Source organism: Flavobacterium stagni (assembly GCF_004122105.1).
In the GTDB taxonomy this organism is placed as follows: Bacteria; Bacteroidota; Bacteroidia; order Flavobacteriales; family Flavobacteriaceae; genus Flavobacterium; species Flavobacterium stagni.
In genome coordinates this window covers 288,356-346,026 of the sequence record NZ_SBKN01000003.1, presented here as the reverse complement: position 1 = coordinate 346,026, position 57,671 = coordinate 288,356, and the positions used below count along the sequence as shown (strand labels likewise).

At 37.8% G+C, this 57,671-nt stretch carries 46 protein-coding genes (2 of these 46 running past the window's edge); 15 read left to right on the top strand and 31 right to left on the bottom strand.

Annotated elements, in window-relative coordinates; translation table 11 throughout:
- The 9 genes from EQG61_RS07540 to EQG61_RS07500 all read left to right on the top strand — a co-directional run.
- A protein-coding gene (locus EQG61_RS07540) for a M48 family metallopeptidase (RefSeq protein WP_129461310.1) crosses the window boundary here: on the top strand, positions 1-666 show its 3' portion. The gene continues 153 nt to the left of window position 1, outside the view; 666 of the gene's 819 nt are visible here — the last part of the coding sequence; its start codon lies beyond the left edge, outside the window; its stop codon occupies positions 664-666.
- Between the two features lie 65 nt (positions 667-731).
- Positions 732-2,036 carry an MFS transporter gene (locus tag EQG61_RS07535; protein WP_129461309.1) on the top strand — a complete coding sequence of 435 codons (1,305 nt, stop codon included), beginning with the start codon at positions 732-734 and terminating at the stop codon, positions 2,034-2,036.
- 31 nt (positions 2,037-2,067) lie between these two features.
- Positions 2,068-2,838 (top strand): hypothetical protein, encoded by a 771-nt coding sequence (locus tag EQG61_RS07530; RefSeq protein ID WP_129461308.1) that lies wholly within the window; start codon positions 2,068-2,070, stop codon positions 2,836-2,838.
- Positions 2,839-3,061: 223 nt separating this feature from the next.
- Positions 3,062-5,515, top strand: a complete 2,454-nt coding sequence (gene lon / locus EQG61_RS07525) for an endopeptidase La (RefSeq protein WP_129461307.1) — start codon at positions 3,062-3,064, stop codon at positions 5,513-5,515.
- 121 nt (positions 5,516-5,636) lie between these two features.
- On the top strand, positions 5,637-6,665 hold the full coding sequence (gene porQ / locus EQG61_RS07520; RefSeq protein ID WP_129461306.1) for a type IX secretion system protein PorQ: 1,029 nt from the start codon (positions 5,637-5,639) through the stop codon (positions 6,663-6,665).
- A 12-nt stretch (positions 6,666-6,677) separates the two neighbouring features.
- The gene (cmk, locus tag EQG61_RS07515) at positions 6,678-7,370 is read left to right on the top strand and encodes a (d)CMP kinase (protein ID WP_129461305.1); all 693 of its coding nucleotides are present in this window, start codon (positions 6,678-6,680) and stop codon (positions 7,368-7,370) included.
- A gap of 65 nt (positions 7,371-7,435) precedes the next feature.
- Positions 7,436-8,683 (top strand): nucleoside permease, encoded by a 1,248-nt coding sequence (locus tag EQG61_RS07510; protein ID WP_129461304.1) that lies wholly within the window; start codon positions 7,436-7,438, stop codon positions 8,681-8,683.
- A 219-nt stretch (positions 8,684-8,902) separates the two neighbouring features.
- Positions 8,903-10,666, top strand: coding sequence for a 30S ribosomal protein S1 (gene rpsA, locus EQG61_RS07505; protein WP_129461303.1), 1,764 nt, complete (start codon positions 8,903-8,905; stop codon positions 10,664-10,666).
- A gap of 133 nt (positions 10,667-10,799) precedes the next feature.
- The gene (locus EQG61_RS07500) at positions 10,800-11,357 is read left to right on the top strand and encodes a fasciclin domain-containing protein (RefSeq protein ID WP_129461302.1); all 558 of its coding nucleotides are present in this window, start codon (positions 10,800-10,802) and stop codon (positions 11,355-11,357) included.
- 72 nt (positions 11,358-11,429) lie between these two features.
- On the opposite strand, the gene EQG61_RS07495 is transcribed toward EQG61_RS07500, so the two are convergent.
- Together EQG61_RS07495 and pheT are read right to left on the bottom strand one after the other, a co-directional pair.
- A complete protein-coding gene (locus EQG61_RS07495; protein ID WP_129461301.1) occupies positions 11,430-12,143 on the bottom strand; it encodes a hypothetical protein in 714 nt (237 codons plus the stop codon).
- Between the two features lie 122 nt (positions 12,144-12,265).
- Complete coding sequence (gene pheT, locus EQG61_RS07490) at positions 12,266-14,689, bottom strand: phenylalanine--tRNA ligase subunit beta (RefSeq protein WP_129461300.1); 2,424 nt, start codon at positions 14,687-14,689, stop codon at positions 12,266-12,268.
- Between the two features lie 254 nt (positions 14,690-14,943).
- Here pheT and EQG61_RS07485 point away from each other — a divergent pair, with 254 nt between their 5' ends.
- Positions 14,944-16,449 (top strand): aldehyde dehydrogenase family protein, encoded by a 1,506-nt coding sequence (locus EQG61_RS07485; RefSeq protein ID WP_129461299.1) that lies wholly within the window; start codon positions 14,944-14,946, stop codon positions 16,447-16,449.
- An 81-nt stretch (positions 16,450-16,530) separates the two neighbouring features.
- Complete coding sequence (locus tag EQG61_RS07480) at positions 16,531-16,911, top strand: DUF779 domain-containing protein (protein WP_129461298.1); 381 nt, start codon at positions 16,531-16,533, stop codon at positions 16,909-16,911.
- Here the strand turns inward: EQG61_RS07480 and EQG61_RS07475 are convergent.
- From EQG61_RS07475 to recG, 10 genes are all read right to left on the bottom strand, one after another.
- On the bottom strand, positions 16,908-17,834 hold the full coding sequence (locus EQG61_RS07475) for an AraC family transcriptional regulator (RefSeq protein ID WP_129461297.1): 927 nt from the start codon (positions 17,832-17,834) through the stop codon (positions 16,908-16,910). The genes EQG61_RS07480 and EQG61_RS07475 overlap by 4 nt on opposite strands.
- Before the next feature lie 83 nt (positions 17,835-17,917).
- The gene (locus EQG61_RS07470; protein ID WP_129461296.1) at positions 17,918-18,781 is read right to left on the bottom strand and encodes a bestrophin family protein; all 864 of its coding nucleotides are present in this window, start codon (positions 18,779-18,781) and stop codon (positions 17,918-17,920) included.
- A 23-nt stretch (positions 18,782-18,804) separates the two neighbouring features.
- A complete protein-coding gene (locus EQG61_RS07465; RefSeq protein WP_129461295.1) occupies positions 18,805-20,103 on the bottom strand; it encodes a TolC family protein in 1,299 nt (432 codons plus the stop codon).
- 2 nt (positions 20,104-20,105) lie between these two features.
- A complete protein-coding gene (locus tag EQG61_RS07460) occupies positions 20,106-23,183 on the bottom strand; it encodes an efflux RND transporter permease subunit (RefSeq protein WP_129461294.1) in 3,078 nt (1,025 codons plus the stop codon).
- A gap of 3 nt (positions 23,184-23,186) precedes the next feature.
- Complete coding sequence (locus EQG61_RS07455; RefSeq protein ID WP_129461293.1) at positions 23,187-24,251, bottom strand: efflux RND transporter periplasmic adaptor subunit; 1,065 nt, start codon at positions 24,249-24,251, stop codon at positions 23,187-23,189.
- A 165-nt stretch (positions 24,252-24,416) separates the two neighbouring features.
- On the bottom strand, positions 24,417-25,721 hold the full coding sequence (locus EQG61_RS07450; protein ID WP_129461292.1) for an erythromycin esterase family protein: 1,305 nt from the start codon (positions 25,719-25,721) through the stop codon (positions 24,417-24,419).
- A gap of 107 nt (positions 25,722-25,828) precedes the next feature.
- Complete coding sequence (locus EQG61_RS13760; RefSeq protein ID WP_164974906.1) at positions 25,829-26,302, bottom strand: hypothetical protein; 474 nt, start codon at positions 26,300-26,302, stop codon at positions 25,829-25,831.
- A 253-nt stretch (positions 26,303-26,555) separates the two neighbouring features.
- Positions 26,556-27,221, bottom strand: coding sequence for a hypothetical protein (locus EQG61_RS07445; RefSeq protein ID WP_129461291.1), 666 nt, complete (start codon positions 27,219-27,221; stop codon positions 26,556-26,558).
- 83 nt (positions 27,222-27,304) lie between these two features.
- On the bottom strand, positions 27,305-27,595 hold the full coding sequence (locus EQG61_RS07440; protein ID WP_129461290.1) for a helix-turn-helix domain-containing protein: 291 nt from the start codon (positions 27,593-27,595) through the stop codon (positions 27,305-27,307).
- An 88-nt stretch (positions 27,596-27,683) separates the two neighbouring features.
- Complete coding sequence (recG, locus tag EQG61_RS07435) at positions 27,684-29,789, bottom strand: ATP-dependent DNA helicase RecG (protein WP_129461289.1); 2,106 nt, start codon at positions 29,787-29,789, stop codon at positions 27,684-27,686.
- A gap of 81 nt (positions 29,790-29,870) precedes the next feature.
- Between recG and EQG61_RS07430 the strand changes: the two genes are divergently transcribed.
- Entirely contained in the window at positions 29,871-31,982 is a 2,112-nt protein-coding gene (locus EQG61_RS07430) for a M1 family metallopeptidase (protein ID WP_235829041.1), read from the top strand.
- A gap of 262 nt (positions 31,983-32,244) precedes the next feature.
- On the opposite strand, the gene EQG61_RS07425 is transcribed toward EQG61_RS07430, so the two are convergent.
- The 5 genes from EQG61_RS07425 to EQG61_RS07405 all read right to left on the bottom strand — a co-directional run bounded on the left by EQG61_RS07425 (position 32,245) and on the right by EQG61_RS07405 (position 37,442).
- A complete protein-coding gene (locus EQG61_RS07425; RefSeq protein WP_129461288.1) occupies positions 32,245-32,754 on the bottom strand; it encodes a hypothetical protein in 510 nt (169 codons plus the stop codon).
- A gap of 134 nt (positions 32,755-32,888) precedes the next feature.
- On the bottom strand, positions 32,889-34,646 hold the full coding sequence (locus tag EQG61_RS07420; protein WP_129461287.1) for a T9SS type A sorting domain-containing protein: 1,758 nt from the start codon (positions 34,644-34,646) through the stop codon (positions 32,889-32,891).
- A gap of 457 nt (positions 34,647-35,103) precedes the next feature.
- The gene (locus EQG61_RS07415) at positions 35,104-35,550 is read right to left on the bottom strand and encodes a hypothetical protein (RefSeq protein ID WP_129461286.1); all 447 of its coding nucleotides are present in this window, start codon (positions 35,548-35,550) and stop codon (positions 35,104-35,106) included.
- 54 nt (positions 35,551-35,604) lie between these two features.
- Positions 35,605-36,204 (bottom strand): hypothetical protein, encoded by a 600-nt coding sequence (locus tag EQG61_RS07410; protein WP_129461285.1) that lies wholly within the window; start codon positions 36,202-36,204, stop codon positions 35,605-35,607.
- Positions 36,205-36,398: 194 nt separating this feature from the next.
- Entirely contained in the window at positions 36,399-37,442 is a 1,044-nt protein-coding gene (locus EQG61_RS07405; RefSeq protein WP_129461284.1) for a ligand-binding sensor domain-containing protein, read from the bottom strand.
- Between the two features lie 636 nt (positions 37,443-38,078).
- On the opposite strand from EQG61_RS07405, the gene EQG61_RS07400 reads away from it, so the two are divergent.
- Positions 38,079-39,782 (top strand): T9SS type A sorting domain-containing protein, encoded by a 1,704-nt coding sequence (locus tag EQG61_RS07400; protein WP_164974905.1) that lies wholly within the window; start codon positions 38,079-38,081, stop codon positions 39,780-39,782.
- 323 nt (positions 39,783-40,105) lie between these two features.
- Here EQG61_RS07400 and EQG61_RS07395 read toward each other — a convergent pair whose 3' ends face one another.
- From EQG61_RS07395 to EQG61_RS07325, 14 genes are all read right to left on the bottom strand, one after another.
- The gene (locus tag EQG61_RS07395) at positions 40,106-40,435 is read right to left on the bottom strand and encodes a hypothetical protein (protein WP_129461282.1); all 330 of its coding nucleotides are present in this window, start codon (positions 40,433-40,435) and stop codon (positions 40,106-40,108) included.
- Between the two features lie 73 nt (positions 40,436-40,508).
- Positions 40,509-41,039 (bottom strand): hypothetical protein, encoded by a 531-nt coding sequence (locus EQG61_RS07390; protein ID WP_129461281.1) that lies wholly within the window; start codon positions 41,037-41,039, stop codon positions 40,509-40,511.
- Between the two features lie 116 nt (positions 41,040-41,155).
- Positions 41,156-41,596 carry a c-type cytochrome gene (locus tag EQG61_RS07385; RefSeq protein WP_129461280.1) on the bottom strand — a complete coding sequence of 147 codons (441 nt, stop codon included), beginning with the start codon at positions 41,594-41,596 and terminating at the stop codon, positions 41,156-41,158.
- Positions 41,597-41,726: 130 nt separating this feature from the next.
- A complete protein-coding gene (locus tag EQG61_RS07380) occupies positions 41,727-42,308 on the bottom strand; it encodes a hypothetical protein (RefSeq protein ID WP_129461279.1) in 582 nt (193 codons plus the stop codon).
- A gap of 896 nt (positions 42,309-43,204) precedes the next feature.
- On the bottom strand, positions 43,205-43,960 hold the full coding sequence (locus tag EQG61_RS07375; protein WP_129461278.1) for a hypothetical protein: 756 nt from the start codon (positions 43,958-43,960) through the stop codon (positions 43,205-43,207).
- A 227-nt stretch (positions 43,961-44,187) separates the two neighbouring features.
- Positions 44,188-45,495, bottom strand: coding sequence for a DUF6602 domain-containing protein (locus tag EQG61_RS07370; protein ID WP_129461277.1), 1,308 nt, complete (start codon positions 45,493-45,495; stop codon positions 44,188-44,190).
- Positions 45,496-45,722: 227 nt separating this feature from the next.
- Complete coding sequence (locus EQG61_RS07360; RefSeq protein WP_129461275.1) at positions 45,723-46,730, bottom strand: DNA-processing protein DprA; 1,008 nt, start codon at positions 46,728-46,730, stop codon at positions 45,723-45,725.
- A gap of 10 nt (positions 46,731-46,740) precedes the next feature.
- Entirely contained in the window at positions 46,741-47,496 is a 756-nt protein-coding gene (locus tag EQG61_RS07355; RefSeq protein ID WP_129461274.1) for an amidophosphoribosyltransferase, read from the bottom strand.
- Positions 47,497-47,499: 3 nt separating this feature from the next.
- Positions 47,500-48,096 carry an HAD hydrolase-like protein gene (locus tag EQG61_RS07350; RefSeq protein ID WP_129461273.1) on the bottom strand — a complete coding sequence of 199 codons (597 nt, stop codon included), beginning with the start codon at positions 48,094-48,096 and terminating at the stop codon, positions 47,500-47,502.
- Between the two features lie 327 nt (positions 48,097-48,423).
- The gene (locus EQG61_RS07345) at positions 48,424-49,458 is read right to left on the bottom strand and encodes a sensor histidine kinase (protein ID WP_129461272.1); all 1,035 of its coding nucleotides are present in this window, start codon (positions 49,456-49,458) and stop codon (positions 48,424-48,426) included.
- Complete coding sequence (locus EQG61_RS07340) at positions 49,458-50,162, bottom strand: response regulator (RefSeq protein WP_235829040.1); 705 nt, start codon at positions 50,160-50,162, stop codon at positions 49,458-49,460. Before EQG61_RS07340 ends, EQG61_RS07345 begins: the two co-directional genes overlap by 1 nt.
- 204 nt (positions 50,163-50,366) lie before the next feature.
- Positions 50,367-51,209, bottom strand: a complete 843-nt coding sequence (locus EQG61_RS07335; RefSeq protein ID WP_129461271.1) for a hypothetical protein — start codon at positions 51,207-51,209, stop codon at positions 50,367-50,369.
- Positions 51,210-51,690: 481 nt separating this feature from the next.
- Complete coding sequence (locus EQG61_RS07330) at positions 51,691-52,686, bottom strand: DUF4365 domain-containing protein (protein ID WP_129461270.1); 996 nt, start codon at positions 52,684-52,686, stop codon at positions 51,691-51,693.
- Positions 52,687-52,835: 149 nt separating this feature from the next.
- Positions 52,836-53,525: a hypothetical protein gene (locus tag EQG61_RS07325; protein WP_129461269.1), complete on the bottom strand. Its 690-nt coding sequence runs from the start codon at positions 53,523-53,525 to the stop codon at positions 52,836-52,838.
- Positions 53,526-55,225: 1,700 nt separating this feature from the next.
- Between EQG61_RS07325 and EQG61_RS07320 the strand changes: the two genes are divergently transcribed.
- Together EQG61_RS07320 and EQG61_RS07315 are read left to right on the top strand one after the other, a co-directional pair.
- Positions 55,226-55,747: a DUF7935 family protein gene (locus EQG61_RS07320; RefSeq protein WP_129461268.1), complete on the top strand. Its 522-nt coding sequence runs from the start codon at positions 55,226-55,228 to the stop codon at positions 55,745-55,747.
- Between the two features lie 84 nt (positions 55,748-55,831).
- Positions 55,832-57,671 carry the 5' portion of an ATP-dependent helicase gene (locus tag EQG61_RS07315; protein ID WP_129461267.1) on the top strand. Its footprint extends 503 nt past the window's final position, so only the first 1,840 of its 2,343 coding nucleotides appear in the window; the start codon lies at positions 55,832-55,834; its stop codon lies beyond the right edge, outside the window.

The following is a 57,671-nucleotide window of genomic DNA, read 5'->3' as shown; positions in this document are numbered from 1 at the left end:
GAGAATAAAGTGATCGCCAACACCAATGATGCTAAAAAAGTCGAAAGTGTGGGGACTAAAATAAAAGTAGCTGCCGAGCGTTGGTTAAACGCGAATGGCTATACGACGTATTTAAAAGACTATCAATGGGAATACAAATTGGTGGAAAGTAAAGAAGTCAATGCGTGGTGTATGCCGGGAGGTAAAATTGTAGTCTATTCTGGAATTCTTCCAATTACCAAAGATGATGCAGGTTTAGCTACGGTGTTAGGTCATGAAGTATCTCATGCGCTTTGTAACCATGGTCAACAACGAATGAGTGCGGGTTTAATCCAACAATTGGGAGCAGCCGGTGTTGGAGTCGCGGTTGGCGGTAAATCAACCGAAGTCCAACAAATGGCAATGACGGCGTATGGTGTCACAACTGAACTTGGAGGGATGATGCCTTTCAGTCGGAAACACGAAAGCGAAGCCGACAAAATTGGGTTGTTGTTAATGGCAATTGCAGGGTATAATCCCGAACAAGCTATTACATTTTGGGAGCGCATGGCTGCCAATTCAAACGGACAAGCTCCTCCAGAATTTTTAAGCACCCATCCATCCGATGCCACTCGTATTGCTCAAATTCGTGAGTTAATTCCGCAAGTGAAAGCCGAAGCTGCGAAATTTGGCGTAACGTTCAAATAATGAAAAAAACATTTATATTTGGAGTCATCTCAGTTTTGAGGTGACTTTTTTAATTGATAACTATTATGTCACAACTACCCAAAGGCCATCCCAAATTATTGAATGCATGGGCATTTTACGATTGGGCGAATTCTGTTTACAGTTTAGTCATCGCTTCGGCCATTTTTCCGATATATTACGAACAACTCTTTGAATCGGCCCATCGAGAAACGGCTCATTTTTTGGGTTATGAAATAAAAGCAACGGCAATGATTTCCTTTGTAACAGCTTTTGCTTTCATCTGGGTGGCAATATGTTCTCCGTTTTTATCCGGAATTGCCGATTATTTAGGAAACAAAAAATCATTTTTACGTTTCTTTTGTTACATGGGTGGATTGTCGTGTATCGGCTTGTACTGGTTTGATATGGATAATTTGACTACAGGTTATACCTTTTACTTTTTTGGATTGATTGGTTTTTGGTCCAGTTTGGTTTTTTACAATTCCTATCTTCCAGATATTGCATTTCCAGAACAGCAAGACCGTGTAAGTGCCCGCGGATTCTCTATGGGCTATTTCGGAAGTACACTTTTACTTATCGTAAATTTGGCCATGGTTATGTTGGTTCCCGATGCTCAGAAAATGGAAATGATGAAATATTCCTTTGTGATGGTGGGTGTTTGGTGGATCGGATTTAGTCATATCACCTATTATTATTTACCCAAAGGAAACCGAACCAATGTGCCTTTGTCCAAGGATTTTATTTTTAAAGGATTTCATGAATTGAAATTGGTTTGGAAAGACATGCAACAAAACTTGCCTTTAAAACGCTACTTAAATAGTTATTTCGTTTTCATTATGGCAGTTCAAACGGTAATGTTGGTGGCTACTTACTTTGGCGCAACGGAGGTGCAATGGGAATCGCCATCACAGAAAACAACGGGTTTAATCATTAGTATTTTGCTAATTCAATTAGTGGCTATTTTAGGAGCGTTTTTAACATCTCGAGCTTCTGAAAAATATGGAAACATTAAGACATTAATCTTCTTATGTAGTTTCTGGGCGGTCTTGTGTTGCTTTGCCTATTTCATAACTTTACCGATACATTTTTATGCGACAGCAGGTTTTGTAGGTTTAGTGATGGGAGGCATTCAGTCTTTAGCGCGTTCAACCTATTCCAAGCTTTTACCTGATACAGACGATACGGCTTCGTATTTTAGTTTTTACGATGTTACAGAGAAAGTCGGAATAGTAATCGGAATGACCATTTATGGTGTAATCGATCAAATAACAGGTTCGATGCGTAATGCCATTGTATTTTTAGGATTGTTTTTTGTGATGGGAGTAATTTTATTATTCCGAGTGCCAAAAAATAATGCAGCCAATCCTTAATTTAGTATATTTGAAAAATTTTATCCACTTTATGAAAAAATTAGGCCTTTTAATTGTTACCCTTTTTACATTAGTTTCATGTAGTACAGAACCTGTAGATCCTGCCTTATTGTCCACCTTAAGTACGGGTGGAGGAAATGGTTCAGGCGGCGGAACTGGCGGTGGCGGAACAGGTGGCGGTGGTTCGTCAACGGGAGATTATTACCCTGCTGCATTGAACAACCAATGGCTCTACAAAACCAATGGTGTTTTGGATGCAAACCCTAATAAAATGGTTCAAGTAGTATCTATTAATGGGCAGACGTATTACAAATTTAATGCTATTAATGCAACGGGGACACAAGGTTCTGTGGCCAATGCGCAGTATTCATTACGTAAAAATTCGGGCGATTATTTCTATAAATATGAACCTATGACAATTGGAGCGGGAACACCAACAGAGGCTACCTCTTCAGGTTATGAAATACTTATTTTGAAAGACTATTTGAATGTAAATCAAACGTGGACGGGTAATTATTCCTATACGGTTACCTATACTAATCCGATGTTGCCTGCTCTAACCCAAGATGTAAATTATACAGGAAAAATTTTAGAAAGGGACATTAACTATTCTGTGGAAGGGCAAAATTACACCAATGTTATTCATATAAAAATTGACCAAGTATTTAGTATCATGGGTACTCCTATGCAAAGTACCAGCTCTGAAATTTGGTATGCTAAAAATGTAGGAGTTATTAAAACCATTCTATCAGGGAATGGTTTAGCCAATACGCAAACACTTTCTTCGTACACATTAAACTAATCGAAGATTTCAATAAAATATCAAATACCGTCATCTTGGCGGTATTTTTTTATGGCATAAAACTTGATTAAGACTAATTAAATCTCGATAAACGACCAACGTCCTTTATTTTAAGGCGTTTTCTATGTTGTATATCGATTTTTATTTTTGTTTGGATGTTACTATCCTAACTTTGCCAATGGAATTGTTAACCTATTTAATGTCATATTGACACTAAACTATTATGTCGAATCACAAATTGATTTCATTTGACAGTTTGTCACTACAAGATTTTAACGCCGATGCGGAAATGATTCCGTTGATGACACCTGAAGATGAAGAAGAAATGGCCAATGAGGAGTTGCCTAAAAGTCTCCCAATATTACCTTTACGAAATACTGTATTATTTCCTGGAGTAGTGATTCCAATTACTGCAGGTCGTGATAAATCCATAAAACTAATCAATGATGCTAACAACGGTGATAAAATCATCGGTGTAGTGGCACAAAAAAATGAAGAGATTGAAGATCCAACGATTTCTGATATCTATCATGTAGGCACCGTGGCCAAGATACTTCGAGTATTAAAAATGCCTGATGGAAATATCACGGTTATCCTTCAAGGGAAAAAGCGTTTTGAAATCGACGCGATGACTTCCGAACGCCCTTATTTTCGTGCGGATATTAAAGAAGTTCCTGAAATTCGTCCCGGAGTCTATGATACGGAATTCAATGCTATTATTGATTCCATGCGTGAAATCGCCATCGAAATCATAAAAGAAAGTCCGAACATCCCAACGGAAGCCACTTTTGCTATTAAAAACATAGAAAGTCAGTCGTTCCTAATCAATTTTGTTTCTTCCAACATGAATTTGTCAGTTTTGGAAAAACAACATTTATTAGCCATGAATGTTCTTAAAGAGCGGGCTTTAGACACGTTGAAACATATGAATATGGAGTTGCAAAAATTGGAACTCAAAAACGATATTCAGACAAAAGTTCGCATCGATCTTGACCAACAACAACGCGAATATTTCTTGCACCAACAAATGAAAACCATTCAAGAAGAATTGGGTGGGGTAACTTACGAGCAAGAATTTGAAGAAATGCGTCAGCGTGCCAAGAATAAAAAATGGGACGAAAAAACAGCTAAAAACTTTGATAAAGAATTTTCGAAATTCCAACGCATGAATCCGCAATCGCCTGATTTCGGAATTCAACGCAACTATTTGGAATTGATCTTGGATTTGCCCTGGGAACATTTCTCTCAAGATAAATTCGATTTGAAAAATGCGCAGAAAATTTTAGATCGTGATCATTTTGGTTTGGATGATGTGAAAAAACGCATTATCGAACATTTGGCAGTATTGAAATTACGCAACGACATGAAGTCGCCTATTTTGTGTTTGACCGGACCTCCGGGTGTGGGTAAAACATCGATTGGTCGTTCCATAGCCGAAGCTTTAGGAAGAGAATATGTGCGTATTTCCTTGGGCGGATTACGCGATGAAGCTGAAATCCGCGGCCATCGTAAAACCTACATCGGCGCAATGCCGGGACGTATTATTCAAAATATCAAAAAGGCGGGAACTTCAAATCCGGTATTTATTTTGGATGAAATCGATAAATTATCGGTAAGTCATAACGGCGATCCGTCTTCCGCTTTGTTGGAAGTTTTAGATCCCGAACAAAACAGTTCGTTCTACGATAATTTCCTAGAAATGGGCTATGATTTGTCCAAAGTCATGTTTATCGCAACTTCGAATACCATGTCTACCGTTCAGCCCGCTTTACGCGACCGTATGGAAGTCATTCAAATGTCGGGTTATACCATCGAAGAAAAAGTGGAAATTGCCCGCCAACATTTGGTTCCAAAACAATTAAAAGAACACGGATTAACCGCTAAAGATTTGACCATTGGTAAAAAACAATTGGAAAAAATTGTAGAAGGATATACGCGTGAATCGGGAGTTCGTGGTTTGGAACAAAAAATTGCGCAAGTGATTCGAAACGCTGCCAAATCCATCGCCATGGAGGAGGAGTACAATACCAAAGTGACCGATGAAGATGTGGTGACCGTTTTGGGTTCGCCCAAACTAGAACGCGACAAAGCCGAAGGAAATGATGTGGCAGGGGTTGTCACCGGATTAGCATGGACATCAGTTGGCGGCGATATTTTGTTTTTAGAATCTTCTATTTCAAAAGGAAAAGGAAGTTTGACACTTACCGGAAACTTGGGGAATGTGATGAAAGAATCCGCAACCATCGCCCTTGAGTACATTAAGTCGCATGCGGAGTTGTATGGATTGGATCAAGATGTCATTAGTAAATACAATATTCACTTGCACGTTCCTGAAGGAGCTACTCCCAAGGACGGACCAAGTGCGGGTATCGCCATGTTAACCTCCATGATTTCGTTGTTAACCCAACGCAAGGTGAAAAAAGGAATTGCCATGACAGGTGAAATTACCTTACGCGGAAAAGTTTTACCGGTGGGCGGAATCAAAGAGAAAATCCTAGCAGCCAAACGTGCCAACATCAAAGAAATCATTTTATGTCATGAAAATGAAAGTGATATCAAAGAAATCAAAGCGGATTACGTAAAAGGATTGACGTTCCATTATGTAAAAGAAATGGAAGAAGTTATCGCCATCGCATTAACTGATCAAAAGGTGAAAAACGCCAAAGTAATCGACTAATTCGAATACAATATATTAAGAAGCGCAGTTTATCCACTGCGCTTTTTTATTTTCTACTTTCGTTCACCGTCAAAAAATAATATCTTCGCATTTCCGTTATACCAAGGAATAAAAACCAATTATGAAAAAACCATTTGTACTTTGTACTTTACTATTGACAACCATTTTCGGTTGGAGTCAAGTAGGAGGGAAATCGGTTTTTCAATTTTTAAATTTGGTCACTTCACCCCGACAATCCGCATTGGGAGGTAAAGTCATTACGTTATATGACTCCGATGTCAACCAAGCCTTATTTAATCCAGCGACTATTAATCCCGAAATGGACAACCATTTGGCGGTTAATTATGGAAGTTTATTTGGTGAAGTAACGTACGGCACAGCGGCGTATGCCTATACCTATGACCGCCATGTGCAAACGTTTCATGTAGGGGTAAATTACGTCAACTATGGTAATTTTGAAGGGTATGACGAATTCGGTCAAGCCACCACTTCGTTTACGGGAAGTGAAATGGCGTTGTCGTTAGGCTATTCGTACAATGTGCCCTTTACCAATTTTCATATAGGCGGAAATGCCAAATTCATCTCGTCAACCTTAGAGTCCTACAGCTCGTTTGGTGCGGCTGCCGACATCGGCATGTTGTATATCGATGACGATAACGACATCAATTATGCGCTTTCCGTCCGCAATATTGGTACTCAAATTACGACCTATGCGGGAACCCGGGAAAATCTCCCTCTAGAGGTTTTATTGGGAATATCCCAAGAATTGGATAATGTGCCCATTCGTTGGCACCTGACCTTTGAAAATATGCAACAATGGAAAGTTGCTTTTTCCAATCCGAATCGCTCCGTGGGGAATTTAGATGGGGGTTCGACCCAAGAAAAAGTGGGATTCTTCAACAATGCATTGCGCCACATGATTTTCGGTGTAGAACTGTTTCCGAGAAAAAGTATCAATTTACGAATTGGATACAACTTTAGAAGGGGAGAAGAGTTACGTGTGGTAGAACAACGCAATTTCTCCGGAATCTCAGCTGGATTTGGTTTGAAAATGGGCCGATTGAAATTCAACTATTCCTATTCAAGGTATACGTTGGCGGCCAATACGAGTTTGTTCGGACTCACAATTAATTTACAAGACGATTATTAAAAAATACAGCATTTGAAAAAAATTACTATCGCTATTGACGGATTTTCTTCCACAGGTAAAAGTACTTTAGCCAAACAATTGGCCAAGGAATTGGGCTATGTTTATGTGGACACTGGGGCCATGTATCGTGCGGTTACCTTGTTTGCCATGCAAAATAATTGGGTTTCTCCCAACCATTTGGATCGCGAAGGATTGATTGCCCAATTGGCTCAAATTCAATTGCATTTTGTGTTTAATCCAGAATTGGGTTTTGGCGAGATGTATTTGAATGGGAATAATGTGGAAAAAGAAATCCGTACCCTTGAAGTTTCTTCCTTAGTGAGTAAAGTAGCTGAAATCTCTGAAGTGAGAGCCAAATTGGTCGAACAACAACAAGCCATGGGCAAAGAAAAAGGCATTGTGATGGATGGTCGCGACATTGGTACCGTAGTTTTTCCAGACGCTGAATTGAAATTGTATATGAACGCCAGCGCAGCTACACGCGCCCAACGCCGTTTTGACGAATTGCAAGCCAAAGGCGATTCGGTTACCTACGAAGAAGTCTTAAAAAATGTAACCGAACGCGATTATATTGATACCCATCGTGCCGATTCTCCCTTGGTTAAAGCCGAGGATGCTATAGAAATTGACAATTCCCATTTAACTCGAGAGGAACAATTGCAGGTAGTTTTAGACTTGGTAAACGAACACGCGAAATCGTTATAATTCTTTGCAAATCTCAATTATTCTCGTAGATTTACGGGCTAGATTAACCTAAACGAATAACGATTATGAGTGTAAAAAACAGATTAATTTTCATGAATTTCATGCAATTTTTTGTGTGGGGTGCGTGGTTGATTACGATTGCTAATTATTGGTTCGGAACACGTCATTGGGATGGAACACAATTTGGTTTGGTATTCGGAACAATGGGAATTGCTTCATTGTACATGCCAACCTTAACGGGGATCATGGCCGATCGATTTATTAACGCCGAACGATTGTACGGAATTTTACATTTATTATATGCGGGCGTTTTGTTTTATCTGCCACAAGTTGGAGATCCTTCCACTTTTATTTATGTGATGTTATTGGCGATGAGTTTTTACATGCCAACCATTGCGTTATCTAATTCGATTTCTTACACCGCTCTAAAAAACAGTCCGAATAGTGATGTGGTCAAAGATTTCCCGCCGATTCGTGTATTTGGAACAATCGGATTTATTGTGGCCATGTGGCTGACTAATCTGACGGGAAGTAAAGCCACAGAATATCAGTTTTACATTGCCGGAATTGGCGCTATTGTGCTGGGATTGTATTCGTTCTCCTTACCGAAATGTCCACCCCAACAAAACAAAGAAGAAAAGCGTTCACTTGGATTGGAGTCGTTCAAATTGTTTGGCGATTATAAAATGGCTTTGTTCTTCATTTTCTCTATGTTCTTAGGAGGCGCACTACAATTAACAAATGCCTACGGAGACGTATTCTTGGATGAATTCAAAAATGTGGCAGAATATAAAAGCTCTTTTGTAGTGAAATATTCGACCATTATCATGTCAATTTCTCAAATTTCAGAAACACTTTTCATCTTAGCGATTCCGTTCTTCCTAAAACGATTTGGAATCAAACAAGTCATGTTGATTTCAATGTTGGCATGGGTACTTCGTTTTGGACTATTTGCCTATGGAAATCCTACGGATGGTTTGTGGATGATTATTTTATCGTGTATCGTTTACGGTATGGCTTTCGATTTTTTCAACATCTCAGGTTCTCTTTTTGTAGAAACTTCAACGTCTGCTCATATTCGTTCATCTGCACAAGGGTTGTTTATGATGATGACCAATGGATTTGGAGCCATATTAGGAAGTTTTACTTCCGGTTGGGCAATTGAACAGTATTTTACCCATAATGAGGTGCGTGATTGGCACAACATCTGGTTGGCATTTGCAGCCTATTCCCTAGTAATTGCCGTTTTGTTTGCGATTTTCTTCAAACACAAACACAATCCCGAAGATGTCGCTCAAGTGAGCCATTCATAAAAATAAGCATTACCCTTTCTTCGGAGAGGGTTTTTTTATGCCTAAATGCTTAATTTTCTGTATAAAATGTTTTGAGGTTAAGAATAAAAACGTACTTTTGCACACCTTTTGGCGAAGAAGAGTTTCCAATTGGTATTGAATCATTTACGTAAAACACTGTTGTGTATTTTACTCGCTCATGAAACTCGAAAAGCACAGCATACAAATAGAATTATCAGCATGGCTGAATTAAACAAAGATCAAGTAGCGTTTTTAAATGAATTTAACTGGCATAACTATGCCGAAGGAATCGACGCAGTAGACGAAAACAATTTAAGAGAATTTGAAGACTTAGTAGCTAAGACTTTCATTTCTACAGACAACGAAGAAGTTGTTGAAGGAGTTGTAGTACGTATTACTGACCGTGACGCTATCGTTGATATTAATGCAAAATCGGAAGGTGTTATTTCATTGAACGAATTCCGTTACAATCCAAACTTGAAAGTTGGGGACAAAGTAGAAGTATTAATCGATGTACGTGAAGACAAAACAGGACAATTAGTACTTTCTCACCGTAAAGCAAGAACAATCAAATCATGGGATCGCGTTATCGCTGCTCACGAAACTGGAGAAATCGTTAACGGTTTTGTGAAATGTAGAACAAAAGGTGGTATGATCGTTGACGTATTCGGAATCGAGGCATTCTTACCAGGTTCTCAAATCGACGTGAAACCTATCCGTGATTACGATGTATACGTTAACAAAATGATGGAATTCAAAGTGGTAAAAATTAACCACGAATTCAAAAACGTAGTAGTATCACACAAAGCGTTGATCGAAGCAGATATCGAAGTTCAGAAAAAAGAAATCATCGGTCAATTAGAAAAAGGTCAAGTATTAGAAGGTGTTGTTAAAAACATCACTTCATACGGTGTATTCATCGATTTAGGAGGTGTTGACGGATTAATCCACATCACTGACTTATCTTGGTCACGTATCAACCACCCAAGCGAAGTATTGGAATTAGACCAAAAATTGAACGTTGTAATCTTAGACTTTGATGATGAGAAAACACGTATCCAATTAGGTTTAAAACAATTACACGCTCACCCATGGGATGCTCTTGGAGCTGAATTATCTGTAGGTGATAAAGTAAAAGGTAAAGTAGTAGTTATCGCTGACTACGGTGCTTTCATCGAAGTAGCTGAAGGTGTAGAAGGTTTGATCCACGTTTCTGAAATGTCTTGGTCTACACACTTACGTTCGGCTCAAGATTTCGTAAAAGTTGGTGATGAAGTTGAAGCTGTTATCTTAACATTAGACCGCGATGAGCGTAAAATGTCTTTAGGTATCAAACAATTATCACAAGATCCTTGGACTGACATTACTTCTAAATACCCAGTAGGTTCGAAACATACAGGTATCGTTCGTAACTTCACTAACTTCGGTATCTTCGTAGAATTAGAAGAAGGAATCGACGGATTAGTTTACATCTCTGATTTGTCTTGGACGAAAAAAATCAAGCACCCATCTGAGTTTGTAAACGTAGGTGATAAATTAGACGTTGTTGTTTTAGAATTAGACGTAGACGGAAGAAAACTTTCTTTAGGTCACAAACAAACTACTGAAAATCCATGGGATAAACACGAAGCAGCTTACGCTGTTGGTACTGTTCACAATGGAACAATCGCTGAAATCGTTGACAAAGGTGCAACAGTTGATTTCGGAGATGATGTAGTAGCGTTCATTCCTGCACGTCACTTAGAAAAAGAAGACGGTAAAAAATTGAAAAAAGGAGAATCTGCAGAATTTAAAGTAATTGAATTCAACAAAGAATTCAAACGTGTAGTAGCTTCTCATACTGCTATCTTCAGAGAAGAAGAAGAGAAAAACGTTAAAGCTGTTGAAACATCTTCAACTAATAACGCTCCTGCTTCTACTTTAGGTGATAACAATGACATCTTAGCTGAATTAAAAGCTAAAATGGAAAAAGGTGAAAAATAATCAGTTGATTAACACATATTTTGAAATCCCGGACTTAGGTTCGGGATTTTTTTTTGTACGAAAAAAACCAACTTCGAATTCTTGTCGTATATGGCTATACAAACATGAAATTAATTCTTTAAAAAAAATTGCTATGAAAACAAGAAATCAAATGGTACAATTCGTTTTAGCTGGATTGTTATTTACAGGAGTTGCTTTTGCACAAAGCGAAAAAACAGTAAACGTAGGTGGAGCTCCAATGTATCCGTCTAAAAATATCGTACAAAATGCAGTCAACTCAAAAGACCACACCACTTTAGTAGCCGCTGTAAAAGCTGCTGGATTAGTAGATGTGTTGCAAACTGCCGGACCTTTTACCGTATTTGCTCCAACCAATGCAGCCTTCGATAAATTGCCTGCTGGAACAGTAGAATACCTTTTAAAGCCTGAAAATTTAGAAAAATTACAAACGGTTTTGAAATACCATGTCGTTGCTGGTAAATTCTCAGCTCAGGATTTAATGGATATGGTGAAAAAGGGGAAAGGGAAAGCTGAATTGAAAACCGTTGCAGGTGGTGCTTTGACCGTAACTCAAAAAGGAGACAAGTTGATGGTGAGCGATAGTAAAGGAAATGTTGCTACCATTACCATTTCTAATGTATTCCAATCTAATGGTGTAATCCATGTGGTAGACACCGTTGTACTTCCATAAAAATAATAATTTGTTTGTTAGGTTAATCGAAAAGACCGATTCAGTAGTTTTGAATCGGTCTTTTTATTTTTATTAATTTTCTTTAAAAGGACGGTCCCAAATTTCGCTATTGAAGTTTTTCCCCATCATGAAAAAATAGTAGGCAACCGTACCTACAATCGATTTAAACATAAACAGAAATACAATAAATGGCGCCCATAGCAGGGTAGTGCCCAATTTGTTCACGGGTGTAATCCAAGTAAGCAACCCGCTCACAGCCAAACAAAAGAGCAAGAATGTAACCACATTTTTTACCGGCCAATACTTCAATCGGCGTAAAGGGGAAACATCATTGCCCCATTTATGAATCATATAATAATAGTCATTGCCCATAGGAGCAAATAATATGGGATCATCATACGTTTTCAAATGAAAAGATTTTGAAGGCGCCGCTATCATTAGATCTTCAATTGAAGTTTGGTGTAATTGTTCTAATTCTTCCCATGCCGATAATGCCTCATCTGGAAGTCCGTGTTTAAAGAGTTTCACCGATAAAAAACGCAGTCGGTAATTCACACACAATTCTTGAATGTGTTTACGATGAAAGATGCGGTCGCTTTCTATCAAATCGATGTTAAACTGATTTTTTGTTTTTCCATTATCTTGATCAATAAGATTTTCTAAATCAGTTCCAGTTTGAACCCTAGAACAAACCGAATGAGCTATATTTTCACTTTTTAAGTTGCGATTCCGGATTTTTAAAAGGGTTTTATCTAGCGAAATGGGTTCTAATACTTTCATAGTCATGATCATAGTACAATTAGAAACACTAAATTACTTGAAAATCCCCAAGAAGTAAATTGAACTTTCGTTAATTTTTTTCATAAAAAAACCGTCACGAAGACGGCTTTTGTATTGGTTCTATTGGTTTATCGCAATTGCGCTCCCAGTTCAGTTTCAAATTGTTGTTGCAATTTGCTCATGATTTTGTCAATTTGCGTATCGGTCAATGTTTTAGAAGTATCTTGCAATACAAAACTTACCGCATACGATTTTTTACCCTCAGGTAAATTTTTGCCCTCATACACATCAAACAAGTTGATTTGTTTCAACAAGCTTTTTTCAGATTGACGGGCCAAATTATATACCGATTCAAAACTCACCGATTGGTCGACTAATAATGCTAAATCACGTCGTACTTCGGGATACTTTGGAATGTCTTGGAATTTGATTTTATTCGAAATCATTTTAATAATTAAATCCCAATTAAAGTCGGCATAAAAAACATCTTGCTTAATATCAAAGTGCTTTAAAATGTGTTTTTTAACGGTTCCAAATTCAACCAAAACATCATTCCCCAAACAAAGCGCAATTCCCTCGGCAAAAACATCATTATGCACGGGTTTATCCTGTACTTTGGTATAGCCTAAACGGTCAAAAATCGATTTGATGATTCCTTTGAATACAAAGAAATCCGTAGCCTTTTGTGGTCCCGTCCAACTCTCCGCAGAACGATTTCCCGTCATGAAAACAGTCAAGTGTTTTTTCTCACTGAATCCTGACAATAACTTATGGTAGGTTTTACCAATTTCGAATAATTTTAAATCACTATTCTTACGGTTGATATTATACGAAACTGCCTCAAGACCGGAAAACAACATCGACTGACGCATAGTTGCCAAATCGTTACTTAACGGATTAAGCATCGTCACATTGTTGTCCTCTTTCAATTGGGGTGATAATTTCACATAATCACCTGTAGTCAACGAATTGGCCATCATTTCATGAAAACCTAGAGAATTCAATTGATTGGCTACAATATTTTGAATTTTATAATCTTCTGTTCGCGGTGAATTCGCAACCGTAGCGTTGATTTTTTTGGTGAAATTGACATTGTTATAACCGTAAACGCGTAAAATATCTTCAATCACATCGATTTCTCGTTGCACATCTACACGGTACGCCGGAATAATTAATCCCAAACCAGCATCCGTAATACTGTTTACTTTAATATCTAAAGAAGCTAAGATTTTCTTGATGGTTTCTTTCGGAATTTCTTGCCCAATCAATTTGAAGGCTTTGTCAAAATTCAAAAACACCGAGAAATCTTCCACTTTTTTCGGATACAAGTCCACCACATCTGAAGTCATTTCGCCACCGGCCACTTCTAAAATTAACATCGAAGCGCGTTTCAAAGCATATTCCGTGATATTTGGATCAATTCCTCTTTCAAAACGGAAAGAAGCATCCGTACTTAAGCCGTGACGTTTTGCGGTTTTACGAATGGTCACCGGATTGAAATAAGCACTTTCCAAAAAGATAGACGTTGTCGTTTCAGTAACACCCGAAGATTTTCCGCCGAAAACCCCAGCCATGCACAACGGCCCGTTATCATCACAAATCATCAAATCGTCTTCGTGTAACGTACGCTCCACATCGTCCAACGTCACAAACTTGGTTCCAGCAGCCACCGTTTTGACGGTCAATTTACCGTTGATTTTAGCGGCATCAAACGCGTGTAACGGTTGCCCCAATTCGTGTAAAATGTAATTGGTAACGTCTACAATATTGTTTTTGGGTGTTAATCCAATCGCTTTTAGTCGGTTTTGCAACCATTCAGGGGATGGTTTTACTTTGATTCCAGAAATTGTTACCCCACAATAACGAGGTGCCAATTTACTGTCTACCACGTCAACTGGGATTTTAAGCGTTCGTTTGTCTACTTTGAAAGCAGAAACCGAAGGCGTGATCAATTCAATATTTTTATTGCGCAATAATAATCCGGCACGCAAATCTCTGGCTACACCCATGTGTGACATGGCATCCGCGCGGTTAGGTGTTAATCCGATTTCAAAAACTTCGTCATTTTCAATTTTCAACACTTCGGCTAATGGTGTGCCAGGTCTCAATTTGGCATCCAAAATCATGATGCCGTCATGGTTGTCACCTATGCCCAATTCATCTTCTGCGCAAATCATTCCGTGACTTTCTTGACCGCGAATTTTCCCTTTTTTGATTTCAAATTCGTTGCCGTCTTTGTCAAATAATTTAGTCCCAACTGTTGCTACAGGAACTTTCTGACCTGCAGCCACATTCGGAGCACCACAAACAATTTGCACGGGAGGATTTCCATCGCCCAAATCAACCGTTGTTACTTTCAAACGATCTGCATCGGGATGTTTTTCACAAGTTTTCACTTCACCTACAACCACGCCCAAAAGTCCGCCCTTCACTGATTGGTATTTTTCAACCACTTCCACTTCCAAACCAAGGTCGGTTAAAAGTGCAGCTGTTTCATCTGAAGGTAAATCGATTTTTAAAAATTGCTTAAGCCAATTATAGGAAATACGCATGGTGGTAATGGTTTTTTAACGGGTGCAAAGATAAGGATATCGGGACGTAAACTAAAAAATATTTTTAAGGATTACAGTTTTAATTGGCGCTGTGAATCTGTTAATTATTTGAGAATAAAATTGAAAGATGTGTAAATATTTTAAGTTAAAATTTCGAGGTTAACAAATTTGTGCTATAGTTTGAAATAAAAGTGCTATTCCTCAATCGATGTAGCTTCTAATTTTGATTCTGCAAACAAAAAATCTTAAAGACGATGAGTAATTTAGTACAAAGACCGCAACTGAAAGAGAAATATGATAATTACATTAATGGGAAATGGACGGCGCCTTCTACAGGACAATATTTCGATGTAATTTCACCAGTTGACGGCAAAATCATGGCCAAAGCGGCACATTCCGCAAAAATGGATATTGAAAATGCAGTGAATGCTGCCCATGCCGCTTTTGAATCGTGGAGTCAGACTTCCAAAACAGAACGCAGCATTATTTTAAATAAGGTAGCTGACCGATTAGAAGCCAACTTAGCACACCTTGCTGCTGTTGAAACTCTAGACAATGGAAAAGCCATTCGCGAAACAATGGCCGCCGATCTACCTTTGGCGATCGATCATTTCCGTTACTTTGCCAGTGTGATTCGTGCCGAAGAAGGTTCGATAAGCGAATTGGATAAAGATACGGTTTCTATTATTGTTCATGAACCGATTGGCGTTGTTGCACAAATTATCCCTTGGAATTTCCCCATCCTTATGGCGGTTTGGAAATTGGCGCCTGCACTTGCTGCTGGAAACTGTGTAGTGTTAAAACCCGCTGAAAGTACGCCAATTTCTATTATGGTGCTCATGGAACTTATTGCCGATCTAATTCCTGCCGGTGTAATTAATATCGTAAACGGATTTGGTGCAGAGTTGGGTCGTACTTTAGTAACCAATCCAAAAGTAGCCAAAGCTGCATTCACCGGTTCTACCGCTACAGGTCGCATGGTAATGCAATATGCCACTGAAAATATCATCCCAGTAACCTTGGAACTAGGAGGGAAGTCGCCTAATATTTTCTTCCCCTCAGTGATGGATGCTGACGACGAATTCTTCGATAAAGCATTAGAAGGTGTGGTATTGTTCTGCTTGAACCAAGGAGAAGTGTGTACCTGTCCGTCCAGACTATTGGTACATGAATCCATCTATGACAAATTCATGGAAAAGGTATTAGAACGCGTAGCCGCTGTGAAATTGGGTAATCCTTTTGATCCAACCGTAATGATGGGCGCGCAAGCATCTCAAATCCAAAAAGATAAAATCCTTTCGTATATCCAATTGGGTAAAGAAGAAGGAGCGGAGTTACTATGTGGTGGAGAAGTGAACCATTTGGGTGGTGATTTGGAAGGTGGTTATTATATTCAACCGACCGTTTTCAAAGGCCATAACAAAATGCGTATCTTCCAAGAGGAAATCTTCGGACCGGTATTAGCTGTAACAACCTTTAAATCCACCGAAGAAGCGATCGAAATTGCCAACGATACCATGTACGGTTTAGGTGCCGGTGTTTGGACACGTGATGCCCACGAGTTGTACCAAGTACCTCGTGCCATCAAAGCCGGTCGTGTGTGGGTGAACCAATACCATGCGTATCCCGCAGGAGCACCGTTTGGTGGATACAAACAATCCGGTATCGGACGTGAAAACCACAAAATGATGTTGGATCACTACCGTCAAACTAAAAACATGTTGATTTCGTACAACAAAAATAAATTAGGATTCTTTTAATAGTTCGTTTAATTAGTATTCCTTTAACCGCAAATTGGTTTTTATCAGCCAATTTGCGGTTTCTATTTAAAACAAAAAAATATGCTGTCACGTTTAGATGTTACCCCAGAAGCCCTAGAAGTAATTGTGATGCTGGAAGAAAAATTCGGTCCTTTGATGTTCTACCAAGCGGGCGGGTGTTGTGAAGGAACCCAACCCCAATGCTTTGAAAAAGGCGGTTTTATGCTCCGTTCAGGCGATGTCTGCATCGGTAAAATTAACGGATTTGATTTTTGGTTGGATAAAGATTTGTTCGAATATTGGAAACATGCCCACTTTACCTTGGATGTTACCAATGGCCATGGTCCTGGCGGATTCTCATTAGAAACACCCTACGGAAAAACCTTTCAAGTAAAATACCGATTGTTTGAGTCGGAAGAGTTGGAACAATTGGAACCCGTGCGCTACAACAGCTACGATTAATGCATCGTGAAATTCATCAATTGGTATTGCTTGGGTGTGACGCCTTCGTATTTTTTGAATAAACGAATAAAGTAATTGCAATCTTCAAATCCAGTCGCATACGATACCTCGTTGACATTGATTTTGGGATTGCTCAATAATTTTTTGGCGTATTTGATTTTTTCGTTGAGAATAAATTCGATCGGACTCATTCCTAGCTCTCGTTTGAAGTAACGGTAGAAACTCGTCGGACTCATACACGCTTTATCGCTCAGGTCTTTGAGGTTGATGGTGTTGTGAATATTGGTTTTGATGAATTCGACAACAGGTGCAATCGGACTTGAGATATTGATGAATTGATCATCCTCATAACGTTTGGCCGTCTGGGTTTGAATAATGCGAATAATCAGTTCTTGTAAGGTCAAATCGGCAATCGCATCTTTGGTTAACGAATCGCCCATACATTCTTTAATGAGCTTGTTAATCGTACCCGCCAATTCGACATTATTGTAAAAGAAATAGTTTTCATGGTCCAATTTCCACAAATTATTCCGACCCTCTTTGGGGTATTTTTCATTGAGGAAATCTAACGTACTTTTAATAATGGGTTGGTCAATGGCTAAAGCAATACATTGGGTTGGATTGTCTTGGGAAGCTTCTGGGAAATCAATTTTCATTTCAGCATTACCCGGAACGATCACCGTTTCACCCGGAAGGTAATCAAAACTCGGATCTTCAAACAAATGCATGACTTTCTTTCCGCGCAACATGCTAGTCACGACCAAGTCGTTGAACTTCAACGGTACCAATTCCGATTTTTGATAGGTTTCAAAAATGTTCAATTCACAATGATCCAACGAGAAAATCGTTCGGTTTTCTACCAACGTTTTTAACGATTTTTCATGCGTGAGTGCAGGTTTATTGAGTAGCGCTTTAACAGCCATAAATAGTCATTTGTTTCACTAAGATACAAATAAATAAAAATAGGAATGAAAACGTTTCCTTAAAAATTGCTGAATTACTATAGTTAGAGTATTTCTTCGATATGTTTTTTGATATTGGAGGCAATCTTTTGGGTCGGCAAATCGTTAACATCGTTCCCAAACGGATCTTCGATTTCTTCAGCAATCAATTCCAAACTCGCCAAAACATAGAAGATAAAAATGACCACCGGAATCGTGTAATAGCCCAAACTAAAGACATAACCAAAGGGTAAGGTCATGACATAAATGAAGATAAATTTTTTGATAAAAGCACTATAGGAGTAGGGAATAGGCGTGTTTTTAATCCGTTCACAAGCCCCGCAAACATCGGTAAACGATTGCAATTCGCTGTTTATTACAATCAATTGATCCCCCGTAATTTTTCCTGAAACATACAAATCATTCGCTTTTTGATACAAACCACGTGCAACTTGATTCGGACGGTGTTTGTGATGATCCATTTCTAAATCCAAATCATCAAATAACGTTTTGGAAGTTTCTTCATCCGCTAAATGTTTTTGCAACACCGAAGCATACACGGGAATTATACGTCGAAAATACAATTTGTCCCGGTCGTCTTTCAACATGACCGATAGTTTTAAAGCAAGGTTCCGACTGTTATTCACCAGCGATCCCCATAATTTTCGCCCTTCCCACCAACGATCATAAGCCGTATTCGTGCGGTAAGCAAGCAATAAAGAAATTACAAATCCCACCAAACCATGCATGATCGGAATGTTTTTGACATGACTGCTTTCCGAAAGTTGCCAAACGGCCATTTCCAAATAACAAATTCCCGACGTATACAACCCAATCAAAACCATCATGGGAAACAGTTGGCGAAACGTATCCGATTTGTGAAAACGAAAAATGAAAATAATCCAGTCTTTGGGATTGTATTGTACCATGGTTAGTTTTTTGCCAAAAATAACTAAAACGTCAAACTTCCAGCCAATTCTTTTAAGCTGATTTCGTAAATCTTAGTTTGATACAAGGCATTGCTGTAACGTACTTTGGCTTCAATAAATCCTTGTTGCGCGGTGCGAAATTCAACCGGAGTAATGGTGCCAATCTTGAATTTAGCCAACGTGATGTCCAAATTTTGTTCGGCTATCGATACGTTTTTCGCTTCCATTTCCACCAATTTCTTGTTGGAAAGATAACTCGCAAAAGCGCTTTGCAACTGACTTTCCAACAATAACTCTTGCTGTTTTATAGTGATTTCAGCATTGGTTACTTGAAGTTTGGCTATCTTTTCGTTTCGACTAATCTGACTTCCTTGAAAGATAGGAACAGAAGCCGAGAAACCATACGTTAAGCCCCGACTTTGCGACTGGGTGATGAAACCCAACGAAGCTTCTGTGCGGCCAATGGTATAGCCTGTATTTACTTTTACAGTAGGATAGCGCCCTGCTTTGACTTGCTTCAATTGCAATTCGGCTATGTTCTTATTCAAGACTTGGGCCTGCAGTTGCGGATTTTGTGACTTGGCTAAGTTTTTTAAATCGTCTAAAACCAATCGATCATCCACTTCTAAAGCATTTAAAACACTAAATTCCAAAGCTACATCCCGAGCTAATAAGGTGTTTAATTGAATCTGTGAAGCTTTAAATTGTTCTTTTTGTTGGATCAACAAACTCTCATCCGTATTCAAATCCACTTGCGCATTTAAAACTTCCAATTTGGCCGCTTTTCCAATACTGTAGCGGTTTTGTGCCGTTTGTAACCGTTCTTTAGAGATGACAATCGTGGTATCCAATGCCTTGATTTGTTGTTGCTGTTGCACCAAATCATAATAGGCGAGGTACACCGCACTAATTTTAGATAAAATAGCACTCTTTAATTCGGCCTGACCCTGTTGCTCCAATTTATTTAATTGTTCTTTGCGAGCAAACATTTTTAAACCGTCAAATACGGTCCAATCTAACGAAACACCATAATTCAAATTCAAGTTTTTGGCACCATTCAATGTGCGTTCTGTACCGCCTTGAACTTGGGTCGTATTGGTTCTCGAATTGGTGTCGGTAATATTGGCCGAAACATTGGGTAACATCCCTGCATTTCCGATATAATTATTGGTTTCGTCAATTTTTAAATTGTTCTTGGCCAATTGAATATCAAAATTATTCTCAAGTGCTATTTTAATAGCCTCTTCTAAGGTTAAAAGTTGTTGCGCCGAACTCAGTTGAAGTCCGAACAACACAAATAAAAAGACCGTATATCGTTGCATAATTAATCGACTAAGTTATCAAATTCGGGTCGGTGCTTGCGCGCTTTGGACCACATTAAATAGATGGCAGGAATTACAAAAAGGGTGAGGAGTAAAGAGAATAATGTTCCCCCTACAATGACAACTCCCATCCCGATGCGACTCGTTGACGCAGCGCCTAAGGACATTGCAATCGGTAATGCTCCCAAGGCAATCGCCAAACTCGTCATCAGAATGGGACGCAAACGCGCTTCTGAAGCTTCTACAATAGCTTCGTATTTGGTGTGCCCTTGTTCCCGCAACTGATTCGCAAATTCGACGATCAAAATACCATTCTTGGTCACCAATCCAATCAACATTACGGTACCAATCTGACTGAAAATATTCCACGTTTGGCCAAATAACCAAAGTGACAATAAGGCTCCGGCTACCGCCATGGGCACGGTTAGAATGATAATGAACGGATCGATAAAACTTTCAAATTGGGCAGCTAGAATCAAATAGATGAGTAATAATGCCAAACCAAAGGCAAAAGACGTATTCGAACTACTTTCGGTAAAGTCACGGGACTCGCCACTTAAATCGGTAGTAAACGAATCATCGAGGACTTTCTTACCAATCGCATTCATCGCTTCAATGCCGTCGCCGATACTTTTACCTGGGGCTAAACCAGCCGAAACTGTTGCCGACATGTAGCGATTGTTGTGGTACAATTGGGGCGGATTACTTTGTTCTTCCACTTGCACCAAATTGTCCATTTGAATCAGTTCCCCTTTGTTATTTTTCACAAACATCGAGGTCAAATCCAACGGATCGTCGCGATCTTTATCATCAAATTGGCCAATCACTTGGTATTGTTTGCCATTGCGCATGAAATAACCGAAACGTTGACCACTCAATGAAAGTTGCAGCGTTTGCGCCACATCAATCACGGAAACTCCTAAACTCTCTGCCTTCTCTCGATCTATCGAAATATTCAATTCGGGTTTGTTGAATTTCAAATTCACATCCACAATCGAGAAGGTAGGATCTTTAGTAGCTTCTTCCATAAACTGCGGAATCTTTTCACGCAATTTTTCAAACGATTGAGCCTGAATCACATATTGAATGGGTAGCCCACCGCGGCGGTTCACCGAAATCGTAGGTTGTTCGGATACGGTTACTTTTGCATCCGTATATTTTTTGGTCCATTTGCTTAAATTATCGGCAATTTCTTTCTGACTCTTTTGACGTTTTTCGGGATCAACCAAAGCCAAGCGCACCCTTCCCGTATTTACCGCTGAAGTAAAGAAGGAAGGCGAAGTCACGATCAATCCCACTTTTTTCTCGGGAATCGAATCGTTGATCATCTTAGAAATATCTTGCATCAATTGATCCGTGTAATCGTAGGTTGCACCCTCAGGGGTCGTAATTCCCATGATGACCAGATTGCGATCGTCATACGGAGCGGTTTCTTTTTTGAGAATTGTAAAAAATAAAACAATCAATCCGATACAAGCTGCCAGAATGGGGAAACTCAGCCATTTTTTACGCAGAAATCCTTGCAGTGCCTCTGCATAGCCTTTGTTGAGACTCACAAAATAGGGTTCAGTAAACTCGTAAAAACGACTTGGTTTATGTCCGCCTTCTTTCATCAAGTAGGCATTCAACATAGGCGTTAAGGTCAGCGATACAAAGGCTGAGACCAGTACGGCCGCTCCAATGACGACCCCAAATTCTCGGAACAAACGTCCGACAAATCCTTCCAAAAAGATAATCGGTAAAAATACCGCTGCCAACGTAATGGAAATGGAGATTACCGCAAAGAAGATTTCGTTCGAACCTTTAATTGCAGCTTCAATAGGGGACATGCCTTCTTCGACTTTCTTGAAGATGTTTTCAGTAACTACAATTCCGTCATCCACCACTAATCCTGTAGCCAATACAATCGCCAATAAGGTTAACACGTTCACTGAAAATCCACACAAATACATGATGAAAAAGGTGGCAATCAACGATACCGGAATATCCAACAACGGACGGAAGGCAATCGACCAATCGCGGAAGAACAAATAGATGATTAAAATTACAAGAAGTATAGAAATCAATAAAGTTTCTGCCACTTCTGTCACTGATTTTTTAATGAATAAGGTATTGTCCAACGCTACATTCAAGTGGATGTCTTTCGGTAAATCCTTTTCAAATTGAGCGTATTGTTTGTAAAATTGATCGGCTATGTCCAAGTAATTGGTTCCCGGTTGCGGAATAATCGCCAATCCCAACATCGGTTTCCCGGATTCGGTCAATTGGGATTCCAACACTTGCGGAGCTAATTCGGCCCGACCGATATCGCTAAAACGAATGGTTTTGCCTTCTCCCGCTAAAACAATAATGTTGTTGAATTCTTCTTCATCCGATAAATTCCCCATGGTACGTACCGTGAGTTCGGTGTTTTTTCCTGTAATTTTCCCGGAGGGCAATTCTACATTTTGTTTGTCCAAGGCGGTCATCACATCTTTTACGGTCAATCCGTAAGAAGTCATTTTTACAGGATCCAACCACAATCGCATCGCATACCGTTTTTGTCCCCAAACTTGGACGCTACTTACTCCCGAAATGGTTTGCAAACGTTCGGCCAACACATTTTCCGCATAATCACTCAAGTCCATTACATTGCGGGTATCGCTTTGAACTGTCATGGTGATGATGGGCTCTGAATCGGCATCGGCCTTAGAAACTACAGGTGGTGCATCGATATCTTGTGGCAAGGAACGCACGGCTTGGGATACTTTGTCCCGAACATCATTGGCGGCTTCTTCTAGATTTTTTTCTAATTTGAATTCGACATTGATGGTACTCGAACCTTGGGCTGAGTTGGACGAAATATTCCGAATACCGTCAACGGAGTTAATCGCTTTCTCCAGCGGTTCGGTAATTTGTTGTTCGATAATGTCTGAATTGGCACCTGTATAATTGGTTTGAACCGTAATCACGGCTGGGTCAATTGACGGGAATTCACGCACTCCCAAATAGGAGTAACCCAAAATTCCGAAGAGAATAATGAGCAAATTGACCACGATGGTAAACACGGGTCGCTTGATACTTAACGTAGAGAGACTCATAGTTTACTTGGTTTGTAATTTAACAGTAATATCGGCGTCGTCTTTGAGTGCCATCACACCCGAAACTAAAAGAGTGTCGCCCGCTTTTAATCCCGAAGTCACCACTACATCTTTCCCTGTACGGGTTAAGGTTTCAATCAGCACCGATTTGGCTTTGCCGTTTTGAGCGATGTAAACTTTTTTCCCGTCTTTCACAGGAATTACGACTTCTGACGGAATCAAAATCGCGTCCGGAATGTTCTTTAAAGGCAATTGTACATTGGCAAACGTTCCCGGTATCAAGGTGCCGTTCGCATTGTCGGCATAAGCGCGAACGCGTAAAGTGCGCGTTGTTGCTTCAATAGCGGGTTCGATCGCATAAATCTTCGCCGTGTAGGTTTTGGATTCATTCGCAACGGTAAATTGGAGCGTTCCATTTTTGGTGATTTCCGTGGCATATTTTTCAGGAAGTGAAAATGTAATTTTCAACGGATTGGTGTTCACCAAATTGGCAATTGCCGTAGCAGGTGTCACATACGTTCCAGGTGAAATATTACGCAAACCAATCGTTCCCGAAAAGGGAGCTTTGATGGAAGTTTTTCCAATTTGTACCTGAATCAATTGCTTTTGTGCTTTGGCTGTGCGGTAATCGGCACTGGCAATGTCGTATTCTTCTTGACTAATGGCTTCTTTTTTCAATAAAAGTTTGGCCCGTCGTTCATTTTCAGAGGCTAAATTCTCTTTGGTAATTGCTTGAAGTAACTGCGCACGCAATTCGGAGTCGTTGACTTTTACCAAAACTTGACCTTTAGTCACGCGAGCACCTTCTATGAATAGGATTTTCTCGGCGATACCCGAAACTTCGGGATGAATAGCCACTTCTTCATTGGCCTCTAGCGAACCCGATAAGGAAATGGTATTGGAGAAGTTTTGCGGTTCGACAATCCGTGCTTCAGCAGTAATAGGTGGTTTCTTGTCGCCTTGCGCTCCTGCTTTTGGATCCTTTTCGCTATTTTTTGAAATACGATAAACGACCAAAGCACCCAGTGCCACGGCTAAGACAAGAAAAAAAAGAGTTTTGGATTTCATCTATAAATGGTATTGTAGATTAGGAATCACAAAACTACGGCTTCCCATGTAGATAGGCGGAAACCTTAATTTTTATTTAACACATGTAGGTACAAATGTTGAGTTTATAAAAAAATAGCTAAAGTATTGGTGCCAATTCAGATTTTTCTAAGTTCTAAATTTTTACTATTCATCTAATTTGTAATTGGGAATGGAAATCGATTTTACAAAGAGTAATCCGTCATACGTCTCTGAATAGATTTTTCTGACCAATATTTTATGAAGAGGATTTGGTTGGTAACCACCTGCTGCAATCAATAATTGTTTCGCTTCTTTTTCAAAGAAATCAGAAGGTTCATTTTGGATTGCATTTTCTAAATCAATGAAATAAATGTTTTTATCAACAGACATTAATGTTTTAGCGTAAGTACCTGAAAAGGGTACTTCTATCGTATACGTTTTCCAATAATTCCCCTTTTTTTCATCAATAACATAACCATTGATTTTACCGGTTCCAAAATCAAACCCTACACTATAATAATCCTCTTTAAAATAATCTTTTAAATGGCGTCCGAGGTTAATAATGTTGCTGCCCGAATAATACATTTCCGTATTGCTGATATGATCATTATGAGCCCAAAGGAATGCTTTACCATTTTCCGACTCATTCTCGATGATATATTTTACGTTTTCAAACATTTTTAAATCACGGAATTGGGTACCGGTAGGATATTTTTCTCCGACCAAAGCCGCATATTCCACATAGCTAATCAAATAGTTTATACTTCTAATTGCTTTTCGTACTTCTAATTGTTCTTTTTTTGATTGTGCTAAAAGCTGTTTAAATTCATTTAATTTAGGAATTTGTTTTTGCCACCAAGCATCTTTTTTACTAAAGTCAATGGATTTATTGGCACAACTATCTATCGATTTCAACAAATTCTCGTCAATACTTATTTTGTTATCCGTAACAAATTTTCGTAGTTCGAGATTAATTAGAACGCCACTTTTTGGGTCCATACCATAAAAACGGATTTGTGCATCCAATGGTTTACCTATGTTATAGTCCCTCATCCATTTCAAAAGATTCACGATTTCTTGGGTATACCAAAATCCCGTTTTAAAATTATTTGCTATCGTTTTGATGTCTCCTTTGCCACCACTAATCCATTCATTGATACCTGATTCGGCTTGATAGGACTCTTCCATGATGAAAACTCTCAATCCATGATTTACTACCAAATACTTGAAAAACTTAGCTTTTAAATCAAAAAAATCTTTTGTATTATGAGATGCTTCACCAAACCCATAGATTTTTGCATTGGTAAATTTTTGAGGTTCCCTTTGTTTAAAAATGACTAATTCAGTAGTAGGGTTTGCATCTTCTATCGCTATAGAATTTGTATTTAGCCATTCTAATGTTTCTTTTTTCTGTGCATAAAGACCTATTGAAAATAAATAACTGAAAACTAGGAGATTTTTTTTAAACATTCGGATAAAAAATGAAGGAGAAAGAATATTGAATTGCATATGTATTATTTCACAAAAAAAAGAAAATAGTTGAAATAGTAGTCTGTTTTTTAAAACATCGTTCGTTTCTATGTTGTAATTTCAAAAAGTGTTTCAAATTTCTGCATTAATTTTTTACGCTGAAATTTTAAGGTAAGTCGCATTAATAGGGAAATAATCAATAAAAATAGATTGAAAATGATGTAGACAATTGTCGGTGGTTTAAGAGAAAAATAGAAAAGTGAATTTAACAAAAAGAATATAATATATGGAAAATAGGTTAGGTAGGCAATTCTTAATCTACCATTAGGGAGTAGGCTGTAGTTTATTAATAATTGATTTTCCATTAGATGATATGATCCTTTAATGAAGTAATAATTCGGTGTAAAATTGGTGTTTTTGGTGAGTTCAAATGTTGTAGAGTCATATTTACCATAAAAGCATTTGGAATTAGTACCAAAAATGGAAAAAAATCCCCAAGGAATGTGATGTTTAGGCGAACCAAACTTAAGGTTGGCTTCTAATCTATCTCTAAATTCAACTAAGGTTAAGTTTGATTTCATTTAAAATGATGTAGTATAAATGAGCAAAATTTAAAAAAAGTGAAGTTTCTAATAGGAGCTTAACCCAATTTAATTTGATACTGAGTTTCACGGCTAGCCAACTGTGGCGATCAAAGCAAAACGATTTTTTCTTACTAAGATAAACGTTTTTTGCTTTGCACCGTTCGCTTCGCTCGGGTCGTGTAAATCAAACGCCAAACTGTACTTACCAGCCATAGCGGCTAGCGGCTGTTAGCGGTCGTTGTTTTATCTATTAAAACTTTTGGTAATTTGAATTCCAATACTTTTTAATAAATTCCCATTTTTCATCAAACCTTGGAACATTTTTTATATAAGGCAGGTTTTCAATCAACTTCCGATTTGTTTCTTTGTTACCAGAAATTTTATAAACCTCAATGATTTGTGGATTTTCTTTTATTTCATAATCGCAACCTTTTCCGTAAATATGTCCGACATGGACTGTTTTAAAATCCTTGATATAAAACAAATCACTAACCCAATTTAAATCTGCACAGCCAGCTCTTTGATATGAATAGTAAAAGTTAGGATTTGTCGTTAACTGTGTTGATTCTGGAAATCTTTCAAAACCTTCAACCTTTTTAAAGCTATTGTTTATTTTATCAAAAAGATATAAGTAATAAGTGAAATTATTTCCCATATAAACTAACATAATATCTTTGTTCCCATCGTTGTTAAAATCAGGAAATTCTATATTAGCAAGGCCATCAGAATCGAGTGTTTCAGTCATTATTGTTTTAGAATTTCTTTTAATAGTCAATTTAACTTTACTAGAATTAATTTCTCTTTTGTTAATATTGAATTTCTTCTTGTTAATTACAAAAGTCGTATCAGAATTATGAATTTGAGCAACAAGACTTACTCCGAAAAGTAAAAATGTAAGTAATAATTTTTTTTTCATTTATGAAGATTTTCTTGTTTGCACTATCAACAATGACTGCTAATTAATTGCTAAAATACCTCTAGCATTTGTTTCATATTTTTTTACCATTCAATTTGAATGTTGACTTTTCCACCTAAGCCTTTTTCAACAATTTCATACAACGTTTTAAGTGTTAGATTACTTCCATTATTTTCTATTCTAGAGATGTATTCTCTCTTTTTATCAATCAATTCACCTAGTTCGGTTTGTGTCAATTGCTTTTCCTCTCGTGCTTTTTTCAAAAGTAACCCAATTTTAAAACCTTGAAAATCTCTTTCAAGTTCGTCACGACGTTCTGTTCCAGTTTCACCGTATACATTGTTTTTTATTGCTGTCCAGCTCTTCGTTCCCATGGTTATTTGTATTTTTCTGAATACTATTTTGCCATTAGAGTCCTTTAAGATTCTAGTTAGTTGATAAATAAATATATTATAAATCCCCTCAACTAATATAATTCCAAATATTCTTCTTCCGACTCAATTCAAAGAAGATCTGTTTCAACGTTTGGTGCTGGGGTTGCTCCATCGCCGGATCGCTTTTTAACAAACGGATGGCATAACTTCGCGCCAATTGCAAGATGTCTTTGTCTTTGACCAAATCGGCAATTTGTAGATTCAACACCCCGCTTTGTTGTGTGCCCATAATGTCACCTGGACCCCGTAATTTCAAATCCACTTCTGCGATTTCAAATCCGTCGTTGGTCGCACACATGGTTTCCAAACGGGTTTTGCTCTCCTGACTCAGTTTATGTCCGGTCATCAAAATACAATAACTCTGTTCGGCGCCCCGACCCACACGTCCGCGCAATTGGTGCAATTGCGACAAACCAAACCGCTCAGCACTTTCAATCACCATCACCGAGGCATTTGGCACGTTTACACCCACTTCAATCACCGTGGTTGCGACCATGATTTGTGTTTTACCTTCAATAAAGCGCTTCATTTCGGCCTCTTTATCTGCCGGTTTCATTTTACCATGCACGATCGAAAGCGCATACTGGGGCAGCGGAAAGTCCCGAGAAATGCTTTCATAGCCGTCCATCAAATCCTTGTAATCCATTTTTTCACTTTCTTGAATCAACGGATACACAATATAGACTTGCCGTCCTTTGGCAATCTCATCTTTTAAAAACTTCCAAACCTTCAAGCGATTGTTGTCATAACGATGTACCGTTTGTATCGGTTTTCGTCCCGCCGGTAATTCATCAATCACCGAAATGTCCAAATCACCATACAAACTCATCGCCAACGTTCGCGGTATCGGCGTGGCTGTCATGACCAACACATGCGGCGGAATATCGTTCTTTTTCCACAACTTACTGCGTTGCTCGACACCAAATTTATGCTGCTCGTCAATCACCGCGAGTCCGAGGTTGGCAAACTTCACTTTGTCTTCTAATAAAGCATGGGTGCCGATCAATACATCCACCTGACCTTCTTCCAATTGCTCGTGAATGATTTTTCGATCGGCGGTTTTGGTCGAACCCGTGAGTAGTTGTATGTTCAAATTGCTGTTTTTCGCCAATTCCATGATGCCGTTGTAGTGTTGGATGGCAAGAATTTCTGTGGGCGCCATCAAACAACTCTGGTAGCCGTTGTCTTTGGCCAATAAAATCGACATCAACGCTACAATCGTTTTTCCCGAACCCACATCGCCTTGCAGCAAGCGGTTCATTTGCGCATTGCTACCCAAGTCGTTCCGAATTTCTTTGATCACCCGCTTCTGGGCATTGGTCAGCGGAAAGGGGAGATGTTGGGTATAAAATGTATTGAAGGTTTCACCTACCTGCGTAAACGGCATGCCTTTGATTTTGTGCTTGCGAACCAAATTCTTGGTAATCAATTGCAATTGGATGAAAAAGAGTTCTTCAAACTTTAACCGAAATTGGGCTTTGAGTAACAGGTCCTGACTCTTCGGGAAATGGATGTTAAACAGCGCCTCGTTTTTCGGGATGAGTTTGAGTTCGTCCAACAAATAGGCGGGAAGGGTTTCCCCAAAATTGGTACCTGTCTCAATAAACAACTGCTGCATCATTTTCACCACTGCCCGATTGGAAATGCCTTTGTTGGCAAGTTTTTCCGTGCTTGGATAGACGGGTTGCATGGCCGAACGCAGACTCGCTTTGTGCTCTTCCAACAGTTCCATCTCTGGATGTGCCATTGAAAACGTCGCACCGTATTGGTTGATTTTGCCAAAAACAACATAGGTCGTATTGAGCTTCAAACTCTCGCGAATCCATTTGTGCCCTTGGAACCACACCAATTCCATCTCACCTGTATCATCGATAAAAGTGGCGACCAACCGACTCTTGGTTTTACCCATTTGTACGGTTTTGATATGGATAATGCGACCCACCACTTGTACTTCAGCGTTACTGTTGACCAATTCGTTGATCTTGTAATAGCGGGTGCGGTCGATATGGCGGTTGGGAAACAATTGCAACAAATCACCGTACTTGTGAATTTCTAACTCGCTACGAAGCAATGCGCCCCGCTGGGGACCCACACCTTTGAGGAATTCGATTGGCGTTTCAAGTACGTTGGACATACAAATAAAAATGAAAGGCTAAGATACTTCAAAAACCCGAATTTTGAAATCTTCCGTTATCTTTGTGAAAAGCTTTTTCTCATGCGAATTCGAATCGGTTACCTCCTTTTTTTATACTCCTGCATTACTTGGGCGCAAACGCTACCAAAGGTTGATTTTATAGCCTTGAACGCCACAGTACTGCCCAATTTTGAGAAAAAAGACGTGAACGGACATTGTCATTTTGTATTCAAAGTGAACGCACCTACGGATACAATTCGAATCGATGCCAAAGCCATGCGCTTTAGTGGTATACTTATCAATGGAAAAGCCGTCGAATACAAAAATAATGGTAAGGAATTGCTCCTGTATACCGGATTCAAAAAAGGGAAAAACCAATTGGATTTTGACTATTATGCCCAACCCAAACAGGCGCTGTATTACATTGGAACGGCTCAAAATTATCAAATATGGACGCAAGGTCAAGGGCGTTACACCAGCCATTGGTTGCCCAGTTTTGATGATGTGAATGAAAAGCTGACGTTTTCCATTAGTGTGACAACCCTTGAAAATGAAGAAGCTACAAGAACTTCATTAACAGCCATCAGCAATGGTGAATTGGTGCAGAAAGAAACCTTTCGCGCCATTCAAGCGGGTAAAATCTATACAACTTGGAACTACCAAATGAAAAAACCGATGGCGTCTTATTTGGTGATGTTGGCCATTGGGGAATTTGTTTTTCAAACCCATCACAGTGCTACTGGGATTCCATTGGAACGCTATATCCAACCCAAAGATGCGACCAAAATGGACTACACCTACATGCATTCCGATCGTATTTTTGATTTTTTAGAAAAAGAAATAGGGGTTAAATATCCTTGGAAAATCTACCGTCAAGTTCCGGTGCGCGACTTTTTATACGCAGGTATGGAAAACACCACATCCACAATATTTGATCAAGATTTTGTAGTGGATTCTATTGCGAACAACGACCGCAATTACGTCAATGTGAATGCCCACGAATTGGCGCACCATTGGTTTGGCGATTTGATTACGGCTAAGTCAGGTAAGCACCATTGGCTGCAGGAAGGATTCGCTACTTATTATGCCTTATTGGCTGAAAAAGAAATCTTTGGCGACGATTACTTCTACCAACAATTGTATAGTTATGCCAACCGAATTAAGGTGGCAGCCAAGTCGGATACCATCCCCGTAATGAACGAAAAAGCCAGTTCGTTGTCCTTCTACCAAAAAGGTGCCTTGGCCTTGCATTACCTTCGCGATCAAATCGGAAAGAGGGCATTTGACAAAACCGTGAAAGCCTATTTGAAACACTACCAATATACAAATGTAGAGACGGCTGATTTCTTAGCGTTTGTGCGAAAGTATGCCGACTTTGATACCGAAACGTTCCAAAAAACCTGGTTGGAAAGTGCGGCTTACCCCGAGAAAGAAATTAATGCTTGTCTGCAAAAAAGTGCCTTCATTCAAGAGTTGATTGCTTTGCAAAAGGACCGTTCCAAACCTTTACGTGATAAGTTAGATCAATTCCGCCAACTCCTACAATCCCAGAAGTTCTGGCCGTTGAAGTCGGAAGTAATCTACCAACTCAAAAACGAACCCTTTGAAGAATCTGAACCACTCTACCGCTTGGCGCTGCAACAAGGCGATATCAAGGTGGTGAAGACGGTGAGCGAACTCTTAACCAAAGTCCCTGCTTCGTTTCAAGCGGAGTACGAACAATTGCTTTCAGTAGCCTCGTATGAAGTGCGCGCCAATGCTTTTTTAAATCTGTTGCATTCCTTTCCTGAAGAAAAGGAACGTTATTTTGAAATCGTAAAAGATTGGCAAGGTGCGAATGATAAGGAAGTGCGCATCCTTGTATTAACCGCTTACCTCAATGCAATGCCTGAAACAGCGCCGTTGTATTCTATTTATAAAAACGAATTAATTGGCTATACCGGACCCGATTACGAAAGTGTGACACGTATCCCTGCCTTTCAAAATGCGCTGACTTCCTTTCCGGAAGATGTCCAACTCTTGAAGAACTTAGTCAATGCCACCCACCATCCCAAGTGGCAAATGGTGAAATACGGTCGGGACATGATTCGGAAGTATGTGAAAACGGAGAAATACCGAATATTATTCAATCAAATTTTACCCGATCTCAGCCCGGAAGAACAAGCCGAATTAAAGCGGTTGATGCAATCGTAGCGATCATTGGACAGTGATCGCCGTGCAGTTGTCACTGATCATCATCAGGGTGTAAATGTGGAAAGGGTTTAAGAGTGTAACAATCCACGTGAATGGACGCCCATTTTCAAATCTTCAAATCTTTTCATTTTCAAATCAAGTGTAAGAGTGTAACAATCCACGTGAATCGAAGCCAATTTTCAAATCTTCAAATTTTCTCATTTTAAAATGAATTAGAAATCGTGTTCTAAAGTCCAACTAATGAGGCTAATGGATTAGTACTTTACAAATTAATTATCGGCGGCGGCGGTGGCGGTACTGGGGAAAGGTTTCCCCAAAAAGTAACCGGAGTTGTGGACTTATGAAATGGCTTTGAAGCACAAAAGGCTTTTAGACGATCTCCAAATTGTTGCAATTCAGGGGTGAGTCGTTTTCCTTTGACACAAGCCATGTCCGTACTTTTTGCATGTCTAGCAATGAAAAAATACGTTGGGGTATCAGCGTAGATATTGATTTCTTTTGAGCGGTACCGGTGTAAGGGAAACCGATTAATCATTTGGGTTAAACTATCTTTCTCATCAGAAGAAAGGACATGATAGTAGCATCCGGTTGAATCCTCAGACTGTTCAATCTTTTGATAAACCGTATCTTTTCCGTCATATTTTAAGGCAATACAATGCGGTTCATTGTAATTCATGAAATAGAATTCCTTGAATTTCGGTTGCACTTCTGTAGGAAAGGTACACGAAGTCAATAGAAAGCCAAAAGCAATGGATATACTAAAACGCAACATTTCAATTAGTTTGTATGATAAAGTAGTTCAATACAAATGCAATCAATACGTCTGAAGATTTGATGCTACAATTTTCTAGCATGATTATTTCTTCTAATTCAAATTCTATTGACCCGTGAATGTCAAAAAAACACTTACTTCTTCATGAATTTTCGATCCAAAACACCATAGTTCGTTTGAAAAACAATACTGTACATCCCTACAGGCAAAGTAGATACATCAAGAGTTAGTAGCGTTTCATTCGAAGTGAGTTGTCGAATGAGCTGGCCCAAACTGTTGTAGATTTTTATTGATTCTACTTGCATAGTTGCAGGGATTGCAATCGAAAGATTACTTGTCGTTGGGTTGGGATAAACAACAATTCTCTTATCGATAGCCGCAACTTCGGGTGTCCCAAGTTCGATGAAACTAGCCGTTAGATTCAGCGTAAACGTATTATCCGTTGGCGTATCATCAATGGCAGGGGTTTGAATAGTTGTAGTATAAGTGATCAAGTCACCTTCATTTACAGGAGGGCTTGACATAGGGGTGTTTAATTGTAAATCAACCAGGATAATGCGCGACTCAAACGGCTTTAAATCAGTGAAACTCCAGTGTAACGCATTGGCGGACTGACTCGAAATTGCCGGAGTGGCATTCACAAAATCCATAATGTTATCGTTGTAATTTAATGTAACAATTCCTGACTGAGTTTGGTTTCCTTGGTTGGTATAAATGATTTTATAGGTTCTTGTGAAACCGGGTAACACCGTATTGTAACCATTAAGATTGATAAATTGTATTTTTAAATCGGGATGAACACCATTGGGTGTCACGCAGAAGTTTTGGGTAAACGAACTTCCTTGTGAAGGGAAATTAACCGATACACTAGTGGGCGTAATAGTAAAATAAGACGGATTGGCAAGTTGGGGTTGCAAGGTGTAGGTACCGTTTTGTACCGCATAATTGAGCTGTCCATTCGTTGAACAATAAATAGTTGTAGCCGTTGTTCCGTTTGAAAAGGCTATTGATAGATCGGGATAAGCTAAATCCGATGCGTCACAACCATCATTCGCTTCATCAAATTGAATTGCACCTTGTAGCGTTGCAAAACTTTCGGTAGGGATGTAAGAGCATAAGGCGTTGACATAGCAGTTTGAATAACCGTATTGGGTGATTTTATCTTGTAGCATCAGCACCTGAAAATCGTCTCCACACACATAACGAAGCGTCGAATTATTTGAAAAATCAACACTATTGGCTAATTCACTGGAAGTATTTTTCAGATTTAAGGTTACCAAAAGGTTGTTGTAACAATTGATTAAACGCAATAGGGATTGGTTGGAAAGATCCAAGGCGCTTATTTGATTATCATTACAATGCAAATTGCGTAAATTAGGGAGCGAACTCACATCCAGTTGTGTCAAAAGATTTTGTCCACAATGAAGGGTATGTAAACTGGGTAAATTACTCACGATTAATGAAGTCATTGCATTGTTGTTGCACGTAAAATTGGTCAGGTTATTAAGGTTGGAAACCGTGAGCTGGGCTATGGAATTGTTATGTGCATTAAAACCTACCAAATTAGGAAATGGAGAAAGATTAAGAGTCGAAATACTGTTATAGGCACAGTTAAGTTGTTGTAGGTTGGTAAAATATTCCAAGCCAGTAAGATCAGAAATCCCTGAATTAAACAGGTCTAAAGTGTGTACCATCAACGCTTCACTGACCTCAATTTCATTATTGTTGTTAGAGTCAATTTTAATCGAAGTTCCGTTGTAAAAGGCGGTGCCATTTCCAGGCTGTGCCGATAAAAGTTGTGTCTTAAAGTTAATGTCTGGAAAATTGATAATTTGGGAATGCGAAAAAGTAATCAATAATAATGAAGCGAAAACGTAAAGATTTTTTCTCATGGTAACGATTTTAAAAATAGAACTCGGTGAATAATAAATGTATTTAGTTTAAAAAAGAGTAGCATTTTTCCATCAAATAGAAATATACCTCACAATCGCAACCAAATAGAAGACTAAAGTACAACAAACATTTTAAATTCATTGTTAAATTTTAGTGATATAAAGTGATTGCCTTTTTAAAAAATGCTGAAGTTAGTAAAGACTTTAGAGAGGTATTGATATGCGCATTAGTAAATTATTGCCTGCAGAATAAATGTTGGGTTTCCAATTTTCAAAATGGATCAAATTACTTGCTTTTAAATGGTTGTCAAACAAACGTAATCAACTCTAATTAGTTCCGTTTCATTCTGTAGCAGTAAGTTCTTTATGTTTCAACAGTCCTAGTTCATACAAATTATCGCTATGCCCAAACTGTTGCCAGTAGTCTTTTTCACTGCTGAAATTGATAATCTGGCAATCAAAACAGATTTTGGCAATCCCAACTATTTTTATTTTTTTTTCGAAAAACATACACATCACGGTAAAAGGGTTCACAGGCATTTTCACTCAGATAATTACCAAACTTTTGAGAAAAAATTCTTTGGTATTCCTTGACATCCCCTGAATCAATACGCATTTTTGTATAGTCCAGATTTTGGAGTTCGGCAACAAAAAGGGTATCCCTATTTTTTGGTTGTAAATCTTTAAAAAGGATATTCGAATACTTCAATTGGACTTCATCATACGAGGTTGCGGATGTAGTATACAACGATGTGCCAAGGGCAGTGTTGTCGTCGGTACAATAATGGTCAACGGTATCAAAGAGAAAAGGGGCCTTTTTCTTAACGGGTTTGTCCTTTTGACAGTTCGTTACCGTAAGTAAAACACAGAATCCCAACAGGAATTTGAACACAGCTTGTTTCATATAGAAGAATTGAAGAGATAGGAAATGGCGTTAAAATCAACTTTCAAACAATTATCAATCCGTTTCCTCCCGATTTAAGAACTGATTTACCGTGTTACGCATATCGGGCATTACCGCCAGTTGCGATTGTAGTCGGTCTTCCAATTCGCTGAAAGTAGCATTGCCTTGCAGTACTTTGGCAGCATATTCAAAAGGGTAGAGCGATAAAACCACCCCGTCTTGATCGTACTTTAACGTCATGCCCCGCAACGGGTATTCGGGTGTAGCATCGGTATACAACACAAAGCCGTATTTCTGAATCAAGAAATCACTAAAGGCCATCGCCAAAAATAAAGTCGCCTCACTTTCACCCAATTGGAATGCACTGCAATACAGCACAAAACCAAAGCCTTCTTGATCCACAAGGTCCAGATTCTTGGGGTGATGCAACGGGAACTCTTCAAGACGCGTAATTGTATTGGCTACAAAATACCCCTCAATCATTTTAAAACAGCCCTCCAACATTTCGGGTTCGATGGGTGCAAGAACATACCGTTGTTCAAAATAATCGGTAGTATAAATAGCGGTCAGATTGGGTTCCGTATTCGATTGTTCATTCGATTCGTTATCCGAATGATATTTAGATTTCGAAAATAAGCGTTTGAAAAAATTCATGGTTAAAGGTTTTGGCAATGGTTATAAAGGGAATGGTAAGAACGGATACAAATTACGTCAGTTAAAAGTAATGAATATTACGTTAGGGGCTCTATTTTAGGGGTCAAAATTGCAAATTAGGGAGTGTACGGTTATTTCATATTTCGAGGAGTGAGGCGTAAAGTCAGGAGACTTTGCGTAGCAAGCAAAGAACACTAGGGTTTAAATTTTTCAAAGTTTTGGACATTATATTTATAAACCCCTGATTCGGGAGTCCCAACCCAAAGTTCACCTTTGTTGTCTTTATAAATACAGTATAATTTAATTGTTTTGGATTGTTCTTGAATTGGATAATGGGTGATTTTTGTTCCATCATACTTCCAAATACCATCACGGTAGGTGACAAACCACAAATTATCTTCATTGTCTCGAACCGTGGATAGATATTCATTCAAGCCTTTAGTATTTTTTCCATCTAAACTCCCGATGCTCTCGTGTCGCGTATAAAACGAATTGCTTTTTATGGTGATACTATCGTAAATACTATAACGGTTCTCGGTATTGAACCAGAAATCACCATTTTTATCTTCAGTAATAGAACGTACGCCATTTGACCCTTCATTACGAAATTCGGTCACATCTTCTTCTGTAATCCAATCAAATGTTTTTCCATTATACCGACATACGCCAACGGGATTGGTGCCAAACCAAATGTTGCCCTTTTGATCTTTATAAATACTATACACATCAAAAGGATTATTGAGATTTGGTGGTTTCGGAAGCGTTAATTCATAGAGTTTGGTTCCGTTCAATCGAAAAACTTTTTGTTTATTTTGATAGGCATTGATTAGCCATACATCATCGGCTTCAAGTTTCCAATCATTACTCGGAGTAGCATGGATTTGAGTAAATGATTTTCCATCGAACTGGGTGAGTATAGCATCGGTATTCATCCCAGCGAAATAGATATTTCCTAAATGGTCTTCCTTTATATCATCCACACGATTGGAGTACAAACCATGATTTGTGGTGTAATTGGTCAACGTTTTACCATCATATCGATACACCCCAGTTTCCCAACTACCGAACCAATACGTATTTTTTTTGTCTTGATAGATAACCATGATATTGCTGCCCAAAGCGGTAACAATATCCCCTTTTACAAAGGTATCCGACTCATTTTCTTTAATAACCGTCTGACCGTGACATAAAGAAGTTAAGACGAGTACGTAAAAAAGAAATTGTTTAATAAAGTTCATACTAAGATCGTTTGCTATTTTTAAAAGGGTTATACTGCTGTTTGGACACGTTGCTGCTTTACCTGTTTGGACACGGCAATCGAACAGCGTCGGCTAGGCTAATGTAGTGTTTTTAAATGAGAATAGTTCGGCATACATTCAATTGCTACAGCAAGGTGACACTAGGAAAGTGGCGCAAAGTCAGGAGACTTTGCGCAGCAGGGTTGCATTTTTTATGAATGTGTGTTGCGAAATAAAGAACCGTTGTAAATCAAAAAGCGTATAGGCAGTAGCTTTATTTAGTTTACAGCAGGATAGAAGGCATTATACATGGATTTATAAGCGTTAACAATTAAAAATCGTGAGAAAGCTTTTCACAGCAATCAGGTATTCAATGTATTGATTTGTTTCGCTGTGGGACAACATGAAAATTACTACTACTTATTTTTATTAATTTTGTAATTTTACATTTCTCCTACCATGGAGTTTTATTGGGTTACTAGGGACACGATTGTATTTTATAAAAATGCTCTGTGCAAATTAGAATAACGTCAGATATAGTAACCAAATTTTTGTTGAATTATACACCGAATACATTCTTTTTTTATGAAAAAAATTACAATTTTAACTTTCATTCTATTTTTTTGTTTTCAAAATATGAAAGCTCAAAACTATAATTGGGCGCGATATGTTTCTACAGCTAATGGTTCAAATGCTACGGATGTCGCAGTTGATTCACAAGGAAACACCTATACCGTTGGTCATTTTTTAAATTCTGTTGACTTTAATCCATCGCCCACTGTGAACAATTCTATAAATGAAAGTTCAACTAGTGTTGGTAATATCTTTTGTACAAAATACGATCAGAACGGAAATTTTTTGTGGGCTATACCTGTAGGAGGTAAAAACAATCTATCTGCAAATGGCCCCTTTTATGGTAATCCTAGAATTGAAATAGATAAAAGTTCAGGATATATCTATATAACCGGTGATTATGATGCCTATGTTATTGATTTCGATCCAGGACCAGGGACTTTTTTCCTGCCGCCTCCACAAAATTCCACGGCTAACGGAACGTATTTTCTCGCCAAATACACAACCAATGGAACATTTGTTTGGGCAAAAACATTCAGTCAATTGTTTAGCTTTTCGGAATTAGACACAGATAGTCAAGGAAACGTCTATTTAATCGGGAACTTTTCAGGAACTATTGATTTAGATCCCAGTGATGGGATATACAATCTTGTTTCAGCGGGTAATCAGCAACAGTTTTTTTTACTTAAACTCAATTCTAATGGCGAGTTTATATGGGCCAACCAATTTGGTGATCCAACAAAAGTAGATACTGTTTGGGACGTTGGGGTTGATAATCAAGACAACATCTATATTGGCGGACTCTTTAAAGGAACAATGGACATGGACCCCTCTGCGGGTCAAACCATATTGCAAAGTCCCAACACTTCCGATGATGCTTTTTTGGCGAAATACAATAGTAATGGGGAATTACTTTGGGCACAAATGTTTGCATCTCAACAAATTTCAGTTGAAGTTGTTTATTCAATAGCTTTTGATACCAACAATAATGTATATTGCTCGGGTAGTTTTAGTGGTGACATTGATTTTGACAATTCATCCAATACATTTAATTTATCACCTGTTGGTTTTCGAAGTCTTTTTATACTAAAGCTATCATCTAACGGTCAGTTCATATTTGCCAAAACGATTGGAACAATAGCCAACAATACTGAGAATGTTTTGGATATAAAAGTGGATAATTTAGAGAATTTATATTTAACGGGAAGTTTCGTGGGGACTCTAGACTGTGATCCAGATGCGGGGACGTATTTGTTAACAAATCAATCCGGTAATAATGATGTATTTATTGTTGCATTATCTTCAACAAATGGTCAATTCCATTGGGCTAAAAGTTTTGGAAGTACCTATTATGACGATGGAAGAAGAATGGCTATACATCCAAATTCTAATCGTATTACTTTAGTTGGCAGTGTTTATAATACCACTACTTTAGACTTTGATCCCCCAAATGGAGTCTATTTTACTCCGGGAATTGCGGGTTATGGCACATTTTTAATTAATTATACCAGAAATAGCCTATCTAATAATGAAGATTTAAAACTACCTTCGATAGCACTAATCCCAAACCCATCCAATAATTTTATAACTATTGATTCATCTGAACCCATAGATTATTTCCAACTTTTTGATTGGAATGGAAAATGTTTGATGACAAAAAATAACAGTACAATTTTGAATGTTCAAGATTTACCTCCCGGGGTCTATTTATTAGAAATAAAAAGTAACAACGTACTCGTATCAAAAAAGGTCGTAGTATCAAATTAAAAAAGAAAATCCACTTAATTCATAAGTGGATTTTTTATTAGTAAACATTTCATCCTTTGCTTTTTCCTAAACTGTAATCTTTCCTGCTTTAACGGGGTTCGGTGTGTGGCTTAAAGTCAGGAGACGTTTGCACAGCGGGGGTGTAGTACCTGCGTGAATTGAAGACCATTTTCAAATCTTCAAATTTTCTCATTTTCAAATCAAGTGAAAGAGTGTAACTATCCACGTGAATCAACGACCATTTTCAAATCTTCAAATTATCTCATTTTCAAATCAAGTGTAAGAGTGTTATACCCCGCGTGATTCGACGTCCATTTTCAAATTTACAAATTGTCTTTGTTCGAAAGTTGGGCGGCGATTTTATCAATTTTCTTTTTGTCTCTAGGCCATAAAATAAGACTTCGACTACCGATTTTGTAAAGTTCGTCTTTCTCAAAGTTTCGTTTCAAAGCCCATTTGATCCAAAAGCGCGAACTGAATTCCCAATACGTCCAACCGATGATCAAACTAATAATCATCGCTTTAGAGCTGTCCAAAGAAGTAAACGAAATTAGGCAGACAAAACTAATTAACATCAATAGTAATATTGGAAGTTTAACTATTAAAAGTCCGGACACATAAAGTTGAAAGGTTGTTGAAGAAGTGTTTTTCATTCGTTTCGTATTAAAATCATTTATTTTGTTAGGCTGTGTTGTAAAGAAATACTATTCGCCTGTTTGGCCCAATCTAATGAAACCTAATTCCCAACAGTCCTTTCTTCGAAGTAATTTGTAGTGTGTCGTTAACATGAAGGCTTTTCTTTCCTAGTTTTCCATACACTTCAAAAAATTCTTTATCGAAGATATACGCATTCGTTTTTAACTCTTTCGCAATCAAATAGTGAGTGTCATCATGGGTAATCACATAGTTTTCCAGTATAAGTTCACAAGTATTGGTTCGATTGATGCGAAGGAGAAATGCCATAAAAATGTTTTGAAATAGAAAAGAAAAAAATAAACAGACAACGGCAAATGCGAGAGTGCTTTTTCCGATTTCTTTCCAAGAATTGCGGTAGATTTTTAAAAAATAAAAGAAGAGTAAATAGATGCCTACAGCCATACTGCTCATGATTTTCCAGTAATAGCTATCATGAAACGCTTTGACATCTCCATCGAAGTAATGTTTTTTCTCATTAGGTACAAAAAAGAAGAGAAGCAAAACAACTACCAATAGATAGATTAGGGTATAACCGTATTTTTTAAAAAAGGCGTGTAGCATAAACTTGTTATTGTTTTGATATTCAACACTGCTAATATACTAATTACTGATCACTGAACACTGACCACTGATCACTGAATACTGAACACTGAATACTGTATACTGAACACTAACCCCTATTCCTTAACCGGAATCCCTTTTTGCGTCATTTCATAGCGTTGTTCAACAAAGTAATAAATGGCCTCCAAGGCAGTATTGTTCAATTGAGGGAAACTTGGCATTAATCCCCAATTTTCACTTCGCAATTGTTTGGCAATACTGTCCCCACTTTTATACATTCCAATTGAATTGCGGGTATACCGGTAGAGCCAGCGCTTATCCCTTCTTTTCGTAACGCCGCCCAAAGCTGGGGCTGTCATCACTTTGTCCATGCCTTTGTAATGGCAGGAAGAACAATTGTTTTCAAAGAGTTGCTCGCCTCTCTGGTATACTTCATTTTGTACTTGAGTGACTTTTTTTTCAGTCGTAGTTCTATTTCCGTCAGAAAAGAAGAAGTAAAGTAAAGCAATTACAGCAAGTAGAAATAGTAATCCAAATAGTATAATTTTTTTAGTCATAATTCCTTTGAAGTAGTACTAAGCACAGTTCACCTTCGTTCATTCATTGAAAGATATTTAAGCCAGTTAGGGGTGAGGCGCTATGTCTAGATTCTTTTGTGTAGCGGGGTGTAGTAAGCCAGCAGATTTATTATTTAATTCTCTTTTCAAATCTTCTTTTTGAGCGTTCAAAAGCAGTTTTTTCCCAAGTAGAATCAAAGCCTTGCCAAAAAATTCTAATAGAAAAATTGCCTGCATTTGTCCAAATTAAAATATCCATATCGTCAAATTTGAAACAGATATTGTTATTATCACTGTTTTCGTTTAAGAATTTTTTATTCTCTTCAATCGCCGATACAATTTTATTCAAAAATTCAATTGCTTTTTCTTTTTCGAGATTCTTGAATGAGTAACCTTGATACAAAACCCCAGCTTCGTTCCAGTAATCGCCATAAAAACCTAAAATTAAACCTTCTTTTTGTTTAGATTCACATTTATATAATAGCGTTGTAAGCTCTCCAGAACTTGCTGCAGCAAGAGGAATGACTTCAAATGGGACTATTTGATCTGAAGTACCTAAAACGTTTTTAAATAAAAATTCTTTAGATTTAAAAAGTGAAATTTCTTTGCTAAATTCCTTAGCCGTCCAGATGTTATTACTATTAACTTTAACTTGTGAAAAACAAAAAGATAATGATGATAAAATTGCTAAAATTGTATACTTGATTTTCATATTCAAATGTTTTTAATTGTTAATATTCAATGCTAAAAAGGATAATAGGAAAATATTTTGATAATTAAATTCAACAGACTTTACGCAGCGGGTTAGTACCTTTTTTTCTACCAATTTGAAAAGCGATATAAATCAATTTCAAAACAAACAATACATAGAGGATTTGAAGTAAAAGGTAATACGCATTATACGTCTTTCCTACCGATGCACTGCTAAGTGATTGATGTAGTTCGAATGCCATGGGGAAACATAAAAGACTGATAAAAGTGGTAGTCAGTGAATACCTGTTTAGAAAATTGCTTTGAAACTTTTTAAGGGCCGCTCTGAGAAATATAAATAGGGACAGAAGTACAAAAGTTAATGGGAAAAGTATAAGATAGATTGACATCACATGGTAGGTATCTCCGACATTAAAAGATAAGGAATGACACGAAATTTGATCTTTACCACAGACCATTTCTAGCCCAAATAGTACAGTTAAAATGATACAGGTAATAAGCATTATTTCAATGATAATTTTTTTTAGAGGCATATACTATCAAGATTTAAAGTTCCCACTAAAATACCCATTTTTTGCCAACTTCACAAACTAATCTCAAAATCCTATTACCTTCCCGATTTAGAATATTCCTTAGTCAGACGCAAAATCAGGAGACGTTTGCGTAGCTGGGGGAGTGTAATAGTTTTCAGTCGCAGTCGCAGTTTTCAGAGTTGGGGCGTGTAAGAGTTTAAAGGGTTTAAGAGTGTAATACCTCACGTGAATAAACGCCCATTTTCAAATCTTCAAATTTTGCTCATTTTCAAATGAAGTGTAAAAGTTTAGCAATACGCTTGATTCGACGCCCATTTTCAAATTTTCAAATTTTCAAATTTTTAAATGAAGTGTAACCAAATCCTCACCCCATCCCATCCATTCCACCGCCCACAAATTTGATATACAATCCCGGCAGCGGACACCACGTGCCTTCTTTTTCTTGGTAGTACGCCACAAACAGCACCACCCATTGCAGCTCACCCGCCACGGCAGGCACGGGGAGTGGGATAGGCGCTGCCAAATGTTGGGGACTAAGGGAATAATACTGTTCTGGGGTTTCGGCTACGGCCACCGGTTGCGCTAGGGAGGCGTCTAGGCTCAGGTGGCGAACCTGTAACCCGACATGCGTGGCACCTTTGGGGACGCGCCCCTTGGCGTTAGGCATAGGCGAAAGGCTGAGGGTAGCGGTAGCGGCATCCCATTGGGGTTCCCAGGGAACGACGGAGGCAAAGGGCTGCTCGGAATCAAATTCGAAGTGGGTGAGCAGGGAACGCCCCGCCGCAGTTTGCAAACCGCGTGGCACGGTTCGCTCCCCAGGAGCACTTGCAGTGTCGTGGGTAAGAATTTGTTGGAAGACCTTCACCAACTGGTTATGCGGTTTGGCGTAGTGGGTTTTGGATAGTTGCGGTTGCAAGCCCTGCCGGAGGTAGGTGCTCATCCGCCCGCAATGGGCAAACTCCGCACTGGTTTGGCGGCACCGCGCATAGTTGGCCCCCTGCTTCAAATTCTCCCGCGTAAAGCCCGAACTCCGCCGCACAATAATCTCCCCATTCAACGCGTAAAACGTTAACCCCTCCAAATTGCCTTTCAAGCGCAAACCGCCCAATAACTTTGCCATGGCTGATAGAATTTAAATGAAACTTTTCGTTGGGAACACACCCCACAACGACGAAAAACCTTTACCAAAAACCGTTCCAAAGATTTGGGGGTGAATACGTTAGTGGGGTAGGAGGGTTGTAGTAGTAAGGGGCGCAAAGTCAGGAGACTTTGCGCAGCGGGGGGCACGTTACTTCATTTAACCAATTAAGCCCCTATTTCGGCAAGTGGCTGTTACCTGCTGCCTTGCTATTCATTCTTCGGTTGATTTAGTATCTGTTTACTAAAATAGCTTGTCATTTCACCGCTTTTATTCTCTCCAGCAAATACTTTCCCGTCTGGCGTGAAAACAGTGTGAAGTAGGTCAACTAATAGTCCCATTTTACCCTCATCAACATAAACAAGTTTGGCGTCAGATAATTCTTTAATAATTTTTTGGGCATCAAGTTTCTCTGATTCAATGAATTTTAGAAATTGTTCATCGGAATTGATGTTAACAGTTCCAACTTGTAGTAATACATTAAGAATTGAGTATTTATTACAGTCAATTTCTGTTGGCTCCCATGGTGTCGGAACTAATGGAATTGAAAGTTGTTTCCTTGTCATTGGATGATATAAAAATTCCCATCCCCAATTATCCTCATCAATTTTTCTTTCTTTACAAGATATGAAAGGATGACTTGTTTCTATGTCAAAATCGTCACCAAAAATATCAGAACTAATCCCAAACTTGTAGGAAAGCCTTGTCCATATTAACTCTAACAAATGATACATAGGCTTTCCATTTGATGATGTCAAAATATGAAAGTAAAATTCTTCATCAGTTAATGGTATTCCCATTGGCATTCCATTGTTTTTTATAATTGTGCTGTTGCCACAAATAAATAAATTTGGAAAACTACCAGGGCTATAACCTCTGACGGGTCCGTTCTTAGAAATTTCTTCTAACTTTTTTACAAATCCTTCTCTTAAACCGTATTCAGTTGTATAACCATAATATCCAATGACTATTCTTAATGGATGAAATGCTTCCATCATAAGGTAATGATAAAGAATATCTTCTCTGTCCGTAAACCTTTCTCTTCTCTCTTTACTTGGTATTTCTTTGCCCGTTAAAAGTTTATATGCATCACGGTGTAACCTTCCAACAAAAGGTTCTGCATCCCGTGGTTCAGATACATTAATTATTGAATGTAAATTTTGATGAGAGTCGTCAATGTCATTAGCATACAGATTTTTCTTCACCTGAATAACAGCAATAACATCTTTGATGTGATATTTATATCTATTTGCAAAAGACATTCTTTGTCCATCACCGACTACAAGTATGCAGTCAAGTTCATTACTCATAACACCACTGTCATTATAGATAAAACTTCTTTCAACCATTTTCAGATTTAGGTCTTTGAAAACTGCCTTATTAAGAAGTTCCGCAGTTAATCCTTCAAAATTGTCACCAATTGCAACAGTATGATTTATGTCTTTGTCGTCAAGTTCAATTTTTGAAAGAGCATATTTCTTAAATTGTTCTAGTAAGTCTGCTACGGTTGAAATCATATTTTAAATATTGTCATGGTTTTGTTAGTTTGTTAAGGTTGCAAGTAACGTTTTGCGGCTTGGCGTAGTGGCGGATTTTTAGCACAAAAGTTCAATCGAAGAACTGCACTTGAACCTACCAAAAAACTGTCATACGAAGCACTGAACCCGCCATTACGCCAAACCGCTGTTGGTGGCTGGTGTTCTTGTTGTCCGCTATTTATTTTAGTTATCAATTTCTGTTTTTGTTAGTCAAATAAATTTCCTTGATGAAAAGTTGTCGAGCTTTTAACTGTCGGCTGTTTGTCCAATATTTTGGAAACTGTTTCGTAAACATTTTCCTGTGTTATTATTGTGATGTCCCTTTGTTCTTTGATTAAATCTCTGTTTAAGTCAAACATTGGGTTGTTTTCGTCAATATGTTTGTCATACATTACTGCTCTCGGAATACCATAATCTTTTGCGAAACCCATAGCTAAACGAGCACCACTGTCAAGTTTTTGTCCAAACATTTTCCATCGTTCAGCCGAATTTTGAGCATAGCTTGCAGCCAAAACAATTGAGTCGCAGAACAACGCTTGTAAGCGGTCTCTTTCTTTGTAACGACTACTTAGTTCCATTTGGCTTTTAAAATCAGTTCCATATTCTGTAACAAGCAAACCGCCTTCTTCTACAATTTGGAACGCTAAACCTTTGTTTCTTACTGGCATTATACTACTGAGTGGGCTTGGCAAAACTGCAACGGTTTTACCATTAGAATCTAATGCTTGTTGATGTGATATGCTGTCGCAACCAAATGCGAGACCACTCACTATGGTAGCACCTTTCTTTACAAATTCAGCAACTATTTTTCTTTCTCTTTCTTCTATATCGCCTTCTGGGTTTAGAAGTCCAATTACAGTGATGTTTATATTATCAATGCTCAATAAGTCGATATTGCCTTTGTAATAAAGAAAAATAGGTCTTTCACTTTCTTTCACATTGCCACGATGTTTAGGGAAATCTTTATCTCCTAATGCTACAATCCCGTCACAAAGTTCATTATCAAACTTTTCTAAAAGCTTATTTTCAAAATTATTTTTAAGACGTTCAAATTCATCTTCGTTTGTTTGCTCTCCTTTGATTGTTTTATTTAGCAATGACACAATAGTTTCCACACTTTCGTTGCCTTTCAGATTTTTTACAATCCAAGCATTACCAATTCCTTTATAAGATTTGGTTGTTAAAATATTTAATGCGTTATCGGTATACTTCATTGTCGCTAAATTATTGATTTCGTGATACAGTTTTTCCAACGGAGTAAAAAGTAACAGAATTGGCACCCTTGTCCAATAGTGCTTGAATTGCATCTTCATCAATGTTTACGCTTTTCGTGTATAAATCATCAATGAGTAAAATGTTTTTGCCATTTACCTGTCCTGAAATTGTGCAGGTATCTTTTGTGATTCCTGGGTATGGCAAATTTCCGTCACCACCTTCGCCATTTCTGTCTAAATGCGTTGTTCTTGTGTTTGTGTGTCGCACAATGTAATTAGTTCCGTTTTCAAAATTTGGCAATTGGTCCACCACATTACTAATCACCTTTCTAAAAAGTAATTGGTCGGCTCTATAATAATTTTCCGCTTTTGAGCGTGGAACAACACAAACGGTAAGATTGTTTTTTCTGACCTGTCGAAGAATTTCTGGTAAATTTTGCCTTAATATTGCTGATAGTTGTTGTTGGACGTTAGGTAGTCTTTCAGGGAATGAGTCTACATCATTCTTAAAAGTCCAAATCAAATTTTCAATACTATTGGGAATTTGCCAAGAACTACCACTATTATAATCAGCGTGAAAAAATGAATTTGTATTCTGTTTGAGAAATGTCCCAATTAATCTGATTTCATCAGAGTCATTTACAAAAAATCCTGTGTTCGCAACTCTTCCTTTTCGTTTGTCACCAATTAGTCTTCGAAAGTTAGCTTCTCTTTCGTTCGGTATTTTATACCATTGTTCTTCTGATAAGATTGTGAAATTTTCCATTTCTTATAGATTTGTTGGGTTGATAATTGTTATTCCTGCTTTATGTGCATCCGAAATTTCGCTTTCTTCATTTTCAAAAGCGATAATCAAATTGGGCGGAACGCCCAATTTTAAAATAGCGTTTCGAAATTTGTTTACTTTTTCTCCATTGTCGCCAAACTCTCTGTAGAAAATATTGCTGAATTTGTCATCAAGTCTGAAATGTTTTAATGTTGTCATTGCTCTGTCTTTCCGGCAATTTGTTACTAAAACAGTTTTGTTTGTTTTTGAATACTTAAAAAGTATTTCTGCGGTTTTCACATTTAGTTTTGTTTCGTTTAGAAAGTCGTTGTAGTATTCTTCTTTTTCTTGGATTATTCTTTCGTATTCGTTCTCCGTCAAGTTTGGAACAGCATTTTTAAGACTACTACGGTTAAAGCGTTTGTCAGAATTGTATGTTAGCTCGTGGTTTGATTTTGTTACGGAAAGTATTGCTTTCTTGTATGAAAGAAAGTTTGCAAGATTTGTATCTACCAATGTTCCGTCCATATCGAAGAATAAAACTGTGTCTGACGAGATTTTACTGTCAAGGTCTTGGGTTGATTTGTCTTTTTGCTCCATTCTTCAGTTCCGTTTTTCGTTTATGTGGTCGTCCGTTACACTTGCCACCAGCGGATTGATATGTAATGAAAATACCTCCAATCCACCCGCAAATTAAAATTAATTCTACAATTCACAATAGGGTTTTTCCTATTTGTTAAGAGTGTTTTTCCTATTGAAGTCGTAAGTCGAAAAAGTCGTAAGTTTTATGTCAGCTCACAAAGCGAGTAGAAGTGGGGTAAGGTTGTGGTGAAGAAGGAGGGGCAAAGTCAGGAGACTTAGCGCAGCGGGAGGTGATTAGTTAAAGATAAACTAGCAATAGCGCAATACCAATTTATTAAACCGTTTTTATTTAGGAAATACTAAAGTAAATTTATTATTTGCAAATTCAAATCCCATAATTTTTTCTGGATTATCACCTAATGAAACTTCCACTTCACCTCCATTTAATTCCATCATTTGTTTAATTCTCCACATTCCAATACCATCACCATTTTTTTTCGATTTTGTTGCTAACTCGCCAGAGTAACCTTCTTGAAAAATCAAATCTCTTTCACTATTTTTAACATATAAGCTTAACATAGAAAATGAGACTTTAATAGAGTTAGTTAAAACCTCAAATTCAATCTTTATTTTTGTGCTAGGCTTAGTATATTTTAGAGCATTCTCAATTAAGTGATATAATGCAACTTGAACCGTTTCATAATCGACCTTTACTTTAGCATAAAATTCACTCATTTCAATATAAATATTTTTGTCTGTGAAATCTGCAAAAAAAGTATGAAGAACATTTAAAATTAAAGTTCTAAGTGGATGAAATTGAAATTCAAGTTGAGTTGAGTTATCTCTGTCCAATTTTCTATATATGGAAAATTCAGATTTCATATGAATGTTATTTTTGGCAATTCTCAAAAATTTCATTGCCGCTTGTTTTGGATTTTTGACAACTTCTTTTTGTATGTATTTTAGTTGTTCTTGCCAATTAGTAGTAAGGACCGATTGAGGAACTAAATCATAAATTTCTTGAATATTAAAAGCATTTATTGAAGTTAAATTGTGAACTAATCGATTAACTTTTTTTTGTTCTGCTCTTGTTATTGAATCTTGGATTTCATTTTTCACTAGTAATAAATCGGGAAATGTCAATGAAAAAACTTCAAGTTTCTCTTTAAAAAGCTTGGTTGTCTTTGTTTTGTCACAACATAAGAAAGTAGTTGTTTTTGAATTTGAAATTTTTCCTTGTCTTCGCGTACCGCCGTACTTTGGACAATTTGAAATTAAATTTCCACTTGATGTGCAATTAGCGAAACAATCAATACATTCAGAAGATAAATTTCCTACTAATTGAACTGAATCATTATCCAAAATAGAGTAGTGCTTCATTAAATATTTTCCTGAATTAGATTAATAAATTGATATGGTTCTGCATTTTTAGAAAGACATCCATCTACTTCTCTTAGAGCTCGGTGAAAACGATCTCCATTTGTATCAGCAGAGTATATGAAAATTTTCTTTTTATTATATTTCTTTTTTAAGGCCGAAGCTAAGCCCAAACCTTGGTCTTCAAATAATGTTGTACCAACTCCATTTATATCAACGAATATAATATCTGCTTCAAGTACTTTTGGATCGTCTAAATCTGTAATGTCTTTAACTGATTTTGTATTGGTCCATCCAGATTTTTTCAATATTGAAACCATTCTAAAATCTTTATGTTTGTCATCAACAAAAAGAATTCTTATCAATGCTTTCCTTTTCTCTTCATTTTCTGGACTTGGTTGCTCTTTTTCTTCATAACCTAAGTTAACAGTAATATTATTTGTATTGGTATTCGAATTAACATTAGAATTATTGTTTTCATTTGCTAAATTAACACTGTTTGAATAAAAAGGCAATGTAGTGTTTGATTCTGTTTGATTTGGTAAAGATTTCAATATTACGAATCCAATTATTTCTATTATCGAAATTATAATTAGAATAATTGGATCGTATTCAGACCATTTTGTACTATATCCCCACAAAATACCTACAATTAAGCCAGCGAGTGCAATTAAAAAAGTAATTAAACTTTCCACAATTTTTTTCATAAACAAATAGTTTTATATTAACAAATTTAAAATAATGATTTTTATTATATGCATTTACAAAAAATGGCTTATTACATTTAGCAGCTACCTTCTAGTAGCTTAAAAATGAGTATATACGCCCCGCTAAGATAGAGTTCTAAGTAAAAACTAAACATCAAGCTACGAAAATCAAGCTATTGCAGGTTTGCGGTTATAAGCAGGCATTTAATCTAAATCTTGTATAAATTTCACTCCATCTTCAGTTATTCTATATGTTTTGCCATTTCTTAGTTCAAATACATTAGCCTTTAAAAGAAGTGCATTGAACGGCATACTTAAAGGCAAGTTTGTGAAATCCATATATTTTTTGTTTTCTGCTATTTCTTTGAGAGTTAAGAATTCTTCATTTGATAAATTTGTTCTTAAATAGTTTTTAATGTCTCTTATCGCAGTTGTCTTTGGATCGATTAATAAGTTATAAATTTCTTTAATATTTGATGATTCATTAATAGTATGAATTTGTTTTATTTGAATATCATCTCTTTCCGAAATAAGTTGATCAATTCTACTTTTAAAATTGGAAGTTGATTCATTATTTTTTGTAATAAGATCAGTAATTTCTTGGGTTTTTATTTGGTTTTCATTCTCAAGCGCTGTTATTCTTTCTTGTAACTCTTTAACTTCTTTTGCCCCAGCTCTCTCATCTGCAATTTCTCGTTCATATTTAGCTTCCTCTTTTTTTAATAATAATTTACTGATTATTCCTTCTTTTTTCCTCTTGGCTTTTTTCGTGTTGGAATATGAAAGTAAAGTGTCAAAAGCTAAATTCAGATACGGAACGAATAAAATATATATTATTGATATTATTAATGGCCAAAATATGGCTCCTTTAGAACAATACTCATGGTTAATGACGACTATTTTGTCCTCAATCTTAGCATCAGAAAATATTAATAAGAAGAAAGCTCTCCAATTAAAAATTAAAAATGCAGTTATATATGACCCAATAAATGGATTTTTTATTCTTTCATGTGAAGAATCTAATATGCTTTGAATAAAATCTTTCATTTATTGAAAATTTTGGTTTACACTTGATTTTAAGAGATTCATAAGTTCAAACAACTCCCCAATCCACCCGCAAATTAAAATTAATTCTACATTTCACAATAGAGTTTTTCCTATTTGTTAAGCGTATTTTTCCTATTTTTTTTCAACATTGGGTTTTGGGCCACAAAGGAGTTAAAGTTATATTTATGAATTAAGAGTGCTAGGGTGAGGTAAGTTTCAGCGAGCATTAACGGTTCGCAACTATGAGACGTTACAAAAAAGCGAACCTAGTTTCCTTCACTATGATAAAAGTTTTACTTGAAAACCAAGTTTCCAGCTAAATAAAACCAGCCATTATGCTAGACCTCCGTAAGCAGCTGTTAATATATTTTTTTCATACATTTGTCGTTTATTAACATTCAGGGCAGTTAGCTTGATACCCCGAAACGCAAAGGCGTTGTCTTAGAATAATAATTCAGGAGACAGATTAGGCGTGCATATTCTAACTGCTTTGTTTGTAATAAATACTTTTAAAAATGACGCGACGATAGATAGCACTTGTGTTTTTTGGTCTTTGTTTCCATTCTTTTAGGTAAGTACCTATTTCAAGGAGCTTTATAAAAACTGTAACATTTTCTAATTTATGAGTTTCTTTATTGTAAGCTTTTACCTTTTCATATGATAGTAAATATTCGACTTCTCTAAATGAAAAATTTGTATCATCATTATTCTCGTAACAATTGATAATATAGTGATTTGATGGAGATAATGACAAGATTTTATCTAAAATTCTAATGATTTCTAGTGAAGCTACTTCATATCTATACCAGCGTGATTCTCTAGTTATATGTCTCCAACCAAGTCTTGTAAATTCGATTTTTCCAAAAAGGGGATTTATTGTTTCTTCTTTTTTAAATTTCTTATAATTTAATTTTGCTTCGTTACGTAGTTTAACATAATCATCTTTAGAATATTCAGATCGAATATTTTTTCGATTGAAAATTAATCCACTACCACCATTTTTATCATTTGATGATGTCGTTAAACGTAAGAGGTCAAATTTTGTAAGAGGACTAAACTTGTGACTAATATTATATTCAGTTTTGAAAAATCGTGCTTTTGCTTTTATAAAAAACCAATATGCATTATCATCATTAACTTCGGTCCAACAAATTAGAGAATTGTGATTTCTATTTAGTAAATCGGTAAGTTCATCTTTATTTACAATAAGTTTATTTTCTACAACTTGCGCATATGTTTTCCCTGATTTCACTTGAGTAAATAATATTTCTACTGTATTTTTTTTCCAGGGATGTGACATTATAGTTACTAAATCTAATTTTGCATCATCTTCTGTTCGAGATGTGAAACTGACACGCGCATCAAGAGCAGTGGTCAATATACTGGCAAAATATCTTTCAGCAAGCTTTCCATTAATTATATTAATTTTAAGTTGAGATAGTTTTGATTCCTGTTTTGAAGTAAAGAAGTGTTTCAAATTTTAATGGTTTAAAAGCTGCTAACATGCCGCGGCTTTGAGCTGTTGCGTCAAATTATGTATAAATGTAAAAAGAAATTCTGATGCTCAACATGTTTTCCAAGAAAGACAAGCTAGCTATGTTGTAAAACCAATGTTAGCTGTAGTTTTTATAATTTTTTAATTTCTTCAATGGTTGGTTTAATTAAGGAAGGAACAGTACCATCAGATATTTCAGTATATGTCATTATTTTGGATAAACATGTGTCGATAGTGATACAATAATCCTCAGCTATTTGATAATCATTTGAAAAGTGTAATTCTAAAAATCTATAAAGCATTTCGCAAAACATACCAAGTTGAGATTTCTTGTAACCATCTATTTGAGAAATAAGTAAAAGTGCTCCAATTTCTTTTTTGCCATTTCTTTCAAAACTAAATACTAAATTTGGATTTAGATAAATTGGATATTTATTTACTTCGACAATTCTTTGCTCTTTATGAATAGATTCAAAATTTTGTATGTTTTCAGGTCTTAAATTTAAAATGTCGAATTCTTTAAAGTTACTTAGAATATCAATATTTCTTTGATACATTGTTTTGAATCGTTCCCTTTGCTCAATTTCTTTAGAAATTATTGCATCATCGATTTTTAAATCATAATAATCTTCAGTTCCATCCTTAAATACGTTTTGAATGCAACTATTACTAATTGACCAGTAATTTCCGCCACCTTTCTTCTTGCCTTGAGCTTTCTCTTTTGGCTTACGAAATTTTAGTTTTTGCGCGTAATTCTTTTTAGATTTATCCGAAGTTTTTTCTCTAAATTCAATCAGCTCTTTTACAGTGATTTTCTCCATAAACTATTTAATTTAAATGGATTATATAATGGATGGCGATGTGAAATTAATAAAAATTTTCTGAAAGCAGAACTTTTAATCAGCGGGCTCCCGAAAAATTACAACTAACGAATTGATAAGTCAAATCAACTTTCCCAATCCATACGCAAATTAAAATTAATTCTACAAATTACAATAGGGTTTTTCCTATTTGTTAAGAGTATTTTTCCTATTTTTTATTAACAAGGGGTTTGGGCCACTAAGGATTTAAAGTTATGAGTTATGAATTATGAATTAGGGGTGCTGGGGGAAGGGGAGTAGGTGGAAAGGGTAGGAGTAAGTGAATAGAGTCGTAAGTCAAAAAAGTCGTAAGTCATAAGTCAACACGTACTCATAATTCATAACTCATAATTCATAACTCATAATTCATAATTCATAATTCTTTCCTTCCTATTACTTCGGACTATCCTCGGACTAACCCCGTACTAACCCCGTACTAACCCCGTGGTTACCTAATGGTATCCTTTAGGTTACCTTTAGGATACCTTTACCATAACCCGTGTTAGCAGTCATCAGTCATCAGTCATCAGTCATCAGTAAACAGTATACAGTAATCAGTTTACAGTCATCAGTTATCAGTAATCAGTCGGCAGTCATCAGTAATCAGTCATCAGTAATCAGTCATCAGTAATCAGTGGGCAGTGAACACTGCAATCTAAACACTGCAATCTGAACACTGCAATCTGAACACTGAATACTGTACACTGAACACTGAACACTGAACACTGTACACTGTACACTTTCTCCCAGTCTTCTTGCGGTTTGCTTCGGTATTCTGCCACGGTTGTGCCACAGTTGTGCCACTAAACCTTTTGTAAAAGGTAATAGGGATTGCTTTAAATTGGGAGGAAACTCGAAGGAAAACAAAAGGAAGCTGCTGAGAAGCTGAGCTACTGAGTTACTGAGAAGTTTCTAACGGGAGTGTACTGGAACCCAACTTGAAACCTTTTTATTGCCGCTGAGCTACTGGGCTACTGAGCTACTGAGTAATTCCTAACAGGAGTGTACATGAACACAACCTGAAACATTAAACTTGAAACTTGAAACCTCTTTGCTTGAAAATTGGGATGGGATTTCTCCTACCGTCGAAATGACAAGTTTGCGCATAAACGTTTTTAGCTAGCTAAAAAAATACTCCAATCCAAACCACACAAAAAAACTATGTCTTACTATGTACCTATGTGGTAAAAATAATAAACCACATAGTGACATAGATTTCATAGTTATTACTTTAATCACACGCTACTCCTCTCAAAGCGCAGCGCCTTTGTGCTCTTAAAATCTTCGCGAACTTTGCGGTAAAAAAAACCTTGTGCAACCTTGTGCCCAACCTTGTGAAACCTTGTGCTCCAATTCCACTTTTAAACCCCATACACTTCTAAACCCACCACATTTTCAAACGAAACACCACTTTACAACGAAACCAACTTGAAACCTTTTGAAGCTGCTAAGATGCTGAGCCGCTGAGCTACTGAGTAAGTAACCTGTAAACCTCTAATCGTTCTTAATTACACGATTTCCTCTGAAAACTGCGACTGCGACTGCGACTATAACATCGGCTTCTACAGTGACGAAAACATCAACTTAAAACCATTATTTTTCTTGCCTACGCTTTAGATTTTCATTTTCTTTGTATCGCTAAAAAATAAACCAATTACCCTATGGAAACGGAAAAGTGGATCGAACTCGCCTTATACACTGTACCCGCGGTTATCACAGGCGGTGTGGCCTATCTCATGATGCAGAAATTTGTCAACCTCGACGAGAACCGTCGTAAGTTCCAATTGCTTCGTGAGAACCAAAAACAAGCCCTGCCCATTCGTCTCCAAGCCTACGAACGCATGGCCTTGTTCCTCGAACGTATCAATCCCATCAAACTCATGATTCGCGTGGCGCCTATCAGCGACGATAAAAGCGATTACATGAACCTGTTGATTCAAAATATCGAACAAGAATACGAACACAACGTCACCCAACAAATCTACATCTCTGATGAAGCCTGGGTCATGGTCGTGAACGCCAAAAATGCCATTATCCAAAACCTCCGCAACGTAGCCGCCGATACCGAAATCAAAGACGCCGACCAATACCGCATGAAAGTCCTCAGCGCCCTCTTTGAAACAGAATCCGCCGCTCAACTCGCCCTGGAGTTTTTGAAGAGTGAAATCAAGGAGTTTATTTGATTATTCTAAATTCTAAATTCTAAATTTAAAACAGGTCGTTGCTCAGCAGCTCAGCGACTCAGCACCTCAGAAGCTATAAAAAAAATGCTCGAACAATACATCAACCAATTGAATGAAGCCCAGAGGGCGCCGGTGTTGCAGAAGGACGGACCCATGATGGTGATCGCCGGAGCAGGGTCGGGGAAGACACGCGTACTCACCATGCGTATCGCCTACCTGATGAGCCAAGGGGTCGATGCGTTCAATATCTTGTCGCTCACCTTTACCAACAAAGCCGCGCGCGAAATGAAAACGCGTATCGCCGCTATTGTGGGAAGCAACGAGGCCAAAAACCTATGGATGGGAACCTTCCACTCGGTATTCGCCAAAATCTTGCGTATTGAAGCCGATAAGCTGGGGTATCCGTCTAACTTTACCATCTACGACACCCAAGACTCGGTGCGCCTCATCTCCGCCATCGTCAAGGAAATGCAGTTGGACAAAGACATCTACAAACCCAAACAAATCATCGGACGGATTTCGTCCTATAAAAACTCGTTGATTACGGTGAAAGCCTATTTCAACAACCCCGAACTCCAAGAGGCCGACGCCATGAGCAAACGTCCTCGCATGGGGGAAATCTACCAAGCCTATGTCGACCGTTGCTTTAAGGCAGGCGCCATGGACTTTGACGATTTGCTGTTGAAGACCAACGAGCTCTTGAACTTATACCCAGATGTGTTGGCGAAGTACCAAGACCGCTTTCGCTACATCATGGTGGACGAGTACCAAGATACCAACCACTCGCAGTACTTGATTGTGCGCGCCTTATCCGACCGGTATCAAAACATCTGTGTGGTAGGCGACGACGCCCAAAGTATCTATGCGTTTCGGGGTGCCAACATCAACAACATCCTCAATTTCCAGAAGGATTACGACAATGTGCAAACCTTCCGCTTGGAGCAAAACTACCGTTCGACCAAGAACATCGTAGAAGCCGCCAACACCATCATTGAAAAGAATAAGACGAAGTTGGATAAAGTCGTATGGACCGCCAACGAGTTGGGCCCCAAAGTAAAGGTCCACCGCAGTCTCACCGATGGGGAAGAAGGCCGTTATGTGGCAGGGGAGATCTTCGAACTCAAGATGCGTAACCAACTCACGAATGGGAAGTTTGCGATTTTATACCGTACCAATGCCCAATCCCGGGCGATGGAGGATGCCTTGCGCAAACGCGATATTCCGTACCGTATTTATGGCGGATTGTCGTTTTACCAACGGAAAGAGATCAAAGATGTGTTGTGCTATTTACGCTTGATTATCAACCCGAAAGACGAAGAGGCCTTGGTGCGCGTGATCAACTATCCGCACCGCGGTATCGGCGACACGACAGTAGAGAAATTGACCATTGCCGCCAACCATTACAAGCGTTCCATCTTTGAAGTGATGGAGCATATTGACAAGATTGATTTGAAATTAAATTCGGGGACCAAGAACAAGATTCACGATTTTGTGAACATGATCAAGAGTTTCCAAATCATCAACGAGAACCAAGATGCGTTTTACGTCACCGAACACGTGACCAAGAAAACGGGCTTGATTCAAGAGTTGAAAAAAGACGGTACGCCAGAGGGAGTCGCCCGCGTGGAGAACATCGAGGAATTGATGAACGGGATCAAGGACTTTACCGAAGGGCAGAAAGAAATCGACGGCGCCCGCGGTGCCTTGACCGAGTTCTTGGAAGATGTGGCCTTGGCGACCGACCTGGATAAAGATACCGGCGACGACGATCGCGTTGCCTTAATGACCATTCACTTGGCGAAAGGTTTGGAATTCCCCTACGTATTCATCGTCGGGATGGAAGAAGACCTGTTCCCGAGTGCGCTGAGTTTGAATACCCGCAGCGAACTCGAAGAAGAACGCCGTTTGTTTTATGTGGCCCTTA

Coding starts and splice junctions, on each gene's coding strand:
- EQG61_RS07425 (WP_129461288.1), bottom strand. CDS start 32,754: ATGTTGCGTTTTAGTATATCCATTGCTTTTGGCTTTCTATTGACTTCG.
- EQG61_RS07355 (WP_129461274.1), bottom strand. CDS start 47,496: ATGGAAAATTTCACAATCTTATCAGAAGAACAATGGTATAAAATACCG.
- EQG61_RS07530 (WP_129461308.1), top strand. CDS start 2,068: ATGAAAAAATTAGGCCTTTTAATTGTTACCCTTTTTACATTAGTTTCA.
- EQG61_RS07465 (WP_129461295.1), bottom strand. CDS start 20,103: ATGCAACGATATACGGTCTTTTTATTTGTGTTGTTCGGACTTCAACTG.
- EQG61_RS07320 (WP_129461268.1), top strand. CDS start 55,226: ATGGAAACGGAAAAGTGGATCGAACTCGCCTTATACACTGTACCCGCG.
- EQG61_RS07385 (WP_129461280.1), bottom strand. CDS start 41,596: ATGACTAAAAAAATTATACTATTTGGATTACTATTTCTACTTGCTGTA.
- EQG61_RS07495 (WP_129461301.1), bottom strand. CDS start 12,143: ATGACTATGAAAGTATTAGAACCCATTTCGCTAGATAAAACCCTTTTA.
- EQG61_RS07450 (WP_129461292.1), bottom strand. CDS start 25,721: ATGTTTAAAAAAAATCTCCTAGTTTTCAGTTATTTATTTTCAATAGGT.
- EQG61_RS07480 (WP_129461298.1), top strand. CDS start 16,531: ATGCTGTCACGTTTAGATGTTACCCCAGAAGCCCTAGAAGTAATTGTG.
- EQG61_RS07415 (WP_129461286.1), bottom strand. CDS start 35,550: ATGAAACAAGCTGTGTTCAAATTCCTGTTGGGATTCTGTGTTTTACTT.
- EQG61_RS07485 (WP_129461299.1), top strand. CDS start 14,944: ATGAGTAATTTAGTACAAAGACCGCAACTGAAAGAGAAATATGATAAT.
- EQG61_RS07380 (WP_129461279.1), bottom strand. CDS start 42,308: ATGAAAATCAAGTATACAATTTTAGCAATTTTATCATCATTATCTTTT.
- EQG61_RS07510 (WP_129461304.1), top strand. CDS start 7,436: ATGAGTGTAAAAAACAGATTAATTTTCATGAATTTCATGCAATTTTTT.
- EQG61_RS07500 (WP_129461302.1), top strand. CDS start 10,800: ATGAAAACAAGAAATCAAATGGTACAATTCGTTTTAGCTGGATTGTTA.
- EQG61_RS07460 (WP_129461294.1), bottom strand. CDS start 23,183: ATGAGTCTCTCTACGTTAAGTATCAAGCGACCCGTGTTTACCATCGTG.
- EQG61_RS07370 (WP_129461277.1), bottom strand. CDS start 45,495: ATGATTTCAACCGTAGCAGACTTACTAGAACAATTTAAGAAATATGCT.
- EQG61_RS07455 (WP_129461293.1), bottom strand. CDS start 24,251: ATGAAATCCAAAACTCTTTTTTTTCTTGTCTTAGCCGTGGCACTGGGT.
- EQG61_RS07405 (WP_129461284.1), bottom strand. CDS start 37,442: ATGAACTTTATTAAACAATTTCTTTTTTACGTACTCGTCTTAACTTCT.
- EQG61_RS07440 (WP_129461290.1), bottom strand. CDS start 27,595: ATGGGAACGAAGAGCTGGACAGCAATAAAAAACAATGTATACGGTGAA.
- EQG61_RS13760 (WP_164974906.1), bottom strand. CDS start 26,302: ATGAAATCAAACTTAACCTTAGTTGAATTTAGAGATAGATTAGAAGCC.
- EQG61_RS07375 (WP_129461278.1), bottom strand. CDS start 43,960: ATGGCAAAGTTATTGGGCGGTTTGCGCTTGAAAGGCAATTTGGAGGGG.
- EQG61_RS07350 (WP_129461273.1), bottom strand. CDS start 48,096: ATGGAGCAAAAAGACAAATCAACCCAAGACCTTGACAGTAAAATCTCG.
- rpsA (WP_129461303.1), top strand. CDS start 8,903: ATGGCTGAATTAAACAAAGATCAAGTAGCGTTTTTAAATGAATTTAAC.
- EQG61_RS07325 (WP_129461269.1), bottom strand. CDS start 53,525: ATGGAGAAAATCACTGTAAAAGAGCTGATTGAATTTAGAGAAAAAACT.
- EQG61_RS07410 (WP_129461285.1), bottom strand. CDS start 36,204: ATGAATTTTTTCAAACGCTTATTTTCGAAATCTAAATATCATTCGGAT.
- EQG61_RS07400 (WP_164974905.1), top strand. CDS start 38,079: ATGAAAGCTCAAAACTATAATTGGGCGCGATATGTTTCTACAGCTAAT.
- pheT (WP_129461300.1), bottom strand. CDS start 14,689: ATGCGTATTTCCTATAATTGGCTTAAGCAATTTTTAAAAATCGATTTA.
- EQG61_RS07395 (WP_129461282.1), bottom strand. CDS start 40,435: ATGAAAAACACTTCTTCAACAACCTTTCAACTTTATGTGTCCGGACTT.
- EQG61_RS07345 (WP_129461272.1), bottom strand. CDS start 49,458: ATGAAGCACTACTCTATTTTGGATAATGATTCAGTTCAATTAGTAGGA.
- EQG61_RS07335 (WP_129461271.1), bottom strand. CDS start 51,209: ATGAAAGATTTTATTCAAAGCATATTAGATTCTTCACATGAAAGAATA.
- lon (WP_129461307.1), top strand. CDS start 3,062: ATGTCGAATCACAAATTGATTTCATTTGACAGTTTGTCACTACAAGAT.
- EQG61_RS07420 (WP_129461287.1), bottom strand. CDS start 34,646: ATGAGAAAAAATCTTTACGTTTTCGCTTCATTATTATTGATTACTTTT.
- porQ (WP_129461306.1), top strand. CDS start 5,637: ATGAAAAAACCATTTGTACTTTGTACTTTACTATTGACAACCATTTTC.
- EQG61_RS07340 (WP_235829040.1), bottom strand. CDS start 50,162: ATGAAAAAAATTGTGGAAAGTTTAATTACTTTTTTAATTGCACTCGCT.
- EQG61_RS07390 (WP_129461281.1), bottom strand. CDS start 41,039: ATGCTACACGCCTTTTTTAAAAAATACGGTTATACCCTAATCTATCTA.
- recG (WP_129461289.1), bottom strand. CDS start 29,789: ATGTCCAACGTACTTGAAACGCCAATCGAATTCCTCAAAGGTGTGGGT.
- EQG61_RS07535 (WP_129461309.1), top strand. CDS start 732: ATGTCACAACTACCCAAAGGCCATCCCAAATTATTGAATGCATGGGCA.
- EQG61_RS07475 (WP_129461297.1), bottom strand. CDS start 17,834: ATGGCTGTTAAAGCGCTACTCAATAAACCTGCACTCACGCATGAAAAA.
- EQG61_RS07445 (WP_129461291.1), bottom strand. CDS start 27,221: ATGAAAAAAAAATTATTACTTACATTTTTACTTTTCGGAGTAAGTCTT.
- EQG61_RS07470 (WP_129461296.1), bottom strand. CDS start 18,781: ATGGTACAATACAATCCCAAAGACTGGATTATTTTCATTTTTCGTTTT.
- EQG61_RS07360 (WP_129461275.1), bottom strand. CDS start 46,730: ATGAAGTATACCGATAACGCATTAAATATTTTAACAACCAAATCTTAT.
- EQG61_RS07430 (WP_235829041.1), top strand. CDS start 29,871: ATGCGAATTCGAATCGGTTACCTCCTTTTTTTATACTCCTGCATTACT.